47 protein-coding genes and 2 tRNA genes (1 of these 49 running past the window's edge) are annotated in these 57,671 nt (G+C 62.7%); 31 read left to right on the forward strand and 18 right to left on the reverse strand.

Annotated features, from left to right (window positions below; translation table 11 throughout):
* Positions 1-175: 175 nt before the first annotated feature.
* From VFB05_RS29165 to VFB05_RS29180, 4 genes are all read right to left on the reverse strand, one after another.
* Positions 176-3,220: a molybdopterin-dependent oxidoreductase gene (locus VFB05_RS29165; RefSeq protein ID WP_325019065.1), complete on the reverse strand. Its 3,045-nt coding sequence runs from the start codon at positions 3,218-3,220 to the stop codon at positions 176-178.
* A gap of 106 nt (positions 3,221-3,326) precedes the next feature.
* Positions 3,327-4,283 carry a LysR family transcriptional regulator gene (locus tag VFB05_RS29170; RefSeq protein ID WP_325019067.1) on the reverse strand — a complete coding sequence of 319 codons (957 nt, stop codon included), beginning with the start codon at positions 4,281-4,283 and terminating at the stop codon, positions 3,327-3,329.
* Between the two features lie 63 nt (positions 4,284-4,346).
* The gene (locus tag VFB05_RS29175; RefSeq protein ID WP_325019069.1) at positions 4,347-4,841 is read right to left on the reverse strand and encodes a response regulator; all 495 of its coding nucleotides are present in this window, start codon (positions 4,839-4,841) and stop codon (positions 4,347-4,349) included.
* Positions 4,838-7,477: a PAS domain S-box protein gene (locus tag VFB05_RS29180; protein WP_325019072.1), complete on the reverse strand. Its 2,640-nt coding sequence runs from the start codon at positions 7,475-7,477 to the stop codon at positions 4,838-4,840. Before VFB05_RS29180 ends, VFB05_RS29175 begins: the two co-directional genes overlap by 4 nt.
* Before the next feature lie 324 nt (positions 7,478-7,801).
* On the opposite strand from VFB05_RS29180, the gene VFB05_RS29185 reads away from it, so the two are divergent.
* On the forward strand, positions 7,802-8,848 hold the full coding sequence (locus VFB05_RS29185; protein ID WP_325019074.1) for an isocitrate lyase/PEP mutase family protein: 1,047 nt from the start codon (positions 7,802-7,804) through the stop codon (positions 8,846-8,848).
* 41 nt (positions 8,849-8,889) lie between these two features.
* Here VFB05_RS29185 and VFB05_RS29190 read toward each other — a convergent pair whose 3' ends face one another.
* The gene (locus VFB05_RS29190; protein WP_325019077.1) at positions 8,890-9,858 is read right to left on the reverse strand and encodes a hypothetical protein; all 969 of its coding nucleotides are present in this window, start codon (positions 9,856-9,858) and stop codon (positions 8,890-8,892) included.
* 63 nt (positions 9,859-9,921) lie between these two features.
* A complete protein-coding gene (locus VFB05_RS29195; RefSeq protein ID WP_325019079.1) occupies positions 9,922-10,530 on the reverse strand; it encodes a VOC family protein in 609 nt (202 codons plus the stop codon).
* Between the two features lie 993 nt (positions 10,531-11,523).
* Here VFB05_RS29195 and VFB05_RS29200 point away from each other — a divergent pair.
* From VFB05_RS29200 to VFB05_RS29265, 13 genes are all read left to right on the forward strand, one after another.
* On the forward strand, positions 11,524-12,102 hold the full coding sequence (locus VFB05_RS29200) for a hypothetical protein (protein ID WP_325019081.1): 579 nt from the start codon (positions 11,524-11,526) through the stop codon (positions 12,100-12,102).
* Between the two features lie 140 nt (positions 12,103-12,242).
* Entirely contained in the window at positions 12,243-12,461 is a 219-nt protein-coding gene (locus VFB05_RS29205; protein WP_325019083.1) for a helix-turn-helix domain-containing protein, read from the forward strand.
* Positions 12,462-12,469: 8 nt separating this feature from the next.
* Positions 12,470-15,310 carry a DUF7146 domain-containing protein gene (locus tag VFB05_RS29215; protein WP_422652943.1) on the forward strand — a complete coding sequence of 947 codons (2,841 nt, stop codon included), beginning with the start codon at positions 12,470-12,472 and terminating at the stop codon, positions 15,308-15,310.
* Positions 15,307-15,813 (forward strand): hypothetical protein, encoded by a 507-nt coding sequence (locus VFB05_RS29220; protein WP_325019090.1) that lies wholly within the window; start codon positions 15,307-15,309, stop codon positions 15,811-15,813. Before VFB05_RS29215 ends, VFB05_RS29220 begins: the two co-directional genes overlap by 4 nt.
* A gap of 326 nt (positions 15,814-16,139) precedes the next feature.
* On the forward strand, positions 16,140-20,117 hold the full coding sequence (locus VFB05_RS29225; RefSeq protein WP_325019092.1) for an Eco57I restriction-modification methylase domain-containing protein: 3,978 nt from the start codon (positions 16,140-16,142) through the stop codon (positions 20,115-20,117).
* Between the two features lie 87 nt (positions 20,118-20,204).
* Positions 20,205-20,462, forward strand: coding sequence for a type II toxin-antitoxin system VapB family antitoxin (locus VFB05_RS29230; RefSeq protein ID WP_325019094.1), 258 nt, complete (start codon positions 20,205-20,207; stop codon positions 20,460-20,462).
* The gene (locus tag VFB05_RS29235; RefSeq protein WP_325019096.1) at positions 20,459-20,866 is read left to right on the forward strand and encodes a type II toxin-antitoxin system VapC family toxin; all 408 of its coding nucleotides are present in this window, start codon (positions 20,459-20,461) and stop codon (positions 20,864-20,866) included. Before VFB05_RS29230 ends, VFB05_RS29235 begins: the two co-directional genes overlap by 4 nt.
* A 142-nt stretch (positions 20,867-21,008) precedes the next feature.
* Complete coding sequence (locus VFB05_RS29240; RefSeq protein ID WP_325019098.1) at positions 21,009-22,175, forward strand: ImmA/IrrE family metallo-endopeptidase; 1,167 nt, start codon at positions 21,009-21,011, stop codon at positions 22,173-22,175.
* On the forward strand, positions 22,172-22,678 hold the full coding sequence (locus tag VFB05_RS29245) for a DUF4411 family protein (protein ID WP_325019100.1): 507 nt from the start codon (positions 22,172-22,174) through the stop codon (positions 22,676-22,678). The genes VFB05_RS29240 and VFB05_RS29245 overlap by 4 nt, the downstream gene beginning before the upstream one ends.
* A gap of 15 nt (positions 22,679-22,693) precedes the next feature.
* Positions 22,694-24,145 carry a hypothetical protein gene (locus tag VFB05_RS29250; RefSeq protein WP_325019103.1) on the forward strand — a complete coding sequence of 484 codons (1,452 nt, stop codon included), beginning with the start codon at positions 22,694-22,696 and terminating at the stop codon, positions 24,143-24,145.
* 13 nt (positions 24,146-24,158) lie between these two features.
* The gene (locus tag VFB05_RS29255; protein ID WP_325019104.1) at positions 24,159-25,910 is read left to right on the forward strand and encodes a hypothetical protein; all 1,752 of its coding nucleotides are present in this window, start codon (positions 24,159-24,161) and stop codon (positions 25,908-25,910) included.
* Between the two features lie 35 nt (positions 25,911-25,945).
* Complete coding sequence (locus VFB05_RS29260) at positions 25,946-29,338, forward strand: helicase-related protein (protein ID WP_325019107.1); 3,393 nt, start codon at positions 25,946-25,948, stop codon at positions 29,336-29,338.
* A 76-nt stretch (positions 29,339-29,414) separates the two neighbouring features.
* A complete protein-coding gene (locus VFB05_RS29265) occupies positions 29,415-31,124 on the forward strand; it encodes a GmrSD restriction endonuclease domain-containing protein (protein ID WP_325019109.1) in 1,710 nt (569 codons plus the stop codon).
* Positions 31,125-31,158: 34 nt separating this feature from the next.
* Here the strand turns inward: VFB05_RS29265 and VFB05_RS29270 are convergent, their stop codons facing one another.
* Complete coding sequence (locus VFB05_RS29270; RefSeq protein ID WP_325019111.1) at positions 31,159-31,776, reverse strand: hypothetical protein; 618 nt, start codon at positions 31,774-31,776, stop codon at positions 31,159-31,161.
* Between the two features lie 252 nt (positions 31,777-32,028).
* Between VFB05_RS29270 and VFB05_RS29275 the strand changes: the two genes are divergently transcribed.
* Complete coding sequence (locus VFB05_RS29275) at positions 32,029-32,334, forward strand: nucleotidyltransferase family protein (RefSeq protein WP_325019113.1); 306 nt, start codon at positions 32,029-32,031, stop codon at positions 32,332-32,334.
* A 93-nt stretch (positions 32,335-32,427) separates the two neighbouring features.
* On the opposite strand, the gene VFB05_RS29280 is transcribed toward VFB05_RS29275, so the two are convergent.
* Positions 32,428-33,642 (reverse strand): tyrosine-type recombinase/integrase, encoded by a 1,215-nt coding sequence (locus VFB05_RS29280; RefSeq protein ID WP_325019114.1) that lies wholly within the window; start codon positions 33,640-33,642, stop codon positions 32,428-32,430.
* 168 nt (positions 33,643-33,810) lie between these two features.
* Positions 33,811-33,886: transfer RNA gene (locus tag VFB05_RS29285), tRNA-Phe, on the reverse strand.
* Between the two features lie 277 nt (positions 33,887-34,163).
* Here VFB05_RS29285 and VFB05_RS29290 point away from each other — a divergent pair.
* Both VFB05_RS29290 and VFB05_RS29295 read left to right on the forward strand, forming a co-directional pair.
* Positions 34,164-34,355, forward strand: a complete 192-nt coding sequence (locus VFB05_RS29290; protein WP_325019116.1) for a hypothetical protein — start codon at positions 34,164-34,166, stop codon at positions 34,353-34,355.
* A 71-nt stretch (positions 34,356-34,426) separates the two neighbouring features.
* A complete protein-coding gene (locus tag VFB05_RS29295) occupies positions 34,427-34,567 on the forward strand; it encodes a hypothetical protein (protein ID WP_325019118.1) in 141 nt (46 codons plus the stop codon).
* Positions 34,568-34,575: 8 nt separating this feature from the next.
* On the opposite strand, the gene VFB05_RS29300 is transcribed toward VFB05_RS29295, so the two are convergent.
* A complete protein-coding gene (locus VFB05_RS29300; protein WP_325019120.1) occupies positions 34,576-35,460 on the reverse strand; it encodes a Ku protein in 885 nt (294 codons plus the stop codon).
* Positions 35,461-35,594: 134 nt separating this feature from the next.
* Positions 35,595-36,767 carry a CaiB/BaiF CoA-transferase family protein gene (locus VFB05_RS29305; protein ID WP_325019122.1) on the reverse strand — a complete coding sequence of 391 codons (1,173 nt, stop codon included), beginning with the start codon at positions 36,765-36,767 and terminating at the stop codon, positions 35,595-35,597.
* Positions 36,768-36,951: 184 nt separating this feature from the next.
* On the opposite strand from VFB05_RS29305, the gene dctP reads away from it, so the two are divergent.
* From dctP to VFB05_RS29325, 4 genes are all read left to right on the forward strand, one after another.
* Positions 36,952-37,947: a TRAP transporter substrate-binding protein DctP gene (gene dctP / locus VFB05_RS29310; RefSeq protein ID WP_325019124.1), complete on the forward strand. Its 996-nt coding sequence runs from the start codon at positions 36,952-36,954 to the stop codon at positions 37,945-37,947.
* An 88-nt stretch (positions 37,948-38,035) separates the two neighbouring features.
* On the forward strand, positions 38,036-38,557 hold the full coding sequence (locus VFB05_RS29315) for a TRAP transporter small permease (RefSeq protein WP_325019127.1): 522 nt from the start codon (positions 38,036-38,038) through the stop codon (positions 38,555-38,557).
* On the forward strand, positions 38,554-39,879 hold the full coding sequence (locus tag VFB05_RS29320) for a TRAP transporter large permease (RefSeq protein ID WP_325019129.1): 1,326 nt from the start codon (positions 38,554-38,556) through the stop codon (positions 39,877-39,879). Before VFB05_RS29315 ends, VFB05_RS29320 begins: the two co-directional genes overlap by 4 nt.
* Positions 39,876-41,243, forward strand: a complete 1,368-nt coding sequence (locus VFB05_RS29325; protein WP_325019131.1) for a malonyl-CoA decarboxylase — start codon at positions 39,876-39,878, stop codon at positions 41,241-41,243. The genes VFB05_RS29320 and VFB05_RS29325 overlap by 4 nt, the downstream gene beginning before the upstream one ends.
* Here the strand turns inward: VFB05_RS29325 and VFB05_RS29330 are convergent.
* Both VFB05_RS29330 and VFB05_RS29335 read right to left on the reverse strand, forming a co-directional pair.
* Entirely contained in the window at positions 41,240-41,935 is a 696-nt protein-coding gene (locus tag VFB05_RS29330; protein WP_325019133.1) for an SDR family NAD(P)-dependent oxidoreductase, read from the reverse strand. The two genes, VFB05_RS29325 and VFB05_RS29330, sit on opposite strands and share 4 nt — an antisense overlap.
* Positions 41,936-41,973: 38 nt before the next feature.
* Positions 41,974-42,858, reverse strand: a complete 885-nt coding sequence (locus VFB05_RS29335; RefSeq protein ID WP_325019135.1) for a type 1 glutamine amidotransferase — start codon at positions 42,856-42,858, stop codon at positions 41,974-41,976.
* Positions 42,859-43,019: 161 nt separating this feature from the next.
* Between VFB05_RS29335 and VFB05_RS29340 the strand changes: the two genes are divergently transcribed.
* The 3 genes from VFB05_RS29340 to VFB05_RS29350 all read left to right on the forward strand — a co-directional run bounded on the left by VFB05_RS29340 (position 43,020) and on the right by VFB05_RS29350 (position 45,792).
* A complete protein-coding gene (locus VFB05_RS29340; RefSeq protein ID WP_325019138.1) occupies positions 43,020-44,513 on the forward strand; it encodes a glycerol-3-phosphate dehydrogenase in 1,494 nt (497 codons plus the stop codon).
* A gap of 125 nt (positions 44,514-44,638) precedes the next feature.
* Positions 44,639-45,157 (forward strand): response regulator transcription factor, encoded by a 519-nt coding sequence (locus VFB05_RS29345; RefSeq protein WP_325019140.1) that lies wholly within the window; start codon positions 44,639-44,641, stop codon positions 45,155-45,157.
* Positions 45,158-45,255: 98 nt separating this feature from the next.
* Positions 45,256-45,792, forward strand: a complete 537-nt coding sequence (locus tag VFB05_RS29350) for a response regulator (RefSeq protein WP_325019142.1) — start codon at positions 45,256-45,258, stop codon at positions 45,790-45,792.
* A 10-nt stretch (positions 45,793-45,802) separates the two neighbouring features.
* Here the strand turns inward: VFB05_RS29350 and VFB05_RS29355 are convergent, their stop codons facing one another.
* From VFB05_RS29355 to VFB05_RS29365, 3 genes are all read right to left on the reverse strand, one after another.
* Positions 45,803-46,057, reverse strand: a complete 255-nt coding sequence (locus VFB05_RS29355; RefSeq protein ID WP_325019144.1) for a DUF6460 domain-containing protein — start codon at positions 46,055-46,057, stop codon at positions 45,803-45,805.
* Between the two features lie 93 nt (positions 46,058-46,150).
* Positions 46,151-48,067: an AsmA family protein gene (locus VFB05_RS29360; protein ID WP_325019147.1), complete on the reverse strand. Its 1,917-nt coding sequence runs from the start codon at positions 48,065-48,067 to the stop codon at positions 46,151-46,153.
* A 133-nt stretch (positions 48,068-48,200) separates the two neighbouring features.
* The gene (locus VFB05_RS29365) at positions 48,201-51,233 is read right to left on the reverse strand and encodes an ATP-binding protein (RefSeq protein ID WP_325019149.1); all 3,033 of its coding nucleotides are present in this window, start codon (positions 51,231-51,233) and stop codon (positions 48,201-48,203) included.
* A 353-nt stretch (positions 51,234-51,586) separates the two neighbouring features.
* On the opposite strand from VFB05_RS29365, the gene VFB05_RS29370 reads away from it, so the two are divergent.
* The 5 genes from VFB05_RS29370 to VFB05_RS29390 all read left to right on the forward strand — a co-directional run bounded on the left by VFB05_RS29370 (position 51,587) and on the right by VFB05_RS29390 (position 54,873).
* Positions 51,587-52,099: a phasin gene (locus VFB05_RS29370; RefSeq protein ID WP_325019151.1), complete on the forward strand. Its 513-nt coding sequence runs from the start codon at positions 51,587-51,589 to the stop codon at positions 52,097-52,099.
* Between the two features lie 166 nt (positions 52,100-52,265).
* Positions 52,266-52,342 (forward strand) — tRNA-His (locus tag VFB05_RS29375).
* 115 nt (positions 52,343-52,457) lie between these two features.
* Positions 52,458-53,267 (forward strand): NAD(P)-dependent oxidoreductase, encoded by an 810-nt coding sequence (locus tag VFB05_RS29380; protein WP_325019154.1) that lies wholly within the window; start codon positions 52,458-52,460, stop codon positions 53,265-53,267.
* A 130-nt stretch (positions 53,268-53,397) separates the two neighbouring features.
* Positions 53,398-54,126 (forward strand): hypothetical protein, encoded by a 729-nt coding sequence (locus tag VFB05_RS29385; protein ID WP_325019156.1) that lies wholly within the window; start codon positions 53,398-53,400, stop codon positions 54,124-54,126.
* Positions 54,127-54,150: 24 nt separating this feature from the next.
* On the forward strand, positions 54,151-54,873 hold the full coding sequence (locus VFB05_RS29390) for a hypothetical protein (RefSeq protein ID WP_325019158.1): 723 nt from the start codon (positions 54,151-54,153) through the stop codon (positions 54,871-54,873).
* Positions 54,874-54,876: 3 nt separating this feature from the next.
* Here the strand turns inward: VFB05_RS29390 and VFB05_RS29395 are convergent, their stop codons facing one another.
* Together VFB05_RS29395 and trxB are read right to left on the reverse strand one after the other, a co-directional pair.
* Positions 54,877-55,764 (reverse strand): LysR family transcriptional regulator, encoded by an 888-nt coding sequence (locus tag VFB05_RS29395; RefSeq protein WP_325019160.1) that lies wholly within the window; start codon positions 55,762-55,764, stop codon positions 54,877-54,879.
* A 65-nt stretch (positions 55,765-55,829) separates the two neighbouring features.
* A complete protein-coding gene (trxB, locus tag VFB05_RS29400; protein WP_325019162.1) occupies positions 55,830-56,798 on the reverse strand; it encodes a thioredoxin-disulfide reductase in 969 nt (322 codons plus the stop codon).
* Between the two features lie 210 nt (positions 56,799-57,008).
* On the opposite strand from trxB, the gene VFB05_RS29405 reads away from it, so the two are divergent.
* Together VFB05_RS29405 and VFB05_RS29410 are read left to right on the forward strand one after the other, a co-directional pair.
* The gene (locus VFB05_RS29405) at positions 57,009-57,482 is read left to right on the forward strand and encodes an Lrp/AsnC family transcriptional regulator (protein ID WP_325019164.1); all 474 of its coding nucleotides are present in this window, start codon (positions 57,009-57,011) and stop codon (positions 57,480-57,482) included.
* Positions 57,479-57,671, forward strand: partial view of a VOC family protein gene (locus VFB05_RS29410; protein WP_325019165.1) — the start only. The gene runs 308 nt beyond the window's last position; 193 of the gene's 501 nt are visible here — the first part of the coding sequence; its start codon is at positions 57,479-57,481; its stop codon lies beyond the right edge, outside the window. The genes VFB05_RS29405 and VFB05_RS29410 overlap by 4 nt, the downstream gene beginning before the upstream one ends.

Raw genomic sequence — 57,671 nt, forward strand, 5'->3', positions numbered from 1 at the left:
GGCGACGTCGATAATCAGGTTCCACTTGGACATTGTCGATGCCTTCACTCAACTCTTGCGACCCATTCGGGTGTCATCATCCGCGAAGGCGGATGATCCAGTAACCAAGCATCTTCGCGTTTACTGGATGCCCGCCCATGCGGGCATGACGCCGGGATAAATAGCAACGTCATCTTCACTTCGCCGGCACCAGGTTCGCCTCGCGCAGCGTGCGCTTGACGTCCTGATCCTTCGCGATGGCGGCGAAGGTCTCCGACATATGCTCGATGCGCCCGTCCCACAATTCGACCTGCACCAGCGACTGCGCGCCGGCGAGCGAATGCGTGGTCCTGGTCTGGGTCTTGTGCGGGGTGAGCAGGTTGAGACAGCCGCCGCGGTCGACCGACTTGCCCGGCTCGCCCATCGGCGCATAGACCGCCGACGACTCGTAGCCGTGGCAGACGCCGCGCGGCAGGCGCTGCGTCGGCAGCGCGGCGCAGATCACCGCGCCGCGATCGTTGTAGACCTTGACGAGATCGTGCTTCTTGATGCCGCGCTCGGCGGCGTCCTGCGCATTCAGCCGCAGAATCCAGTAATACCAGCCGTCGATGCACACCCGGTGATCGGGAATGTTGTTGAGGAACGAACTCTTGCCGTCCGCCTGGGTGTGGAAGCTGTACTTGGAGTGCGGCGTCAAGAGCTGCAACGGATAGCGCGCGAACTCGGGCGAGTGCGGACCCTCCCACGCCGGCTCGTATTTCACGATCGGCGGCCGCTCCGGGTCCTTGAAGCGCTTGAGGCTGTTGCACTCGAATTCGAGCTTGCCGGACTGGGTCTGCAGGCCGCGCAGGTACTCTTCCATGTAGTCGGACGGCAGCGGCTGCGCCTCCGGCACGTCCTTCTTGCGGTTTTCGAAGAACCAGCGGAAGGACACCGGCGCACGCAGCTTCTCCTTCTCCGCCGGGACCACGTAGTAGCCCTTCTTCAGGAACTTCCGCCACGAGATGACCTTCTTCAGGTCGGAGGCGAGATAGATGCGCTTGACCCAGTCGATCTCGTTGATGCCTTCGGAGAAATAGTTGGCGAGCCCGAGCCGCTTGCAGATTTCGTTGAAAATCCAGAAGTCGGACTTCGATTCGCCGAGCGGCTCGATCGCCGGCGCCTGAAACACGATGACGCGGTGGTTGAGCTGCTGCTGGCCGTGATGGCCGTAGCCGCCGAGCCCCGCCCATTCCGAGATATCGGGACGCTCGAAGTTGGTGCAGGCCGGCAGGATGACGTCGGCGAACTTGGCCTCGCCCTCGAACCAGATCGACTGGTTGACCACGAACTCCAGATTTTCGCTCTGGTACATCCGCACATGGCGGTTGGTGTTGTTCATGGTGCCGAGGATCGAGCCGCCGTACTTGTAGAGCATGCGCACCGGCGCGTGGCCGGGCGCGGGATACATGAACTTGCCGAACTGGTGCTCGATCGACTTGCCGACCCAGCGGTAGCCTTCGGCCTTGCCGTCGGCGATCGCCTCCGGCAGCCAGATGCGCGGGATCTGCTGGCCGTTGGAATTCATGGTCGGCAGCTGCGGCATGCGCTGGTAGAGCGCGACGGGCAGCGCGGTGTTCTCCAGGTCGCCCGACATGCCGCCTTCGGAATAGCCCGGAAAATAGAAATTGAAGTCGACCGGGCAGCCCCATTGCAGATTGCCCATGTTGACGCCGGGCTTGCCGAGACCCTGCATCGCGCTGAGGCAGACCATGACGCGCGCCCACTGAATGCCGGTCTGGTTGCGGCAGGCGCCGCCGTGGCCGTTGCCCCAGCCGCCGGGCGCGAGATAGACGCGTTTGCGGCCCCACTCGCGGGCGAGCGCGCGCACGTCTTTCGCCGGTACGCCGGTTTCCTTTTCCTGCCACTCCGGCGTTTTTGCCACGCCGTCTTCGTCGCCGAGGAGATAAGCCTTCCAGACGTCGAAGCCGACGGTGTGCGTGCGCACGTAGTCTTTGTCGTAAAGACCTTCCGTGATCCAGACGTAAGCGATCGCCATCGCCAGGGCGGGCGATGTCGTCGGTTTCGGCGCCAGCCATTTGCCGGGAAGGAATTGCGCCGAAGAATTGTAATAGGGATCGATGTGGACGACCTTGATGCCAAGCTTGGGATTCTTGAGCCATTGCCGGCGGACAGTGCCTTCCTGCGCGCCATAGGAGCCGGAGGTGGTTTCCGGATCGGCCGCCCAGAAGACGATCATGTCGCAATTCTTAAGGCAGTCCTCGACCGTGCCGTAGGTCTCCGATTGGCCGACGCGCAGCGTGTGGCCCCAATGATGCACCGCGCCCCAATACCAGCCTTCCCAAGAGTCCGGATTGTGATGGACCCGCGTCATGCCGACCGCGTTGATGAAGCGGAACAGGGCCGAGAGGTAGTAGCCGATATTGCCCCAGGTGTGGTGGGAGCCGTGCGACACCGCAATCGAGCCGGGTCCATGAACCGATTTTTGCCGCTTGATCTCGTCGCTGACGATCTTCAGCGCCTCGTCCCAGGAAATGCGCACATAGCCCGACTTGCCGCGGTTCTCCGGATGGCGCGCGCCGTTCGGGTCGAAGTCGGCGCGCTTCATGGGGAAGAGCAAGCGGTCTGGCGAATAGACGATGGATTTGCAGTTCTGCCCGTGCGGCGCCAGCGTGGTCTTGCGTGGGGGCGTCAAAGTGAGCCCGCGCGCCTCGATGCTCCATGACGCGCCGTCGCTTTCCTCCAGATCGATCGGCGTCGTGCGGATGATCTTGCCGTCTTTCACATAAACGAAGAGCGGCCCGCCATTGGCCATGTTGCAATAGCGGATGCTGCCGTCCGGCTGCGGCGTGCCGAATTTCACGCCGGCGCTCATCGCCATCATCACCGTCTGAGTGAACCAGTTCACCAGCCCGTCGTCGCCATCGACGGTGAGGACGAATTCCTTCTGCGCGTTGATCTGATCGAGCCAGTTGATCGGCGGCGTCAGCAGCGCGGCGCCGGCGGCGGCATTTTTGAACCCAACCGTCACATCGGCGTTCTTCACGGCGCCGACGCCCGAGGTGATCCTGCCCCGCGAGAATCTGAACCAGCGGCCGATCTCCTCGTCACGCGTCTTAAATTGCGCGAGGAGGTCATGCTCTTTCAACCGTGCGGCGAAGGCCGGATAGCGCCAGCCGGCGAATTTCATGAGCAGCGCCAGCCCGAACAAGATCACCTTCAATTTCAATCGGGAGTACATCGAATCCACCTAGCCGGATGGGCAAAAGGAACGGCTTTCCCTCATTATAGAATCCCTGGCGTTGCCGCTTGATGCCAATTGGCGGTTTGCTGATCGAATTTGTCGATCACGCCGCCGGCTTGGACCGGCCGGCGCGGCGGCGCCCGTCCGGCGGCAGCCCGATTTTCGCCGCCGTCCGCCGCAGTTCTCGGAGAAAGGCCCGGCACACCGCGGAAAGCTCATGCTCGGGCCGCGAAATGGCCGCGACCTGCCACGGCTGCATCGGCGCGTCGAGCATCACCGGCGCAATCGATAGAGGTCTGCGCGCGCTGGCAAAAATCTGCGAGGGCACGAGCGTCGCGTAATTGCCGCTCTCCACCAGCGCCAGAGCGCAGGCGAAGGACGTGCACTCCACCGTGCTCTCGGGCGGCGGCAGGCGATTGGCGACGAAGGTCTGTTCGAACACGTCGAGGCCGCTGCGGCTGCGCCGGTAGATGATCCAATCGAGATCGAGCAGATCGGCAAGCCGCAGCTTGCGCCGCGCCAGGAGCGGGTGATCGGATCGCACTGCGGGAACCAGCCGGTCCTTTATCAGGCTGATGAAGCTCAGCGTCTCGTCGCGCGGTCGGCCGGGGACGAGACAGATCGCGATATCGATGTCGCCGGTGCGGACCGTCGGCAGCACGTCGGGATAGACGCCTTCGAGAATCCGGAACGTGACGCGGGGATGCGCACGCTGGAAGGCGATGATCCCGCGCGGCAGAAGACCCATGGCAACGGTGGGCGAGGCGCTGACGCGGATTTCGCCGACGCTCGCGCCGGCGACGGCTTCCACGTCATTGCGTGCATGGCGCAATTGCGCCTCGATCGCCTTGACCCGGCCGAGCAGCGCCTGCCCCGCCGCGGTGGGCGTCACGCCCTGGGCGCCGCGGTGTAACAACGGCACGCCAAGCTCCTGCTCGAGCTGCTGAATGCTTTTGGTCACCGAGGACTGCGAGAGATGCAGCATCCGCGCCGCCTGGCGCACGGCGCCGGCATCGACCACGGCGGTGAAATTGCGAAGCTGGCTGAGCTTGATCGCCACGGCGCCCTCGGGTGATCGCAAAATGCTATCATCCCAGGGAAAAATTGCCTAGATAAGCGATCGCTATTCCGGTTCGTCGAGGCGGTCCAGCGCCCCTCGCACGACGGCCACCAGCGACGACATGCTGTAAGGCTTCTGCAGCCAGCCCAGCGGCTTGGCGGGCGCGGCGCGCCGGCGGATTTCCGCGTCGCAGTGCGCGGTGGCGAAGATGCTGCGGATGCCATGCCGGTCGAATAATTCGACGGCCGCGTCGACGCCGTCGCGGCACCCGGCCAGCCGGACATCCATCACCACCAAATCTACCTGATGCGTGGCGGCGGCGCTAATCGCTTCTTCCGCCGAGGCAACGACCTCGGCGACCGCAAACCCGGCGTCGGTCAAGGCGGTTTCCATCTGGCTGGCTACCAGATAGTCGTCTTCGACCAGGAGCAATTTTGCCTGATCGTGCCTGCCGGCGCCCGAGAAGTCGTCGCGGGCGTAGACCTGAGTCCCCGATATCGGCGGCACTGTCCGGGCAGGTTGCCCGGATAGCGGAAGGACCGCTCGTGTGCGTTTCAAGCTTCGTTCCCCCCTGGAAATCGCACGCTGCAACGGGTCGGATTTTTGCTGACCTCAAACTGGCCGCGAAGCTGGCGCGCAAGCCCCTGAACGAGATAGAGACCTGAAGAACGCTGACGCACCGCGCTCAGATCGAATCCGGGTCCGTCGTCTTCCACATACAGCACGAATGCATCGCCCTCGCCGACCAGGCCGGCACGGATAACCGATCCGGGCTTGGTGGCGCCGTATTTGGCGGCATTGGTCAAGAGTTCGTTCAGGATGAGCGCCAGCGGCATGGCCGTGTCATTGGACAATATGCCGGTGGCCCGTTCGCACACGATTTTCACATTGGCCGCGAAAGTCTCCTGTGCGGTATGGCAGACGGCGGCCAGGAAATCTTCCGACTTGAAGCGGGTTGCTGCCGCGGTGCCGTAAAGAACGCGCTGCGCGGCGGCCATGGCGGCGATGCGCCGGCTCGCCTCATCGAAGATTCTCTGCGCGTCGGGGCTGCGGACCTGCTTGGCCGCGGAATCCAGCAGCGACTGAATCATCTGCATGTTGTTCTTCACGCGATGATTCAGTTCGTTGAGCAGGACCCGTTGATGCGTCTCCGCCTGCCGGCGTTCGCTGATATCGACGAGCATATTGATGGCGCCGACGATCTTGCCGTTGGCGTCGCGCAGCGGCGTCGGATAAGGGATGAATGGCACACGGCTGCCGTCCGGTCGCTCGGCGATCGCCTCGGCATTTCGTATCGGCCGCCCTTCCCGGAGCGCGATTGCCATGGGGCACTCGTCGTGCCGCATCGGTCTGCCGTCGGGCCAGTACAGCTTCCAGGTGACGCACCATTCGTCGCTACCGAGCCTGGGCTCTCGCCCGGCCAGTTCGACCGCCGCTTCATTGTAATAAGTGATCTTGCCTTCCGCATCGGTGGTGTAGATCGCCGCCGGGATCGCGGCCAGCAGTTCCTGCAGCCGCTGTTCGCTCCGCCGCAGCGCGGCTTCGGACCTCTTACGCTCCGAAATATCCCGCGAGATTTTCGAGGCGCCAACGACATTGCCCGCCGCGTCGCGTACCGGCGACACGGTGAGCGAAATGTCGATCAGGCTTCCATCCTTGCGCTGGCGGACGGTTTCGTAGTGATCCACCTTCTCGCCGCGGCGGATGCGCGCGAGGATGCCGGGTTCTTCGTCGAGACGATCTGGCGGAATGAGAACGGTCACCGGCTTGCCGATCACCTCCGCGGGGGAATAGCCGAATAGGCGCTCGGCGCTGCGGTTCCAGGTGGTGATAATCCCGTTCAAGTCCTTGCTGATGATGGCATCGTCCGACGATTCGACGATGGCGGCGAGGCGCTGCAATTTCTCGGCCGCTCGCATTCGTTCGATGCCCCATCCGAGCTGCCGGGCGATGGTGAGCGCGACGTTCCTCTCGGAAGGGGAAAACGAATGCGCGCCGTCGTAATAGATCACGAATTTGCCGAGCAGCTGGCCGCTCTCCAATAGCGGGACAAAGGCGACGGCGCGGATCCCTTCCTGCGCAATCGTCTGCTTCAGCTCGGTACTCAAAGGCGCACGCTCGACCGACTCCAGGTAAATTGGCTGTGGATCGGTCTCGTCGCGCGTCCAGGGCGAATGGCCCTCCACCGCGCGACGATACCTCTCCGAAAGACCATGCCAGGCGACGAAGCGCATGGTGTCGGTGTGATCGAACACCAAGATCGATGCGCGCGGACAGCGCAAGACGCGCATGATGGCTTCGAGCCCGGCTTCGTAGACCTCCTTGAGCGACCTCACGTGCTGAAGCTTTTCTGTCAGGTCGTAAAGTGCAGATTGTTCCATGACGCGGAGCGCCAAGGCCTCTTCGGCGCGCTTTTGCTCCGTCACGTCCAGAGTCAGGCAGCGGGTATTGACGAACTCACCGCCGCTGACCCGCGCATTTGAGGTGATCAGCACGTGCCGGATTGAACCGTCCTTGGCGCGGAGCCGAGCTGGGTAGTGGCGGATGGATTCCGCACGCAGCAGCCGGTGTAAGATATCGTCGATGGTCGCCGGCTCGGCATGGAATTCCGCGATGTTGCGGCCGATGTATTCCCCGGCGGTGTAGCCGAGCATCTCCAGCTCGGCATTATTGGCGCGCAGGATCGTGCCGTTGCGAGAAACAAGATGCATCGCCACGGCGGAATTTTCGAAAAAATCCTCTAATTCATCGAAGGCATCATGCAGCGTCGTGGTTTCATGGAAGCAGTTTATGGCGCCGACGACGGCTCCGCTTTCATCCTCTACCGGTTCGCTATGCACTATCGCCCAGATCGTGGAACCGTCGGGCCGTTCCATCTGGCCTTCGAGCCCGTGAACGGGGATGCCGGTGCGCAGCGCCTCCGCCATCGGTGTGGCGTCCCGTTCGACCTCGCGACCGTTAAAATGGAGCTTGTAGAAGCCGGAATACGTGTCGTTGTCGTCGGCAATGCGCGGCGTCCGCCCCCACAACTGCACGGCGCGGTGGTTGAACCACAGAAATCGGCCGGCTGAATCGCAGGCATAAACCGCAAGCGGCAGTAATTCGATGAAGTCGGGAGCGGTCGCCAGATTGGCGCCGGTATGGGAAATCCGCTCGAACGTCGTACGGACGCTGGCGAATTCACTGACATTCATTGATGGATTTCCAGAAGCAGTCCGCAAGACCGGGGGCCGTCTCCGGCGCGGATTCTCACCAACTCGCGCAATTAACAAAAACGCAAGTGTGGCCCCAAGGTTCCAGAGCGGCCGCGCCGCGGCGCACGAATGCGGGTCTGCCGCGCGGCAGACGTCTCATGACGCATTGACAGGCCGATCAATCCCCACCTAACCTATTAATATTAAAATATTTTTTCTGGAAAACAGAAAAACATGCGGCAGCACCGGCCGCGCGCGGTCGTCCAGGCACGCAGAGATGGCTTAATTGCAGATAATCGCCGACACCAAAGCCAAGGACGCCCTATGGCAGCCAACGACGCACTTTCACTCAAGCGCCGGAAGTTTCGCGAAATCCTTCAGCGCAAACGGTTGACGGTCATGCCGGGCGGGTTCAGCCCGCTCTATGCGAAGCTGGCCCAGGAAGCGGGCTTCGAATGCTTTTTCCTGGCCGGCTCGCAGCTCTCCGCTTTCCTCTACGGGCTGCCGGATAACGGCATCGTCGGCCTGCGCGACCTTGTCGACCATGCCCGGCACATGGCGATGCGCTGCGATATCCCCGTCCTCATTGACGCCGATACCGGCTACGGCAACGCGGTGAACGTCTACTACGCGGTGCAGGAGTGCGTCCGCTCCGGCGTCGCCGCCATGCAGATCGAGGACCAGGAAGCGCCGAAAAAATCCGGGACGCTGGCCGGGCGCCGCTGTGTTTCGATCGCCGAAGCGGTCGGCAAATATCAGGCGGCCGTCGCCGCGCGCGACGAAATCGATCCGGATTTCGTGATTTGCGCGCGATGCGACATTCTTGGCGCAGAAGGCGGCTCCTTCGACGAAGCCATCGAGCGCTGTGTCGCCTATGTCGAACAGGGTGGAGTCGATTTTGTCTGGCTGAATTCCGTGCAGACTCGGGATCACCTTCGCCGCGCCTGCCGGGAAATCCCGGCTCCCGTGCTGACGGTCTGGGCCGGTGCGGAATCGACGCCGACCCTCGAGGAATATGAACAGATGGGGCTGCGGATCGTTATGTATCCGACCATCGCCTCGAGCGCGGGCCTTGAAGGCGCCTGGCAGCTTCTCAATGAGCTGCACGACAAAGGAAACGGCGTGCTGGCGGAATGGAGCGAGGCGATGAACCGCAGCCGGTGGGGGCGCGTCAATCGTCGAAAACTGCTCGGCAACGATATGATCCGCGACCTTGAGGAGCGATTTCTTCCGCCGGAGCGGCAGCGTGACTATGACGCGACGTGGGGACACCGCACGGCATTCACGCCCGATGCGAAACCGTTGCTGCCGGAACAGGAAGAGGCCTTGCGCCGCAGCGCGGCAAAAGCGCAAGGAAGGCCGAAGAAGTAGCGGGCAGAACGCGCGGTGATGGCGGGTGTCTCGCCGCTAGTTCACTGCTTCCAATAGCCGAAGCAGATGCCGTGGCCGGTGCCTGCGAGCGACCGGTAACAGGGCGTGTAGCCGACCAATGTCATCTTGATTGGCGCCATGGCGGCTGCCACTGTCACCCAGTTGAGGATTTCCGGCGTTCCCGGTCCGCGGTTGAGCCGCTTTCGCGGCAGCTTGCGCAGCGTGTCCGCATCGCCGCCGACCAGCGCGTCGATGACGATCTTGTCGAGTTCCTCGTCCACGACCTGATGGCTCAAGCCGCCGGAAGCGATCAAGCCGACGCGGGCATCCACAGGCCATTTCTCGACAGCGCGGCGCAGCGCGCCGCCCAGGTCGTAGCAGCGCGAGGCATTCGCCTGGTTCGGCAGATCGCGGCTGATCTGCAACGGCACCATCGGAATATCGTTGGTCTTCAACATCCACTCGTCGGGGAAAGTGAAGGCGTCGTCGAGCGCCACGCCCTTGGGAATGAAATCGGTGCAGGCCATATCGAAATTATCGTCGATCAGCGTTTCGATCAGGTAGTTGGCGAGCGCGGGATGGCCGGGGCGCACCGCGACGATCTCCTCCTGCTTGCGCCCCATGCCCTCGAAATGCTTGGCGTCGGGATTGAAAAGTTGCTGCGACATGCGCGCAACCTCGAATTGTTCCGCGCGGACAATACCGAAAACCGCGTGGTTGTCGTCGTCGCGGACCCGGTGGATGTTGCTGACCACAATCACGACGTCGACCGGCACGCTGGCGATCACGGCGTTGAGCTTATCAAGATCGGCATGAATGGTCTTGTAGCGCGCCTGCAGAACGTCCGGCGTGATCTCGCGCTCCAAGCCGGGGCGGGCTTCGCGCAAGACCGCCTGGAAATCGTAGCGCGGGTCCCTTTTGTCGCGCTCGGCCAGATTGAGCCACTTGTCGGGCGTGCTCTGTATTGTAGGGCCGTGGGAGCTGCCGGCGGCAAATACCAATTGTGCCATGTCAGTTTTTCCTATTCCCGATGTGCGTCACTTTTGATTATCCAACCGCGTCGGCTGCGGCGCTCAGCTCCGCATGATCGCAGGGCCCCACATGTTAAGCGTATAGGGCTCGTGCTTCCATTCCTTCGCCGGCCGATCATGGATCACTTCCAGCTCGGCGGAGATTTCGATCATGTTGCCATCCGGATCCTTGATGAAGATGAACAGATTATTGCCCGGCCCGTGCCTTCCGGGACCCCAGACGATGGGGATGCGCAGCGTCGCCAGGTGGTCGGCCCAATCACGGATGGTAATCCATTCGCCGGCTTCGTAGCTGTGGTGATCGAGGCCGGCTTCCGTCTTGAGAAAGACGGCCAGGGTATGGTGCTCGTGATTGCTTCGCAGAAAGCAAGTGGTCACCTGTCCCTTGTCGTTGCGGACGCGGTCGGATACGGCAAAGCCGATCTTGCCGGCATAGAAATCCTCGAACGCCGCCATGTTGGTGCTGGTCAGGGTGACGTGCTGGAGCGGTCCGTGGATAGGCGCCGGCTCGTCGGCCGCTCCGTCGGGCGCGAGGCCATAGACTGTCTGGTTTCCATCTGGATCCCGCACAGCGAAGGCGCTTTCATTGAAGAGCTTTGAAGGCGAGGGAAGCAGCGGAATCTTCTGCTTCTCGACATGGGACCGCAGCATTTCCAACGCGTCTGCGTCGCGGCAGGCAAAGGCTGCATAGTGGAGTGCATTATTCTTTCCCCGTGCGAAAAGCATGGACCGTCGCGGGCCGCGACAAAGCCAACCCTCACGCAGCGGCGCTGCCGTCATTTTCATGGCTTGGGCATAAAAGGCGGCCAGTGACGCAGGGTCACTGCTGCCAAGTTCAAGATGGTGCAGATAAGCGCCGGCGGCGACCGCGACAGACATAGAGCCTCCCCAATCATGTACAAATCCGAACGCCCGCGGATCTGAGCCCTTCTAGCGGCAGTTTAAGCCGCCACCAAGGGCCGTCAGAACGAGTCCTATGGCATGGCTCGTATCCGTTTTCCGATTGAAGTGGCACATGCAACCGACAAGCTTCCTTCCCGATTCGAGGTATGGCTGCGTGGATGGCGATATCTCATCGTGGCTAGTCGTGAACCGAAACAACAAAATCCTGTCACGATCCGGTGTGCGCCGTTCACGCGGATCGGGGGAGGTGCAAGACGACCGCGACGAGCTCAAGCTGGGCCATCATGCGCGGGGCAGAGTGGAGTAATGATGCGGCGCATCGGGCGATCTTGCTCATTGGGAACATCGTCGCCCGCTCTTTAATTGACCGGCGCGCGATCCTCGCGGTTTGCCGACGTAGACGACGACCCTGGCGGTATCGTCCGATGACGCCGCTGGCCGCCGACGGCACCACACATTCGCAATTTCGCTCGCAATAGGATGGTGCCAGGGGCGGAATCGAAAATTGGACGCAAGCCATTGATATAAAAAACGTCTCTCAATGAGATTTTGTCGTGAGCCAACACGTCAGCCAACGCGTTTTCCGCCTTAAAAAATCGCGGGTTCGATTCCCGTAGCGAGCTGGTGCGGCGATCTCCGCAGCCTCTCAGCAATGCGGGGCGGACCGAATCAAGCATATCCTACACACGTCACTCGGGAATCGAGTGGCTATGCACGATGGCAGTGCGAGCATCAAAATCCATGTCGAAGCGGGCGACGAAACTCTTGCGGGTGGCTCCACAATTCGCCGGGGAACTCGCTGAACCCATCATGGAGGACCTTCTAATGGTCATTGCCGCTCTCCCCGACGATTCGTCTGATGCGGAGATCGAGACTGCTGTAGACGCTGCCATCCGGCGTGCTCGACGCAGGCAATTGGCGAAACTGGGCAAGTTGCTGGCCTTCTATAAGATTGATCCGAAGCACTCCGCGCGTTGGCTGCTGTTAAGTCTCAAACTTGCGGCGGACTTTGTGCCAGGGATGAAGATCCATTTCCTTGGCAATCCTAGGAAGCGGGGCCGGCCGCCGAAGTGGCAAGGCAAGCGCGCTGCCGAACTGGTACAGGCTGTGGAGAGGATTAAAGCCGAGCGCCAGAAGGGCGTCGCGGACGCCGTCCGTATTCTGCAAATTAGACAGCCGGACGTTTGGGGTAGTCCCGGCCGCGGAGAAAAGAAGAACGTCGCGAGCCTTGTCGCCCGTTACTACGAGGCCTCGGCGAAAATCCGAGCTCAGTCATTGCCCGCGAGCGAGAAGCGAGAACTCCTACGAAAAAGAGACTGAAATTTCCGTCGAACTAATTTGGTCTACGAAAAACTGTTCGGTTTATTCGTAGGTGATTCGATCAGAAATCTTTCGCCATCGCCCGCGCGAACGCGGGCCTGACCGCCGGAGTTAAACCGGTCAACGATGGCGAGACAATCATGGAACAACTTGCCCTGACGGTCGCCGAGGCTTGCGCCGCTGCCCGGATCGGCCGAACCACGCTCTACGAGGCGATCAAGCGCGGCGATCTCGTCGCCGCAAAGTATGGTCGCAAGACCCTCATTCGCGTCGATGATCTGCGCAGCTGGCTCGCACGTCTTCCGAAGATAGAATCTGACACCGCCAACGCCTCAATCCGACAATCCTCGGCGCGATGAGGCCGGCGATGAGCGCTGAAGGCCTTGCCCGGGCGCTCGGCGGGCGCAAGACCGGCGCCGCCTGGATGGCGCGTTGCCCGGCGCATGACGACCGCACGCCGAGCCTTTCCATCGCCGACGCCCGCGACGGCAAGGTGCTCGTGCGCTGCCATGCCGGATGCGATCAGAGTGACGTGATCGCCGCGCTTCGGGCGCGCGGTGTCTGGGGCACGGACGAGCGACGCCCGGCCCGCTTCTTGGGCAAGCCCAATCGAGTGCCCGAGACCGACGACGACGCGATAAGGCGAACTGAAGCGGCGCTCGCCATCTGGCACAACTCGCAATCGGCCGAAGGAACGCCGGTCGAGACCTATCTCCGATCGCGTGGCCTCGTCCTTCCGATCCCGCCGTCGATCCGCTTCCATGCCGGGCTGAGGCATCCTTCGGGCGCTGTCTGGCCGGCGATGGTGGCGCTGGTGACACACGGCGCTCACGGCAAGCCTATCGGTATTCATCGCACTTTTCTCGCCCGCGGCGGCGCCGGGAAGGCGCCGGTCGAGCCGGCGAAGATGATGCTTGGGCCGTGCTGCGGCGGCGCGGTGCGGCTGGGACCAGCCGGCGATTTACTGATGGTCGGCGAAGGTATCGAAACCTGCCTTGCCGCCGGCAACCAAATACGCCGCGTGGGCTGCACTTTCGACTTCGGGCCTGCGCGCCCTCGAGCTGCCACACGGGGTTCGCGACGTGATCGTGCTCGCCGATGGCGACGATCCTGGCGAAGCGGCAGCGCAGGATTGCGCACGGCGCTGGAAGCGAGAGGGCCGGCGCGTGCGCATCGCCCGCCCGCCGCAAGGCACGGACTTCAACGATCTGCTGCTCCTTCGCGCGCCTCGCATCGAGGAAGCCGCCCGATGAGCATCTTGGACGCCGCAAATCACGATCCGATCTGGGCCGCCATCGATGCGGCCGAGGAGGTTCGCGACCCGCTTGAGGGCCTCGTCGAAAGGACTGCCGCCGACGCGGGTGCCCCCTTCGCGCCCGACGTGCTCGAATGCCTCGTGACGCTCAAGCGTGACGATCGCGCTGCCTTCGAGGCGCTGCGGGCGCAGTTGAAGAAAGCCGGATGCCGGGTGACGGCGCTCGACGATGCCATCGCCGAGGAAAGCGGCGAAGCGGGCGGGCGCGGCCCGACGCAGGCCGATATCCTGATCGATCTTGCGCAATCCGCCGAGCTGTTCCATGCGCCGGACGGCACCGGCTTTGCCGACCTCGACATCAACGGTCATCGCGAAACCTGGCCGATCCGCGCCAAGGGCTTTCGCCGCTGGCTCGCCCGCCGCTTCTTTGAGGCGACGGGACGCGCGCCGAGTTCGGAGGCGTTGCAATCGGCGCTCAACGTGATCGAGGCGAAAGCACATTTCGATGCGCCGGAGCGCACGGTTCATGTCCGCATCGGTGGTCTCGACGGGCGGCTCTATCTCGACCTCGGCGACGAGACATGGCGGGCGGTGGAGATCGACGCCACCGGCTGGCGGGTGATCGACAATCCGCCGGTGCGTTTCCGCCGCGCCGCCGGGATGCAGCCATTGCCGGCGCCGGTTGCGGGCGGTTCAGTGGAGGCGCTGCGATCGTTCCTCAATGTTCGGTCCGACACCGATTTCGTGCTGGTAGTCGCCTGGGCGCTGGCCTGCCTGCGCAATCGCGGTCCCTATCCGGTGCTGGTGCTCTCGGGCGAGCAGGGTTCGGCAAAATCCACTTTCTCGGCCATCCTGCGCGCGTTGCTCGATCCAAACACCGCGCCGTTGCGCGCGTTGCCGCGCGAGGACCGCGACCTGTTCATCGCAGCCAGCAACGGCCATGTGCTCGCCTTCGACAATGTGTCGGGCCTGCCGGCGTGGATTTCCGATACGTTGTGCCGCCTCGCCACCGGCGGCGGCTTCGCGGTGCGCCAGCTCTACTCCGATCAGGACGAGGTGCTGTTCGACGCGGCACGGCCGGTGATCCTGAACGGGATCGAGGATATCGTGACGCGGCCGGACTTGGCCGATCGGGCTTTGTTTCTCACGCTCGAACCGATCCCCGAGGAACGCCGCCGGCCCGAGCAGGAATTGTGGGCAGCCTTCGAGGCCGAGCGCCCGCGCATCCTTGGTGCACTTCTCAACGCGGCGGCGAAGGGACTGGCCACGCTGCCGCAAACCCGCCTCGACAAGCTGCCGCGCATGGCGGACTTCGCGTTGTGGGCGACGGCTTGCGAAACCGCACTGTGGCCCGCCGGCACGTTCTGGTCGGCCTATTGCGGCAATCGCGACGAGGCTGTGGAAGGCGTGATCGAGGCCGATCCGATCGCCGCCGCGGTGCGGACACTGATGGCGGCGCGGACGGAGTGGACGGGAACGGCCTCGGAGCTTCTGGGCGCCCTTGCGGAAATGGCAGGCGAGCGCCTTGCCAAGTCCAAGACGTGGCCGGACAGCCCGCGGGCGCTGGCGGGCCGTCTGCGCCGGGCGGCAACCTTCCTGCGCAAAGTCGGCATCGAGATCGGCTTCGAGCGCGAAGGTCGGGCGCGGACCCGCATCATCCGCATCACCACAGGGTCATCGTCCGCGCCAGAAACTACACGGGCGCAACCGTCCGCACCGTCCGCAGCGTCCACCAATCAGACGAACCTCATTCCGGCCAATGGGTTTGCGTCGCAAGGCTTGCGGACGGTCGGCGACGATGCGGACGGTCTCAGGAGCGGCAACGGCCCAATCGTCCGCGGCAACCCGTTGGAATCCAACGGCGCGACCGATGCGGACGGTGCGGACGCAAATCGCTCGCTGCGTTCCGAGTCGGACAAAACTGGTACGCCGGCATGGAGGGCGCGGCTATGAGCGCCGCGGAAGCCCTCAAGGTAGCGCGAGCCGCGGGCGTAAGGCTCGGGATCGACGGCGATGCCCTCGCGCTTGAAGCCGCTACCGCGCCGCCGCCCGCGGTGCTCGACCTGTTGGCCCAGCATAAGGCCGGCATCATTGCCTTGCTGCGACCGGCGAACGACGGCTGGTCGGGGGAGGACTGGCTCTCCTTCTTCGACGAGCGGGCCGGCATAGCCAGTTCCGCCGGCAGGCTATCCCGCGAACAAGCCAAGGCGCGCGCCTTCGAGTGCTGCGTCGTCGAATGGCTCAATCGCAATCCGGTGCGGTCGCCGCCCAGCCGCTGCCTGGGCTGCGGCCAGACCGAACATTCGCGCGATCCGCTGCTGCCGTTCGGCACCGAACCGACGGGACATGCCTGGCTGCATTCGCGCTGCTGGCCGGCATGGCACGAATCGCGCAAGGCCAAGGCAGTCGCAGAGTTAGCAACGATAGGCGTCCATGGACCGGGCACGCGCCGATGATCGCAACGGAACTCCAGCGATCGCGGCACTTGCTTCGCGCTACGAAGATCAGCCCCCGGCCTTAGGTTCTTCCGCGCGCCAAGCGTATCCGGGCGGCAAAGGCGCGGCCTTGCGCTACCGGCAGAAGCAAAATCGGAGTGCGCACCCCGGAGTGCGCACCTTCTCGGGTGCGCGGGTGCGCATTCGACCTACGAATTTTGGTCGTGATCGACCGTTCGCCTCCGCCACTCGAAATGGTAGCTTTTGGCGCAGAATCGGGGGCTTTGTTCGGGGGACCGCCGTTGGATATCGCAGGATCGTTTCTTTCGGATCGGGTGCCCCGTCCGTTGACCCTTCCGCGCCAAGCGGGGCTCGAACCGAAAGCGCTCTATATCGGCAACGGCCAGAACGCCTTCGAGGTGATCGTCCTTGCCGCCCAGGGTCAGCCGTCGGGCGGCACCCTTCAGGCTGCCTGGAAGGCCCGGCGGGGCGGCCGGGCGTCTCCCGTCCTGCTCGTTGCCCTCTACGGGGAACACGCCGCCCTTTGCGGTCCCGCGGGTGACGATCCGCCCGTGCGGGTCGGTATTGATCGCGGCCAGGCCGAGCGGCTGTGCCGGGCGGCGCTCGACCAGCCCGACCGGCATGCGGCGCTCGCGTTCCTCGCCCAGGCCTTGCCGTCGCTCGATACACCGGTGCCCGGGCTGCGCAACGAAGGTCTCTTTGCGCTGCATGCCCTGACCGTCGATGCCCAGCGGCGAGCCGAGTGGGCCGCGGCATCCGAGAAGGCAAAGACAATCGCTGCCCGGAAAGGACAGGACCTTCTCGCCGGCCTCGGCTTCAAGGTCGAACGATTGGACAACCTCACGCTCCTTCTGCGGGGTGGCGAACGCCGGGCGGCGCTCGCAGTCCTGCTCGATCCGGCCGAAATCCCGGAGGCCGGGACGGTCCGCTTCAACAATCTTTCGCCCGTGTCCTATGCGCTGGCCAAGGCCGACGCCGAAGGCCTGCCGTGGGTCGTCGTGCTCCACGGAGATCGGTTGCGCCTTTATCCCACCGCCGTCGGCACCGGCGTCGGCCGGCGCGGGCGCACCGAGACCTACGTCGAGGTGCAAACGTCGCTATTGGCCGACGAACACCTGGCCTATCTGTGGCTGCTCTTCTCGGCCGAGGCGCTCGATCCCAAGGGCACCGTCACCGAATTGCTGGATGCCTCGAAGCGCTTCGCCGGCGATCTCGCCGTCGAGTTGCGCGAGCGCATCTACAAGGAAGTGGTCCCACGCTTGGCGCGCGCCATCGCGGATGCGCGCAAGCTCAAGAACCCAAGCGCCGAGGAGCTTGATCTCACCTACCGCATGGCGCTGACGGTGTTGTTCCGGCTCTTGTTCATCGCCTACGCGGAAGATCGCGACCTCCTGCCCTATCGTACCAACGACGCCTATCGTCGCCGATCGCTGAAGCAGAAGGCGCAGGAGCTGGCCGAAGCGAAGGCGAAGGGGCTGCCGATTGCCAGCGGCAACGCGCATTGGGAGGAGGTCGAGCGCCTCTTTCGCGCTGTCAACATCGGCAATACCGAATGGGGCGTCCCCGCCTACGACGGCGGGCTCTTCACGACGGACAAATCCGTCTCAGCCGCGGGCGCGGCGCTCGCGGGACTCTCCTTGCCGGACACCTTGTTCGAGCCGGTGCTCGAACATCTTCTGCTGATTCATGCGCCCGAGGGGCCGCTCGGGCCCGTCGATTTCCGCTCGCTCGGCGTGCGCGAATTCGGCACGATTTACGAAGGTCTGCTGGAATCGGAATTGTCGGTCGCGGACATCGACCTCGCGATCGACGACAAGGGGAACTATGTCCCGCACCAGGGCCGACAGACCGTCGAGGTGCCAAAAGGCACGATCTACCTTCATAACCGGTCGGGCGCGCGCAAATCGACCGGCAGCTATTTCACCAAGAGCTTTGCAGTCGAGCACCTGCTCGATCGCGCGCTCGAGCCCGCCCTCGACGATCACCTTGAGCGCCTTGACGCTCTGGACGACGCCGCCGCGACGGAAACGCTGTTCGATTTCCGCGTCGCCGACATCGCCATGGGCTCGGGCCATTTCCTCGTTGCGGCCATCGACCGCATCGAGCGCCGCATCGCCGATTATCTGAACCGGCGGCCATTGCCCGGCGTACAACGCGAGCTCGCAAACTTGCGCGAAGCGGCCGAAAAGCAGCTCGGACCGGAAGCGAGCCACGTACCGATCGAGGACGCGCAACTGCTGCGCCGGCTGATCGCGCGGCGCTGCATCTACGGCGTCGATCTCAACACGCTTGCGGTCGAGCTCGCGCGCCTTTCGATCTGGATACACACTTTCGTGCCCGGGCTCCCGCTCACCGTGCTCGATCACCATCTCGTTCAGGGCAACGCTCTGGTCGGGATCGGGACCATTGATGAGATTCGCGCCTGGTTTGAGAAGCACTCGACCAAATTGTTCCCGGTCGATGCCGACAATCTGCTCGGCCAGGCCAAGCAACCGCTGATGCGGCTCGCCCGGCTGGCGGACGCTTCGCTCAAGGATGTGGAGGCGGCGCGCCGCGCCATGGAGGAGGCGCGGTTGGCTTTGGCTCCGACGCGCGCCTTGTGCGACATCATCGTCGCGGAGCCGCTCAACGCCGATATCCGTCTTCAGCCGGAGGACTGGGACAAACAAAAACATCAAATCCATGCGTCAAAAGCGGCGCGACTCGCGGCGAAGGAGCTCGCCGGGCTTTATCCGCTGCATTTTCCCGTCGCTTTCCCTGAGGTGTTTCTGCGCCGGCGGTGCGGATTCGATGTGATCCTTGGCAATCCGCCTTGGCAGGAAGCGACCATCGAAGAACACGCGTTTTGGGCTCGCCATTTCCCCGGATTACGCGGCCTGTCACAAAGTGAACTGGAGCGCGAAAAGGCTCGCCTTCAGCGTCAACGACCGGACCTCACCAAGCTCTATGAACGCGAAGTCGATGAAATGGAGCGGGTACGCGCGACGCTCACAACGGGCGCATACCCCGGCATGGGCACTGGCGATCCGGACCTCTACAAGGCGTTCTGTTGGCGATTTTGGAATCTAACAGCTCAAGAGCGGGGACGGATCGGGGTAGTGCTACCTCGCGGGGTCGCATCGGCGAAAGGCTCAGAGCTATTTCGCAAGGCCATGTTTGACGGATCGGCAGAAACAAATCTGACGATGCTCCTGAATCGCGGCGGTTGGGTCTTCGATGAAGTAGAGCATCGAGACACGATGATCCTAGCGGCGGTCGAAAAGGGCGCCGCTGCTGATCCGATTATCGAGGTGCGGGGCACGTTTGCCGATCTGGCATCATTTCAAGCGCGCCACGACGCTGTCGGGACTCGTTTCCGCAAAGCAGACGTTCTTTCGTGGAACGATGCTGCATCACTACCTCTGTTTCCAACAGAACAATCGGTCGAGGTGTTCGCGCAGCTCCGGAAGGCGCCGCGGCTCGATCTCAACGACGGCAAGTCCTGGCGCGCCAGGCCGGACACCGAGCTTCATGCCACCGCGCAGAAGCCTTTGATGGACCTCAAGTCCGAAAAATGCCCGAAGGGATTTTGGCCGGTTTACAAGGGCGAGTCGTTCGACATTTGGACGCCCGACACCGGCGAGTACTACGCCTTTGCTGATCCAGAAAAAGTCATTCCGTGGCTTTACGCCAAACGGCTGCGCAGCGGAAAAAGCCGGCGCGATAGCGCACACGCGGAATTCACACCCGCGTATCGCCAAAACAAAGCCACGCTGGCGTGCAACTTTGCGCGAATTGCCTTCAGAGACGTAACGCGCGCCACGGACTCTCGAACGGCTCGGGCCTGCCTCGTTCCACCCCGGGTGTTTATTGGCAATCAAGCTCCGTACCTGCTTTGGCCACGCGGAGACGAGCGAGATCAGGCGTTCCTCGTCGGCGTACTCTCCTCAATTCCTCTCGACTGGTACGCGCGCCGGTTCGTTGAGAAGCATCTGAATTTCTTTGTGTTCAATCCCCTGCCCGTCCCGCGTCCCGCTCGCGACGATAAGCGTTGGCAACGCGTCGTGGCGCTCGCCGGGCGGCTGGCCTCGCCGGACAAACGGTTCGCAGCCTGGGCCAAGGCCGTCAGGGTCGACTGCGGCCCCCTCCAGGACGGCGAGAAACAGGACCTGATCGCGGAACTGGACGCGGTCGTGGCTCACCTTTATGGGCTGACCGAGAAGCAGCTCGTGCATGTCTTCGAGACATTCCACGAAGGCTGGGACTACGCGCCGCGGCTTGGTGCGGTGCTCAAGCATTTCCATACCTGGGCGAAGCGGTCTTGAACCGCAGGAACGGGTCACCTTGCCGCCGTCGGCGTTCTGAAGTACATATGTACCTGAATGTCCGCCGATTGCGCCGGAGCCACCGCCGTGAAAGACCAGGTTCACATCCGCAATGCCGAAGCCGCGCAGCTCGCGCGCACGTTGGCGCGCCAGACCGGCAAGACCATCAGCGAGGTGGTGCTCGATGCCCTGCGGCATTATCGTCCGCGCCGGCGCGAGCGGGCGCCACAGAAGCAGGTCGAGCTGTGGCGCCGGCTCCTGCGCGAGGACCGCAAGCGCGGCATGGCGCGACCGGAAACGCCCGTCGCGGCGCTCTATGACGAGGCCACGGGGCTTCCCGCATGATCGTGCTCGACAGCTCCGTGCTGGTCGCAATCATCAAGGGCGAGCAGGATGCCGAGCGGCTTCTCGACCTTCTCGCCGCCGAGGAATGCGCGATCGGCGCGCCAACGCTGGTCGAAGCGCGGGCGTGGTGCGCGATCAATCTCACGGCGCGCTCGTCGCGCTGGCTGGAGCAGTTCGTCGAAGCCGGGCCGGTTTCGGTCGTCCCGTTCAGCCGCGAGATGGCGGACGCGGCCTCCAAGGCGTTCGCAAGCTTCGGCCGGGCAAGCGGGCATCCGGCGAAGCTGAACTTCGGCGACTGTCTGGCCTATGCTGTTTCGGCGGTCATGCGGGCGCCGCTCCTGTTCAAGGGAGGGGACTTCGGATTGACGGATGTGATGGCGCATCCGGCCTCGATCCGGACCTGACACGGGCGGGACCGGCGGAAATTGGTGCGTGGCGGTGTAAGCCGGCACAGAGGACGCGAGATCGGGCGGCCGAGGCGCGGCGATTAACGACCAAGCCTTGATCTGCAAGAGTAGCGGCAGAGTGGAGGAATGAAGGCACATCATGCCGAGGGCGGCCAGCATCCGCGTAGATGTGAAACCCGCGCTCCTGCGCTGGGCGCGCGAGCGGGCTCGGCTTCGAGAAGAAACACTCCTCCGTCAATTCCCGAAGCTACGCGAGTGGGAAGCTGGTACGACGAAACCAACGCTGCGCCAAGTCGAAGCATTTGCTGACGCGACCGCGTCGCCGCTGGGTTACCTATTCCTTCCGGAGCCCCCCGAAGACGCATTGCCGATCCCAGATTTCCGCACGCTCGACGACCAGCCGATCCGCCGGCCGAGCGCGAATCTGCTTGATACCATCTTCGACATGCAGCGCCGCCAAGCGTGGTTGCGGGAGGACCGGATCGAGGCCGGGCATGAACCATTGCCTTTTATCGGGTCAGTAACGGCCGATGCCGCACCCGCGCGGATTGCTGCTGCTATGCGCCGAACTGTCGGCGCGGTCGCCGGCTGGGCTGACTTGCATGGCACCTGGACCGACGCGCTCTCCTGGCTCCGCAATCGCGCCGAGATGATCGGGATCATTGTCGTCATCAATGGTGTTGTCGGAAACAATACCCGCCGCAAGCTTGACCCAGAGGAGTTTCGCGGTTTCGTCCTACCAGACGATTACGCCCCCTTTGTCTTTCTCAACGGTTCGGACGGCAAAGCGGCCCAGATGTTCACGCTGGCTCACGAGCTGGCGCATCTGTGGATCAATCAAGCTGGCGTCTTCAATCTGCGAGATATGCAGCCCGCGCCCGATTCACGCGAGAGGTTTTGCAATGCCGTTGCGGCCGAGTTTCTCATCCCAGAAGAAGAGTTGCGGCGCGTTTGGAGTGATATCTCCGGCGCACCCCGACGATTCGCTCTTCTCGCACGACGCTTCAAAGTCAGCGAATTGGTCGCCGCACGGCGTGCTTTGGATGCTCGGCTGATCAGCCGTGATGCATTCTTTCGCTTCTACAATGCCTATCAGGAAGAAGATCGACGCCGAGCGGCTCGACAGTCAACGGGGGGCAATTTCTACGCCACGCAGAACTACCGGGTCGGCAGGCCATTCGCCGAAGCGGTGGGCCGGGCAGCCAAAGAAGGGCGGCTTCTCTATCGCGACGCCTTCGAGTTGACCGGGCTGCGCGGCGCGACCTTCGAGCGGTACCTTGCGATCATTGAAGGGGCGCCGCAATGATGACAGCGCCGCCCGCATATTTGCTTGACGCAAATATCTTCATCGAGGCGCACAAGCGGTACTACGCGTTCGATATATGCCCTGGCTATTGGACCGCGCTCCTCTCGCATCACAACGGCGCACACCTTCGCTCGATCGATCGTGTGCGTGACGAACTAATTAGCCAAGCCGATGCGCTGTCTCAATGGATACAGCAGCAGGTGCCGGCGTCATTTTTCGCCGCAACTGGCGATCGCCAGGTCACCGAAGTGTTCAGCAACGTAGTGGCCTGGGTTCAAAATAAGGCGCAATACCTCCCTGCAGCAAAGACTGCTTTCGCGGCGGGCGCCGACGGCTGGTTGGTCGCTTACGCGAGGGTGCACGGTCTGATCGTCGCCACCGACGAAGTTCAGAATCCCGGCATTAGGAGAAGGGTGCCCATTCCTAATGTGTGCGATGCGTTCGGAGTGGACTGCATCGATACTTTCAACATGCTTCGCGCGCTCGGCGCGCGCTTCCATTAAGTTAGGCTGCAAACCATGAATTCCGCGCCGGATGTATCCACGCTCGCGTCAGAATTGGGCAATTGTGCAGACCCATCCGCCTTGGCCGACGCGCTTGCCCGGATCAAGAAGCAGAAGAAGCTTCCCGCCCTCGTAAAGCATCAAAGCTTTCCGGAGGCCGCGGAGACGCTTGTGCGGAGGATATCCCAATGGGAGCCGGCCGCGAGAGCCGCGGGGCTTTCGATTCTTGGCCGGCTGACGGAAACAGTCAGGACGATACGTGCGACGCGCGAAGCAATCGGGCGAGCGCTGGCAGCGTCCGATATCGCGATTCCTGACCTCCACTTCCTGTCGGACGCGAAAGACCGCTACTACCTTGCGATCACGATCTCCCTCGTACCCGCAAAGGTCTCGCCTTCGTACCTGGCTCAAGCCATCGTCCAAGAGGATGCCGGGGAAGCAGCCCGCGAGGCGTTGATCTCCGCTCTCCTCGATCAAGCGCCCGATCTTGCCGCTGCATTTCGTTATCTCGCGGAGAGCGCCGAATCTCTCACCATCGATACAAAGGATGCCGCGGCGACACGCGCCCGCCGGCTGAGCCGTATCGCGGCCAGGCTGCGCCCCGCAATCGCGACCAGAGACTTGCCCGCCGGCGAAGAGCTTGGGCCGAACCTCGCGAGATTCGTAAAAGCGCTGACAAGCCGCGATCTCATCGGACGGTCGCTGCGCAGCAACGCGGCCGAAGCGGCGTTGGGCCTGCTCTATGAATTGGTGCGCGCGCGGTTCTCACTGGTTAGCTCTCCGGAGACATTCGAGGTGGTCGATGTCGTAAAGGGACAACTCGGCTTTCAGACGTGGCCGAGCGAAATCAATGATCTGGTCCAACGGATCGCATCGCGGATTTTGGAAGGCATCGCATTGCTGGCGCGCCAAGGCCTCACCGACAATCGAATGCGTTCGCTGGTCATGCGTTTGCTTGGGCCAGAAGCCGGTGAGGCAAGGCTGAGGAAAATTGCACAGACGTTGCCTGGAATACCCTCTCACGTTGCCGGCTGGATCGCGACCGGTAGAGCTCCGATAGCCCCCAAGGAAGACCCGCTGGCTGCCGAAAGCGTCCTCTTGGAGTTTGACGCCATCGTGGGGGCGATGATGCGCGAAATCACTGAACTGCGGATCGCAATGGCGCGCCTGAAAGATGAAGTGGCTCCGCAGCTTGAAGTCGTTGACCCCGCTATGACGGCGATCGTTCGTACTATCGTAAACGGTGTAAAAAGGATCGATGAACGCTTACGGTTGATTTCCAGCCGCCGCTCCCTCAAGATGCGCGGAGAGGTAGGCGATATCGTCGAGTTTTCGCCCACGGAGCACGAACAGACACCGGCAACGGTCGGCGCGAGACTGGTGCGTATTCGTGCGCCATTGGTTGAGCGCCAGTCGGGGGGGCTCGCTCCTACGGTCGTGTTGAAGGCGGAGGTTGATCCGGCCTGAGTTGGGGGGAGGTATGGAACTGAAAGTCGCCACGGTCCTCGTCGGCAACCTCGTCGAACGGCTTGAACGAAACGACTACAAGCTCGAAGGTTCACTGACCGAGCGCGAAAAGGTGGCATTGCAAGAGCTTCTTTCCTTGGCACGAAATCCTGCGCCGCCCACCCGCGCACCGAGCACAGAGAGTGCGCCCGTCGCGCCCGATCAGTCTGATCAATCATCGGACACAGAAATTTCAAAGCCCGCTATAGCCAAGACCGACCTGCCGACTTCCAAATTCGATCTGAACACACGCGCGCTGACACAGGCACCGGACCGCGACATTACTCTGTGCCTGGATTTTGGCACGGCGTACTCAAAAGCCGCATTCTGGGACACGTCGAAAGAAATTGGCGATCCTGATGATGGTGCCAATTGCTGTCGTGCTTTGCCGATCGGCCGGCAAGCGGGTGAAACGGGTTTCGTCTATCCGGTCAGTTCATCTGTGTATGTTTGTGCCGATGGCACGATCTACTTCGGTCCTGCGGCCGTGGCAGCGAGCATCCGTGACAACGATCCGCGCCACTCGCGATTTGAAAACCCGAAAGAGTATCTGTCCAAGCCAGTGGGGGAAAACTTCTACACTCAAGTGCTGCCACCGGAGTTCGATCCGACCGGAAGCGGCCTCACCTACTATGAGGTGCTGCAAGCCTATCTTGCGTATCTGACGTCACACACCAATCAGGCTGCAAAGCAATCTGGCTGCGATGGTCTCCTGAGGCGGCGATTTGCCATTCCGAACTGGACGGGCGACAAATCCGAGTTCGTCAAAAAGGAGATGCGTCGCATCCTGCTGAATGCCCAAGTCCTGGCCGACTCTGTCGATCCGGACCTTTGGTCAAAGGGACACACGGTAGAATTCCTACGCGAGGCCGTCCGACAGACGCAGAAGGCAACCGCCAGGGCCGATTCGAGCGCTATTGAGCATGCCATCTACGAATCTACGGCTGCTGCAAGCGGCGCTGTGGCGAAGCTCAGAAACTCAAAGGACATATTTCTTGTGGCGGACATTGGTGCAGGCACGTGCGACCTCGGGCTTTACTATGCCGTGTCGCCTGCTGCCAGGACCGACAAGCCAATCAAGTTCGCTTCGCTCTGCGACGCGCGAGATGTCGTAAACCGTGGCGGGCGCTTCTTTGATGACCAGCTGCGCAACATCATCATTGATAAGCTCGGTATCGACTCTGGAGGGCCTGAAAGTCACCGCCTGCGCCCGTTGATCGATCGCGAAATTCAGAATTTGAAGCACCTGCTGTTCCAAACGGGTGAGTGCCGGACGCTTTTGGACGGGCAGACGATCACAGTGACGTTGGAGGAGTTTGAACAGCGAAATGCGATTCAGCAATTTGTGCAAATGTTTTCCAATTCCGTTAGAAAACTTTTGCGTGCTGGTGGGGCCGAGAATTTTGCTGCGAAGCACAACCGGGTACGCTGTGTTCTAACAGGAGGCGGTTCGGCTACACCGTTCATCCGACGACTGTTCGAACGGCCGATGCAGGTGGATGAAAGCAATATCGCATTCAGTATCGTTGATCCCACACCTGCATGGGTCGAGGCTGGCGATGAAGCCCTGTTTCGAACCTACCCACAGATGGCCGTCGCTATGGGAGGCTGTGATCCCAGCCTTCCGCAGGAGGTGCAAGCCATCCGGGACATCACGAAGCCAACCACGATTGTGCGAGTGGGGTCGATCGCTGACGGCTACCGAGTGTCCACGAAAGCGACGTAAGCAACGATCGCGAACCATACCGATCAGCAACGCAGATGCTCGATTTGGAAAGGTCAGCCGAGGCACCCGAATTCATTGACAACCGCAACGGCAATACGCTTGCCGAGGCTTTGGCGCGCCTGCTCGGCGGAAGCATGGCTGGCGGCCTTTCCGAATCCGGTACCCGGCCATCCGAAGTCGCAATTGCTGCGGCCTTCTTTTCCCCCAAGGGCCTTGCGGACCTCGCCCCGCATCTAGACGGACTAACACGGGTAAGGCTGCTGTTTGGCGTTGAAGCACCGCGCGATGTCGAGCTGCGTCGACCGAATCTCGGGGAGACGCCCGAACATTTCGAGTCTCGAATGTTGCGCGAGGGCGTTCGGGAAGCTGAAGCGGCGGCGCGCGCGGCCCGAGACCGTTTCCCTTTCACGCGAGAGGGTGTTTCGGCTCTTCACAGGCTTATCCGGCGCCTTCGGGGGCAGAACATCGAAGTGCGGCGTTATGAACGCGCTTTCATGCATGCCAAAGCCTACATCTTCGTGCCGCCGGCAGATTCGATTGACGGAAAAGCCGGCGTGATTGCGGGCTCCTCGAACCTCACGGGCGGCGGCCTGAGCCGCAATCTCGAATTAAATCTTGGCCGCTATGATAGTCCCATTGTGGAGCAGGCAAAGAGTTGGTTCGAGGAGCTCTGGGACGAGGCCGAGCCGGTCGATCTCGCGCAGCTCTTCGAGGATATCTTTGCGCCGTACACCCCTTGGGAGATTTTTCTGCGCATTCTGTTCCAGCTCTACGGAAACGAAGTTGTGGAGTTGGAAAAGGAGGATCGGGGCCTTCCGCTGACCAGTTTCCAGACACATGGTGTCGCCCGCGCGTTGCGCTTGCTCAAGAAGTGCGGCGGTGCCCTGGTCGCAGACGAGGTGGGACTCGGCAAGACCTTCATCGCTGGGGAAATCATCCGCGTCTATCGCGAAAGGCGTCAACGGACGCTGCTGATTTGTCCGGCCCAGCTTCGCGATACGACCTGGAAGAAGTTCTTGCACCGGTTTGAGTTCGACCGTGGCGTCGAGTGCGTCTCGTACGAACAGCTTGCCAACGATATCCAATTGCGAGACCCGCAGCGGCCAGCGGCGAGCCAAGTCCATCTGCAATCTCCACTCGATGACTATCAGCTCATCGTCGTCGATGAGGCGCACAATTATCGCAATCCGAACACACCGACGCGGGCGGCCGCTCTACGCACGCTCCTATTCGGCAAGCCGCGCGACGTTCTATTGCTGACGGCAACCCCGGTCAACAACTCTCTTTGGGACCTGTTCTACCTGATCCGCTTCTTTGCGCGGCAAGATGCTTTCTTGGCCGAGCGTGGCGTGCTCTCGGTTTATGAGCGCTTCCAGCAGGCGATGAGGGAGGACCCCTCGAATCTCAGCCCCGAGCTGCTGTATCCGATCATCGACGCAACATGCGTGAAGCGGACACGGCAATTCGTCAAAAAGCATTACTCCGGGGATCGGATCAAAGGTGCCGATGGCCGCGATCATCCCATCGTGTTCCCACAGCCGAAAGCGATCACCGTTCGGTACAACCTCGATGAGCCGTTACCCCAGCTGTTCGATGAAATCGAGCGGGCACTTGACCCGGATGGGGGACCGGATGCCTTGCAGTTCGCACGATACACCGTCGAGACCTTTCTGGTTGGCGAGCATGATTCGGATGCTGAGGCTCAAGCAGCCGCAACAATCGGCCTAATCCGCTCAGGATTGCTGAAGCGCTTCGAGTCTTCGGCATTCGCGTTTGTGAATACGCTTGATACGCTAATTCATGGCCACAAGGTATTCTTGGAGGCTCTGGGCAGGGGCCACATCGTCACCACGCGGTTCCTGCGTGAGATCGCGCCGCAAGACGAAACCACGCTCGACGAACTGCTCAAAGGAAGTCCCGACACACTGCCCGCGCGCGATTACGATACGAAGCGGTTGCGAAAGGCCGTCGAAGCCGATCTTGCAAAACTGATGGACCTGCGAGCCAAGGCGGCGAAGATCTCGCCCCAGCGAGACCCGAAGCTCAAAGTCCTCGTGAGAGAGCTCGAAAGGATCGCCACTCAGGCTAAGGAAGAAGCCACAGACGCGATCGATGAAGCACAGAAGCGGAAAGTGCTGCTGTTCTCATTCTTCGCGGACACGGTGGAGTATGTGCGCAAATTCCTTGGCGAGGAGGTCAAGCGAAATCCAGCGCTCGCCCCCTACCGCGGCCGGGTGATCGCCGTGACCGGCGATGACGATCTCGAAGAGATCTCGCGCCAGCAGGCGATCTACGGGTTTGCGCCGACGTCGACCGAGGCTCCGGCCGGATATGACGCCGATCGCTTCGATATTCTGGTTACGACTGACGTGCTCGCCGAAGGCGTCAACCTTCAGCAGTGTCGTAACATCGTTAATCTTGACGTTCCGTGGAATCCAATGCGCCTCGTGCAGCGGCACGGACGTATAGATCGAATTGGAAGCCTACATCCCCGCGTCTTCTTGCGTACGATCTTTCCAGCGGAACGTCTGGATCAGCTTCTCAATCTTGAGCAACGCATTCTCGCGAAGATTGCGATGGCGGCAGCATCGATCGGCGTTGCCTCGCCCGTAGACGGGGCGGCTCACGGTCAGCAGGTTTTTACCGAGACACGTGAAGAAATTGAGCGACTCCTCAAAGAGGACCCAACGCTCTACGAGCGCGGTGGCACGGCAAGTGCTGCTCAAACCGGCGAAGAGTATAGGCAGACGCTCCGCAAAGCTCTCGCCGAGAACCGAGACAGAATCGTTGGGATGCCGTGGAAAGCCGGCTCGGGGATGTCCAAAGGCAAGGACCGCGGCGTACTTTTTTGCGCCGCTGTGGGCGACCGAACCTTCCTGCGCTTTATTCCAGCGGATGAGGCTTGGCGTCTTCGCGGCGATGATACCGCAATCATCAGCGAGCTTGGTAGCTGCCTCCGAATGATCGATTGCGAACCGCAGACCCCTAGGATGGTGGACAGCGAGCTGGAGGAAGATCGTATTTTCGACCTTTGGGGCGCAGCACAGTTTCACATCTGGCAGTCGTGGATGATCGAAACCGATCCCGCGAACCTTCAGCCCAAGCTTCGGCCGCTCAATCGAAAGGCTGCGGAGTTTATCCGCGCCAACCCTCCAGCTGAAGTCGAGAGCTTGCGGATCACTCAGGCGCTCGATGTGCTCGAATCTCCCTGGCCAAGACGCGAGGAGATCATGTTGCGCGAATGGTTCAACGATGAGACACGGACCGGCACGGAGAAGGCTGCTTACCTGATCGACAGAGTTCTCGAAACGGGAATCGAACCGTTTCGAGAACCGCCCACGCTCGCCCCAATTCGTATGGATGAGATCGAGCTTGTGTGCTGGATGGCGCTAACGCCCAGTGACCTCGACCCGAGTGCGAAGATATGACTTCTCGACACATGAAGTCGATCAGTCACTTTAGGGTACCAAAAAGGGCGTTGCAGCGTGGGAATGGAGCGGATCAATGGCTAAGGCTGAGGCGACGGTCGAAGAACTCGTTGGCATGATTGAGCGGGGCGAACTGCGCCTGCCAGAAATGCAGCGACGATATGTTTGGCGCTCCACCCGGGTGCGAGACCTGCTCGATTCACTCTACCGGGGGTATCCTTCGGGCGCGATCCTGCTGTGGGAGACTGACGAAGTCGTTCCTATGCAGCCGTTTGCGATCACCCAACAGGGGAACCCCTATCAAAGCACACGGCTGTTACTGGACGGTCAGCAGCGGCTGACCTCGCTTTCGGCCGTGATCCGCGGCGAGCCGGTGAGCGTGCGTGGGCGCCGGAGGCCTATTGAGCTTCTCTTTAATCTTGAGCATCCCGATGAACTCGCTGTCGTGACCGAGGTCAATGAAGACGGTGACGAAGAAGATGACGGCGAGGAGCGGATCGATGACGAAACCGACTCGACCGAGGACGAGCTTCAGAGGCGTTTCGATCGGATGACTTTCGTGGTCGGCACAAGGAAACTCGAGCAAATGCCTCATTGGGTTAAAGTAACAGACGTCTTCAAATCCGATAGCGATCGCCCATTCCTGAAGCGTGCCGGCGTCACCGATCTTGATGACCCGCGCAGCGAGAAGTACAGCCAGCGCCTCGCCCGCCTTCGCGGCATCCGCAAGTACGTCTATCGTATGGACATACTGGAACGGAATCTGTCCTATGATGAGGTGACAGAGATCTTCGTGCGCGTGAACTCACTCGGTGCCAAGCTGAGAAGTTCCGATCTCGCTCTCGCTCAGATTACGGCTAAATGGCGAGGCGCTTTGAAGACCTTCCAAGAATTCCAGGAGCAGTGCGCCAAGTCCGGTTTCGATCTGGACCTCGGCATTCATCTCAAAAACCTTGTCGCCTTTGCGACTGATCAATCCCGGTTTCTTACGGTAGGCAGCTTGCCGGTTGTGACTCTGCAACAAGCCTGGAAAAGGTGCGTCCCGGGACTCGAATTTGCCATCAATTTCATCAGGAGCAACGCCGGTATAGATAGTCCGGCCCTCTTATCGTCGCCCTTTCTGCTGGTAGCCCTCGGCTATTACGGACACAAACGTAATTTTCAAGTCGAAAGCGCGGAGGCGCAACGTCTCCGGCAATGGGCGCTCATCGCGAACGCTAAAGGCCGATACTCGCGCGGCTCAAGCGAGACACTGCTTGATCAGGATCTCGCGACATTGCGCCAGGGCGGTGGAGCGGAGGGGCTGATCGATCGCTTGCGGCTCCAAGTTGGCCGCCTTGATATTGCCCCCGAGGAGTTAGAAGGACGCAATCAACGGAGCGCGCTGTTTAAGACGATGTTCCTTGCCTTTCGGGAGTCGGGAGCCCGTGACTGGCATTCAAATCTTGCCATTGCGCTCGGTCACGGCGGGGCGCAACACCGTCTCCAGTTTCATCATATCTTTCCAAAGGCAGCGCTAAAGAAGAAGTATGCAGCGCGCGAAGCTGATGACATCGCCAACTTGGCATTTATTGGCGGGAAGACAAATCGGCAAATCAGCGATAAACTGCCAATTGATTACTTTCCAACCATTATCAGCAAATCCGGTGCCGCGGCATTCGAAGCTCAGTGTATTCCAACCGAGCCGCGGCTTCTCGATGCCGACGGCTACAGACTATTTCTGGCCCAGAGACGAAAACTCGTCAGCCAGAGACTTAACAAATTCTTGGGTGTCGCATCAGCGTGACGACGTTAACCGCGTCGACACATCTGCAACGCATTCAGTCGCCCCTTCGTGCTTCGAGCGCTACGATACAAAGATCGCGATAGCGCGCGATCGCCTTCGGGCTTGAGCTCACAGGATTGATCTGGAATGAACGAAGCCCCTTGAGGTCCCCGGCCTTTACGAGCTCAACGACGGTCGCAAGCTTCTTGCGAAACCGCTTGTGCGTTTCCGCGCTGAAATCCGGTGGCTCGGGCAGCTTCCCCTTGCGTGCTGCCACCTTGATCGCCGCGTGCTTGCCAAGCGGACGCGTCGAAGTCCCTTCCTGCTTCGCCGTGGATTTCTGCGTTTTCTTCGGTGCCGCCGGCTTGCCGACGCGCTTCGCCATCGATTTCTTCTTGACCTTCTTCATCGGGTCCTCCGTGTTGGACAAGGTTGCGTTGGTGACGAGACCCGATCTGCCGTCTGCCGTGGTGCCATAGATCAGCGGGCGCCTGCCGTTCGGATGCATGCCAACCAAACGATCCGCCTTTGCGAGTGCCTCTTCGATCGTCTTCGCGGTATCGGTCGCGTAGCGACCAACCCCAAGAAAGAGCGCGATGTCAAAGCGCACCGCCTCCGCGACGATGTCCGCGTTCGCGATATCAGCCGGATGCGGCTTGCGCTTGCGCGCCATTGGATGCTCCACGGTTAATAGGGGCGAGCACTCAGGCTCGACCGGCCGGCAAGAGCAACTGGAGACTGGAGTATCCGCGCGGGAGACTGCAGGCTGACTGGCCCGATTTGCCTTCGATGCATCCACTTCGAAGATGTCTTGCGCTACAAGGAGAACATCGACTCGGAGCGTCGCAAGGTGCTCGATCAGCTCGCGGCCGAGGCTCAGGAGCCCTACGCCCCACTGCCGAAGGTCGGTCCGAGGAGGTCGTCCATGGCTACAAAACTGCCCATTGCGCCCGACGCGCTCGCGGATGTTTGCCGCCGGCACCATATCCGCCGGCTGTCCCTGTTCGGATCGACGCTCAAGGGTACCTCCGGTCCCGATAGCGACGTCGATCTGCTGGTCGAGTTCGAGCGGGACGCGAAGCCCAGCTTCTTCGATCTTGCCAATATTGAGAACGAATTGTCGAACCTGCTCGGAGGGCGGCGAGTCGATTTGCGAACGCCTGAGGACCTCAGCCGGTATTTCCGCGATGAAGTGGTTCGCGAGGCGGCGGTTCAGTATGAATCCGCATGATCGCGCCTGCCTCGGCATATTCCATGCGCTTTGGGAAGCAGCCGGTATCATGGGTTGATCCAATCGGCCGCCTGCCCGATGGTCAGGTCAGCGCTATGCCACCCTCAGCGGCGTCACCGTTGCGCCCTCGCGCAACGCGTCGAGCTTGTCCGCCCACCATTGCATCATGCGCACGCGCTCGTCCCAGAATTCGGCCCGCGCATAGGCACGGCGCACCGCGTCTCCGTCCTCGTGGGCGAGCTGGCGTTCGATCGCATCGGCGTGCCACAGTCCGCTCTCGTTCAGAAGCGACGAGGCCGTAGCCCGGAAGCCGTGCGCGGTCGCCTCGTCCTGCGAATAGCCGAGCCGGCGCAGGGCGGCGTTGAGCGTGTTGTCGGAGATCGGCCGCAGCTTCGACCGGACGCTCGGGAACACAAGACTGCCGTGGCCGGTGATTTCGCGAAGCTGCGTCAGAATGGCGATCGCCTGCGATGGCAATGGCACCTTGTGCGGCCGGCGCATCTTCATGCGTTGCGCCGGGATCGACCACACGGCGGCTTCGAGGTCGAACTCGGGCCACTCTGCGAGCCGCAATTCGCCGGGGCGCGGGAACAGATAGGCCATGAGCTGCAACGCCGCCTTGGTCACCAGCTGGCCGTCGTAATCCCACACGGAGCGAAGCAGCGCGCCCACCGCCCTCGGTTCGGTCACGGCCGCGCGCGGCTTGACCTTCGGGGTGGTCAATGCGCCGCGCAAGGCGAAGGTCGGGTCGTTGTCGGTGCGCGCTGTGGCAATGGCATAGCGGAACACCGAGCCGATGGTGCTGCGAAGACGGCGGGCGGTTTCAAGACGGCCACGCACTTCGACCTTGCGCAGCACGGCGAGCACTTCCGCGGCGCTGATCTCGGCAATGGGCCGCTCGCCGATGATCGGGCGGGCGAAGTCGAAAAGCCATTTCGTTTTCTTGAGAGTCGTCTCGGCGCGGCCTTCCCTCGTCATCTTCGCGAGCAACTCGTCGGCTATCGCCCCGAAGGTGTTTCCGGCGGCGATCGCACGGGCGAGCTTTTCCATGCGCCTTTCCACCATCGGGTCCTTGCCATCGCGTAGCAGCGCTCTCGCCGCTTCGCGGCGCTTACGCGCTTCGGCGAGGCCGACTTCGGGATAGACGCCGAAGGAAAGACTCTTCTGCTTACCGTCGTAACGATAGGCGAGGCGCCAGTATTTCGAGCCGTTGGGATGAACGTGCAATTGCAGCCCGCCACCGTCCGACAGCTTGATCGTGCCGGCGCCCGGCTTGGCCTTGCGGATCGCGGTATCGGTCAGCGGCATGGCACGTGTTGGTACATTTCTGTCAGCGTCATCTTTGGCCAACAAATGTACCAACAAATTCGCCGGCTTTGGGCGATTGGCCGCGGATGCTCGCGACCGAAATTATGCGAGAAACCCTTGAAATTCAAGGCGTTTCTGGACGCCTGCGAACATCTGCGAACGGGGCCATGGTGCCCAGGGGCGGAATCGAACCACCGACACCGTGATTTTCAGTCACGTGCTCTACCAACTGAGCTACCTGGGCGCTGCCCCGAAGGGGCGGAAAGGCTGAGCGCGGCGGTTATAGAGGCTCGATTCCGGCCTGTCCATCGTGCTCTCCGGCGCGGCATCGGTGCCGAAACCGGGTGATACGGGTCATGCCGAGCGGCGGAAAAGCCCCTGAAAACTTCGGTCATAAGATGTGAAGCGCAGCGCCGCAGCTTGGCCACGGATCGGGTGGAACCTCCGCCCCGGCCCAGGGATTGGCATGTCGTTTGCACGTCTCGAGCGCAGATCCTTACCCGCCGGAGTTCATGATGTCGATGACCAAAACCGCGCTGCTGTCGATCCTTGTCGCAAGCTGGATCGCCGGCCTTCTCGCCCAATTTGATGCTTGGGACGCCACGCTGAGATATCTGGTTCTGTCGCTGCTGATTGTCGCGGCTTTCGTGCTTAAGAATCAGTACACGCGTCAGCCCGTGCGCAGCACGATTTCCAAACGCAAACAGCCCTGATCGGGGCGCGCTTTGGGGCAGAATTCCGTCCAGCCGATGCAACCCGACACATCGGCGCGCGTTCATTCTCCATGACACGCCATCTTGCCGACTGGGCCCTCAAATTCGTGCTGCTGTGGTACATCGTTGCGCGATTTATCGGCGGCCCGGCGCCGGATGCGCGTTATGACACGCCGCCGCCGCCCGCGGACACCTCCGGCGAAACTCTCTAAACAAATATTCAGCTTGCACGCCGTGCCGCCGAGCGCCGTGCGGTGCCGCGCGGTGCATTGCGCCGCGATTCACCGGCGCTCCCGGCACTCCGCTTCGGCGATTTCGCGGATCCGGATTCGCTGGCGACACTACGCTTGAGCGCATCCATCAGATTGATGACGCGCGCGCTTTCGCGCCGCGGCCTCTCGCGCGGCGGCGGCAATCCGGCCTGCTTGCTTTTCACCAGGTCGGCGAGCGCCTTTTCGTATCGGTCGACGAAGGCCGCCGGCTCGAAATGCGCCGCCTTGGTTTCGATGATGTGCGAGGCGAGCTTGCGCATTTCAGTCGGCAGGTCGATGTCGGGGATACCCTCGAAATACGGCTCGGCGTCGCGCACTTCGTAGCCATAGCGTAGCGTGGTCGCCAGCAGCCCTTTGTCGAACGGCTCCAGCATCAGGATGCGCTCGCGCCGATACAGCACCACGCGGCCGATGCCGACCATTTTCTTGTCGCGCATCGCCTCGCGAATGACGATGAAGGCCTCCTGGCCGACCTCGTCGATCGGCGCGAGATAATAAGGACTGTCGAAATAGCGTTCGTCGATCTCACCGCGCGGCACGAAATGCTCGATGTCGATGGTGTGCGTGCTGGCCAGCGCGATCTTGTCGAGCTCTTCTTCGTCCAGCGGCACATATTGGTCGCGGCTCACCTCGTAGCCGCGCCCCTTTTCCTCCCGGTCGACGACGTCGCCGGTCTGCTCGTCCACCATCTGCTGGCGCAGCCGGTGGCCGGTGCGCTTGCTGATCTGGTGCAGCGCGATGCGCTCCGAACGCGAGGCCGCGGGATAAAGAGCGACCTGACAGGAAACCAGCGACAGTTTCAGGTAGCCTTTCCAATAGGGCCGGGGCGCCATCACACACTCCACGCTACGCAACTGCGATTCAACGCCGCCGGCCAACGCCCGTTCCCTGCGCCAAGCCGCCGCGATGCGCGAAACCGGGGCCACGCGGAAGAACAAACCATGTTCTTGAACGTCGGCTCGTCTCGTCAGCCTTCGCCGATCTCGCGCAGGATTTCGGGGCTGTGCTCGCCGAGCGCCGGGGCGCCGCGATCGGCGGCCGCGCGCCAGCCGTCGAAGATCAGCGGCGTCCTCACGCCTGCAACCTTGCCGTCCTTCGCGGCAGCATTCGGCCGCTCGATGCGCATTCCCCGCGCGACCACCTGCGCGTCGGCGAAGACCTGGGCGAGATCGTTGATCGGCCCTGCGGGCACGGTGACGGCCTCGAGCTTGGCGAGCAGGTCGTCGCGGGCGAACCGGCGGGTGCGCTCGCCGAGCGCGCGGACCAGGCTGTCGCGATTGACCACCCGGTCGGCATTGCTGCGATATTTCGGGTCTTGCGCGATTTGCGGCGCGCCGAGCACCTCGCACAATTTGACGAACTGGCCGTCGTTGCCGCAGGCGATGATGACGTGGCCGTCGGCAACCGCAAAAACCTGGTAGGGCGTGACCACCGGATGCATGTTGCCGATGCGCTGCGGCGGCGCACCGGTCACGAGATAACTGAGCGCCTGATTGGCGAGCACGCCAACTTGGGTATCCAGCAAGGCGGCATCGACCAGGCAGCCACATCCGGTTTTTTCCCGCTGCGCCAGCGCCGCGAGCACGCCGACCGCGGCATAGACGCCGGTGAAGATGTCGGCGATGGGGATGCCGACGCGCATCGGCTCGCCGCCGGGCTCGCCGGTGATCGACATGATCCCGCCCATGCCTTGCACCATCAGGTCATAGCCGGCGCGCGAGGCATAGGGTCCGTCCTGGCCGAAGCCGGTCACCGAGCAGTAGATCAGCCGCGGATTCTCGGGCGCGAGGCTTTGGTAATCGAGCCCGAATTTGGCCAGACCGCCGACCCTGAAATTTTCCAGCAGCACATCGGAGCGCGCAGCGAGCTTGCGCACGATGCGGCGGCCGTCTTCCGCATCAAAATCGATTTCGATCGAGCGTTTGCCGCGGTTGGCAGCGTGGAAATAGGCGGCGTCGAGGCGGGCGCCTTCGGCGCTCTCGACGAAAGGCGGCCCCCAGCCGCGCGTGTCGTCGCCCGGCCCTTTACGCTCCACTTTTATGACGTCGGCGCCCAGGTCGGCGAGGATTTGCCCCGCCCAGGGGCCCGCCAGAATACGGGCCAGCTCAAGAACGCGAAGACCGGCGAGCGGGCGAGACATTCAGCAACGGACCCCTACGCTTGTGCGGTAACAAACCGCATGACCGGGGCCATTTCTCTGGCCCGATATGGCCATTTTGTCTATACCCGCGGCTCATCGAGACGCGCTAAGATGGCAATAACGGCGATCCCGCAGGGTACATCCTGCAGGGTACAAATGATCGCTGATACAGGGAGGAAAGCTTATGCGCAAATTCATCACCTTTACGGCAGGCATCGCGGCCGTCGCGCTGCTTGCCGGCGCCGCTCAGGCGCAAACCATGCTCAAGGCGTCGCACCAGTTTCCGGGGGGCAAGGGCGACGTGCGCGACGACATGGTGCAGATGATCGCCAAGGAAGTGAAGGCCGCCAATGTTGGCCTCGACATGCAGGTCTATCCCGGCGCTTCGCTGTTCAAGCCGAACGATCAATGGAACGCCATGGTCAACGGGCAGCTCGACGTCTCGCTGTTTCCGCTCGACTATGCCAGCGGCAAGGTACCGGCCTTCAGCGCCACCTTGATGCCTGGCCTGATCCGCAGCCAAGACCGCGCTAAGCGGATCAATGCTTCGCCCTTCATGAAGGACGTCCGCGCGGAAATCGAACAGCACGGCGTCATCGTGCTGTCGGACGCCTGGTTCGCCGGCGGCGTGGCCGGCAAGGACAACTGCATCGTCAAGCCTGACGATCTGAAGGGTAAGAAAATCCGCGCCGCCGGGCCGACTTTCGCGGCGATGTGGGAAGCGGCGGGAGCGAGCATCATCAATCCGCCGTCGAATGAAATCTACAACGCCTTCCAGAGCGGCGTCGCTAATGCAACAGACACCAGCCTCGGCACCTTCGCCTCCATGCGTCTTTACGAGGTGGCGAAGTGTCTGACCGCCCCGGGCAACAATGCGCTGTGGTTCATGTACGAACCGGTGCTGATGTCGAAGAAGAACTTCGAAAAGCTCAACAAGCAGCAGCAGGACGCCATCATAAAGGCAGGCAAGGATGCGCAGGCCTTTTATGAGGGCAAGGCGGACGCCGTGAACGAGGAGGCCCTCAAGGCTTTCCGCGACCACAAGGCCCAGGTGGTGACGCTCAGCGATGCGGACTACAGCGCCTGGCTCGAATTGGCGAAGAAAAGCTCCTACGCGAAATTCGCCAAGGATGTCCCCAACGGTCAGAAATTGATCGACGAAGCGCTCGCGGTGAAATAGCGCCAACAGCGGCGGCCGGCCGGATCCTCATCCGGCCGGCTTTCGCCGGGCGGATGCCGCAAAGTATTTCCGATCGAAGGTATGCCGCATGGACACCTACGTCAGGGTCGTGAGCTTTCTGTCGCGTGTCGCAGGAGTGTTCGCGGCCTTTCTTTTTGCCTTGGCGGTGCTTGTCATTTGCGACATCGTCATCGAGCGCTACCTCCTCGGCCGGACAACGATCTGGCAGATCGACGTCGTCACCTACAGCATCGTCGGCGCCACCTTCATTGGCAGCGCCTACGTGCTGATGTTGCGCGGCCACGTGAATGTCGACGTGCTACCGATGCATCTCGGGTTTCGCGCCCGCTATTGGCTGGCGCTGTTCACGATACTGCTTTCGCTTGCTTTTTGTACCGTGCTTTTCGTCCTCTGCACGAAGTTTTGGTATGAAGCTTGGACGCAAAATTGGATGTCGAACACCGTCTGGCGTGCGCGTCTGTGGATTCCTTATTTCAGCATGCCTGTCGGCCTCGGGCTGCTGGTGCTGCAATATTTCGCCGAGCTGATCTGTCTGCTTACCGGCCGCTCGCCGCCGTTTGGGATCGGCGAGGAAAGGCTTCATGTATGAGCCCGAGCCAGCAAGGCTTCCTTGTTCTCACGGTGACCCTGCTTCTGCTGCTTTCGGGGGTGCCGGTGGCTTTCGGCCTCGGCGCCATCTCCATCATCTTCCTCCTGCTGTTCCACGGCTTCGACTCCATGCAGGTGGTGGCGGAGACCTTCTGGTCCGGGCTCGATGAATTTACCCTCGTCGCCATCCCGATGTTCGTAATGATGGGCGCCGCCATCGGCTCCTCACCCGCGGGCAAGGATCTTTATGAGGCGCTGGACCGCTGGCTTTACCGGCTGCCCGGCGGGCTCGTCATTTCCAACATCGGCGCCTGCGCCATTTTCGCGGCGCTCACCGGCTCGTCGCCCGCCTGCTGCGCCGCCATCGGCAAGATGGGGATTCCCGAGATGCGCCGTCGCGGCTATCCGGACGACGTTGCGACGGGATCGATCTGCGCCGGCGGCACGTTGGGCATTCTCATACCGCCCTCGGTCACTTTCATTCTCTACGGCATTGCGACAGAAACCTCGATCGGGCGGCTGTTTCTCGCCGGGGTAATGCCGGGCCTGTTGCTCACTGGCCTCTTTATTGCGTGGACGCTCTTTATCATCTGGAAACGCGGCTTCCGCGCCCATGCGGCTAATTTCCGTTTTTCCTGGCGGCAGAAATTTTCTGCGATTCCAAAAATAGCGCCCTTCATCCTCATTATTCTCGGCGTCATGTACTCGCTCTATGGCGGCGTCGCGACGCCGTCGGAAGCGGCCGGCGTCGGCGCCGCGCTTTGCGTGCTTTTCGCCATCGTCATCTACCGCATGTGGTCGCCGGCAAAATGGTGGCTGATCCTGCGCGATACGACGAAGGAATCGGTGATGATCCTTACCATCATCGCCGCCGCCGTTTTGTTCGGCTACATGCTCACGTCGCTTTATCTCACCCAGACGCTGGCGCAGGCCATCGCCGACATGCACGTCAACAAATGGGTCTTGATGTTGCTGATCAATATTTTCCTGCTGGTTTGCGGTTTCTTTATTCCGCCGGCGGCGATCATCCTCATGACCGCGCCAATCCTCTATCCGATCGTGACCAACGCCGGATTCGATCCGGTCTGGTTCGGCGTCATCCTCACCATCAACATGGAGATCGGGCTGATCCACCCGCCGGTGGGGCTGAACATCTATATCGTCAACGCCATCGCGCCCGACGTTCCGGTGACCAGGGTCATGTGGGGCACGATGCCCTACGTGGTCTGCATGATGCTTGCCATCGTGATCTTGTGTATCTTTCCGGAAATCGCCACATGGTTGCCCAACCATCTCATGGGCGTGGCGCCGAAGGGTTCATGAACACCTCGTTTTTTGGCGAGCTGCTGCAAGCGATTTCCGAGCGCGGTCGCGCATTGCTGGACCGCGCGCGGGAGCGCCGCGGCGACGGCGCCGAACGCTCCGCCAGCTTTATCGAGCTGTGCGAGGAACTCCTTTCCGGCCGCGGCGAAGCTTCGGGCGTGGCGCTCGCCCGCGACATTCTCAACCGCTATACCGAGTTGACGACCGGCCCGCGTATCGCTTTTTTCGAGGCGCTGGCGACGCGCCTCGGTCCGGACCGGGAGCGGCTCGCCGCCGCCATCGCCGCCTGGGAAAAGGCGCCGTCGGACGAAACCGCCGCCGAAGTGCATCTCGGCTCGGAGCCGCGCCGCCAGGAGCTCTTCCGCCGGCTTAATCTTGCTCCCGGCGGCACCGCGGCGCTCGTGCGCATGCGCGAACAGTTAATCGAGGCCATGGATCATCGCGGCGATCTCGGCGTCGTCGATGCGGATTTCGTGCATCTGTTCAGTTCCTGGTTCAATCGCGGCTTTCTGGTGCTGCGCCGCATCGCCTGGTCGACGCCGGCGAGCATTCTGGAAAAGATCATTCGCTACGAAGCCGTGCATGAAATCCGCGACTGGGAGGATTTGCGCCGGCGCGTCGATTCGCCGGATCGCCGCTGCTACGCCTTCTTTCACCCCGCGCTGGTCGACGAGCCGCTGATCTTTGTCGAGGTGGCGCTGACGCGCGACATTCCCGGGGCCATCGCGCCGATCCTGGCGCCAAAGCGTGAAGTGCTCGATCCGGAAAAAGCCACCACCGCGGCCTTCTATTCCATTTCCAATTGCCAACGCGGGCTCGCCGGCGTGTCGTTCGGCAATTTCCTTATCAAGCAGGTGGTCGAGGAAGTGTCCCGCGAAGTCCCGCGTCTTTCCACTTTCGTCACCTTGTCGCCGGCGCCCAATTTCGCCACGTGGCTGCGGCGTGAACGCATGGCCGAGGCATCCGCCGTTTTGACCGCGGAAGACATGGCGGCGCTAGCGGCGCTCGATCGCGAAGGCTGGTGGCATAACCCGGAGCTTGCCGAATCGCTGCGCGAGCCGTTGCTGCGCGCCGCGGCCTTTTATTTCCTCCATGCGCGCACGCCACGCGGCGTGCCCGTCGATCCGGTTGCGCGCTTCCATCTCGGCAACGGCGCCCGGCTTGAACGCATCAACTGGCTTGCCGATACCTCCGACAAGGCGATCCGCCAGTCGCACGGCCTGATGGTGAATTACCTCTACGATCTCGGTGACATCGAGAAGAACCACGAAGCCTACGCCGAGCATCGCACTGTCGTCGCTTCCAATGCCGTGACGCGATTGTCGCGGCCGGCGGCCGAACTCGTCGCCACGGCGGCAGGCTAGGATTTTCCATATACCGGCACAATGCCGCCGCGGCCGGCGCGATTCTCCGGGGAGGCGAGAAAGAGAATCGTGCGAGCGACGTCTTCTACCTTCGGCCAAGCCGCATGTTCCGCCTTGGGCATGGCCGCGCGGTTCGCCGGCGTATCCATGATCGAGGGCGCCACGGCGTTGACCAGCACGCCGTCTTTAGCGACTTCCTCGGCGAGCGCCACCGTCAAAGCGGCGACCGCCGCTTTGCTCGCGGCATAGGCCGTCATGCCGGCGCCTTGCCGCCATTCCAGGGCGGGGCGCGCCGCGACGTTGACGATGCGGCCGCCGTCCGGGCCCATGCGCTTGAGCGCGGCGCGGCAGCAGAGAAACGTGGTGACGAAATTCATCTCCATCTGGCGCAGCAGCGCGCCTTTGCTGGTCTCCGCCACGGTCCCGGCGGCAAATCCACCGGCGAGATGGATGGACGCCCACAGCCTTCCGACGCCGTCGAATAATCGTGAAACCCCGGCCTCGTCGGCCAGGTCGGTATTGCCGACCAGCACCACTTGCCGATGCCCGCGATGCGGAAAATGCTCCGCCTCGTTTTCCACATACCAGGGCACGTGGCAGACGGCTCCCGCTTTGATGAGCGCGTCCACCACCGCGATACCGAGCGCGCCGGTGCCGCCGGTCACCACGACGTGGCGTTGGGAAAAGTCCATGGCGGCCTCCCTGTTTGCCGCGCGCGAAAGAGCTTCGGCTAATTCCGACCGCGCTTGGCACGTTTCGGCAGCACGTGATACTCGATCCAGTTGGCGACTTCGCTGACGCGCAGCCGCATATCGAGCACATTGTTGCTGATGCCATGGCGCCAAGCCAGCCGCTTGTCGGCCGGGTTGCGATCGAGCGCATCGAGGTCGCCGGCAAAATTCGTAATGTCGCCCTCGTCGAGAAAGAAGCCTTCCTCGATCAGCCGCTTGCCGATCCGCCGCACGATGGCGGCGATCTCGCGCAGCGGATATTCCGGATGATATTGCACGCCCCAGGCGACGGTGCCGTTGCAGTGGATCTCGGCGCTCTGCACCGCGGAAACCGCGTTGGTCGCCAGCACCACGCTGCCCGGCGGTGGCGTCTCGACTTCGTCGAGATGCACGGTCGGGGCGTTGAACACGTCGGGCTTGCCGATATACATCGGATGCTTGCGGCCGGCCTCGGTCAGGCGGATGCCGCGGCCGAAACCGAGTTCGCGCCCCTTCGGGTTGCGACGCACGCTGCCGCCGGCGGCAACGGTGAGGACCTGCAGCCCCCAGCAACTGCCGAATGCCGGTGTCCCGGCGGCGAACAATCTGCGCGCCAGCTCGATCTGCTGATTCACCGAGGGCCCGCCCTGATAGACGTGCAACGCCGAACCGGTGAAGACGGCACCGTCATAGTCCTCCAGCGCCGCGCCTTTCGGCAAGGTGGCGTCGGGATCGGCGGCATAGCAGACATCGATTTCCGCGCCAGGCAGCAGACCTCCGATAAGCTTCGCATAACCCTCGCTGGCGACGCCGCCTCCGGCGGCGATCTGCTCGGCGCGGCCTTCGGCGTTATTGCCTTCGATCACCAGGATGCGGGCAGGGGATTTGGGGACGGAAATGGGCATTGCCTTTTATGTAAGTATTTTACGCTAGCTTGTCGGTGAACGCCAATCTGATTGAGAAAACTCCTGTAGACCATAGCTTTCCGAGAAGCCGGCGTTGCGGGATTCCGCGGCCGTTTCGGCGCCCGGAGGTTCCCGCCCCGGAACGAGGGACAATAGCGGACATGGCCGATTTCGACCTTGCCATCATCGGCGGCGGCATCAATGGCGTGGGGCTGGCCCGCGACGCCGCCGGCCGGGGACTGCGTGTTCTGCTGGTCGAGCAGAACGACCTCGGGTCCGGCACCTCGTCGGCATCCTCCAAACTCATCCACGGCGGGCTGCGCTATCTCGAGCACGGCGCCCTGCGGCTCGTGCATGAGGCATTGGCCGAGCGGGAAGTGCTGTTGCGCATGGCGCCGCATATCGTGCGGCCGTTGCGCATCGTGCTTCCGGTCGCCCCCGGCGGCCGGTCGGCATGGCTCATGCGTCTCGGGCTTTTTGTCTACGACCATCTCGGCGGCCGCCGCATTTTGCCGCCGACGCGAAGCCTCGACCTCACGCATCACAGTTTCGGCCATCCGCTGAACCGCCGTTTCCGCATCGGCTTCGAATTCTCCGATTGCCAAGTGGACGATTCCCGCCTGGTGATATTCAACGCCATCGACGCGGCCGCGCGCGGCGCGCAAATCCGCCCGCGAACGCGCTGCGTGCGCGCCGAGCGCTCCGATGTCTGGCGGCTGATCCTCAATGATCACGGGCGGCGCGACGTCGTCTCCGCGCGGCTTCTCATCAATGCCGCGGGGCCGTGGGCCGGATTCGTCAACGACAACGTCATAAGGCTCCCGGCGCCGGGCCGGCTGCGCCTGGTCAAGGGCAGTCACATCGTCGTGCGCCGGCTGTTCGAGCATGATCGCGGTTACCTGCTGCAATCGCCAGACGGCCGCGTGGTCTTCGCCTTGCCCTTTGCGCGTGACTTCACGCTGATCGGCACGACGGACGAGGATTTCAACGGCGATCCGGCGGCGGTAGCCCCGACCGGCGAAGAGATTACCTATCTGATGCAGGTGGTGAACGGCTATTTCCGGCAGGCGATCGACGTCGGCGACGTCAAATGGGCTTTCGCCGGCGTGCGCTCGCTATACAACGATGGCGCGAAGAAGCCGGAGGACGCCACGCGCGACTATCATCTCGTGCTCGACGAGCGCTTTCGCGAGGCGCCGCTGCTGACCATTTATGGCGGCAAGATCACGACTTACCGCCGGCTTGCCGAGGCGGCACTGAAACGCATTTCGCATTTCTTTCCTTATCTGCCGCCCTGGACCGCTCGGGCGCCGCTGCCCGGCGGCGACTTTCGTTACGACGCGCTGGAGGCGCAGGTGGCCCATGCCCGAGAATCCTGGCCCTTTCTCGACGAACGGCACGCGCGGCGCCTGGTGCAGACTTACGGCACGCGCATCGATCGCGTGCTCGCCGGCGCCAAGACCGCCGCCGACCTCGGCGAACGCTTTGGCGCCGATCTCACCGAAGCCGAGTTGCATTATTTGAAGCAGCAGGAATGGGCGGAAACGGCGGAAGACGTGCTGTGGCGGCGCACCAAGCTCGGCTTGACGCTGACCGAGGTGGAGCGCCAGGCGGTAGGGCGATTCATGGCAGCGCCGCCGGCGCGCCCGGTTTGATGGCCGCTTTCTGCAATCGCTAAATTTTTAACGGCTATCTTTACGCGGATCTAATGCGCGAATGCTCATATTATGCGACTCAATTTGATCGCGCATTTTAGGTTCGGGCGCCGGATTCGATGCAGATGCTTGCGCAAGATCTTCAGGCCTTGTTCGGCGGAACCAAAGTGCTGGTCGTCGACGATGAATACTATACACGCAAGGTCATCCGCACGTTGCTCACCGCGATCGGCGTCAACAGCATCTTCGACGCCGACAACGGCCCCGCCGGCCTGCAGGCGATCCGCAGCATGCTACCCGACGTGGTGCTGGTGGATTGGGAAATGCCGGCCATGGACGGCGCGAGCTTCGTCAGGGCGGTTCGCTCGCCTGCGAGCTTTCCGCATCCCAATGTGCCGATCATCATGCTGACCTGCCACAGCGAACGCTGGCGCGTGGAAGAGGCGATGCGTCTCGGCGTCAATGAGTATCTGCTCAAGCCGGTGTCGAGCAAGACTTTGCTCGACCGCATGCTCTCTGTGCTCACCAAGCCGCGCCCCATCGTCAAGGTCGGCAAATATTACGGCCCGGAGCCGCGGCCGGGCTGCAGCTACAAGCCCGTGAACGAAGCGTCTCTCGGCGAGATCCATCTCATCCGCGATTAATATTCCGCTAACCACGACGGCTTACCGGACCGTAACGCGCCGCTGCTGTGATGATCCCAGCCTGGCCGCGGCGCTTCGCGGCGCATAGTGAGCCCGCGATGCAGTCCACCTTGTTGAAAGGCGTTCAAGGCTTCGTCTCGACCCTTCGCGTGCTTGTCGTCGACGACAGCCAGTATATGCGCAAAGTGGTGCGCAACCTTTTGATCAATATCGGCATCAAGAAAGTCTACGAAGCCGGAGACGGCATCGCCGGCTTGGAGGCGATCCGCACCGTACAGCCCGACCTCGTGATCCTCGACTGGGAAATGCCGCTGCTCAATGGCCCGGAGATGGTGCGCATCGTGCGCTCGCCGGGGGTGTTTCCGATGCCCGATCTGCCGATCATCATGCTCAGCGCCCATGGCGAGCGTTGGCGCGTGGTTGAAGCGGTGCGGCTCGGCGTCAACGAATATCTGGTGAAGCCGGTTTCGGCCAAGGCGCTGCTCGATCGCATCGTTTCGATCGTCGCCAAGCCGCGTCCAAGCGTGCAATTTGGCGATTATTACGGGCCGGAACCGCGCAAATTCTATCCCGACGCCGAGGTCCCGCTCGAGGAACTGGCGGCGCCGCCGCCTACCGGCGATCTGCGTCACTAGGCCGGCGCCGCTAATCGCTGCTGCGGCCGGGTGGCCGGAACAGATAGATCAAGAACCAGACCGGCACGATGACCATGGCCCCGAGCGAGAGATTGGGCAGCGCCCAGGCGATGCCCTGGCGCACAAGTTCCTCGGCCCTGTCGCGCGAAAGGCCGACGTGCCGCATCAATTCGTCCGGGGTGATGCCGAGATAGTTGAGGATCACGCCTGCCGCGAGCGAGGCGATGATGATCTTGACCAGGGTGCGAATGAACGGGTGAAGCATTCAGGCCCCGTCGCCGCCGGCGCCTGCCGGCTGCTGATTCGTCGATTCCGAAGCATAGTCAATTAGCCGCACGCTGGCACGGCAGGCAGGGGACTATTGCGCGGCAGGTTTTGCGGCGGCGGTAGCGGCAGGGGCCCCGCCCACGATATGGTCGATGGCGGACCGTACCGCGTCGCGGGCGCGGCGGTCACGCACCGCATCGAGAAGCGACGCGGCGGCCGGGGCGCGGCGGATCAGGCTGTTGGTGTCGAGCAGCATCAGCGGATCTTCCCAGGACCCGCGCACCATAAACGGCAATTCAAAGCCGGAATCGGCCGGTGCTCCGGCGGCGGGAACGAGCTTGGCTATTCCGGTCAGGTCGAAATCGCGGGTGGGGATCGAGGCGGTGCCGCCGAGATCAAGCTGCAAGCTTTTGCTGTCGACCCGCGCAGTGTCCGCGTTCACCGTTCCCTCGACCAGGCGCACGTTGACCGAGAGCTTATCATAGGGGGTGCGCCCGGAGCGGAAATCGCCGGCGCCAGACAGCGGCCGTTGTTCCAGACGATGCAACAACTGCTCGACATTGACCCCCGTGATCGCGCCGTGCTCGCTGGTCAGGCTGGCGGTGCCGTTGAGGCTCTCGGTCACGGCAAAGACGCTGCGGCCGGAGCCCTCGACGTTGAATGCGAAGTCGCCCTTGCCCTCGATTTTGCCCATCCCGAACAAGGCGCCGAGGCATTTGTCGAGATCGACGCCGCTGAACTGGAACTGCGCCTTGAGATCGGCACCCGCTCGCGGCGACCTGGCTAGATCGAAGGACCCTTTGAGAATGCCGCCGAACGCCTGCGATTCTCCGACGGTTAGTTTGAGCTTGCCGTCGCGCAGATTGGCGACGATGGCGGTGCGGCCGAGATCGGCCGAAGGAATCTTGAGCTGCGCCGCCGACAGCCGCAGATCGAGATCGACGGCGTTCAAACCGTCCAGCGAGATCAACGAGTGATTCCATTCGCGCTCGCTCGACGCGAGCAAGCGGATTGTGGAGATATAGGGCCCGAGATCGAAGCCGTCGGCCGCCAGCGTTCCCTGCAAGGTCTGCCGACCGTCGGAAACGAACGTCAAAACGCCTTCCGCGGAATTTCCGTCGAGTTCCACGTTGACCGCCGACAGTGCCACGGCGCCGCCTACCACCTTTGTTTTGGCCTTCAGCGCGAAACGGCCGAAGCCCCCGTGCGGCAGCCGTTTGCCCGCCGTCCACATCACCGCGTCGCGCAGCGATTTTGAATCCGCGGCGACGCTGCCTTCGATCTTGAAGGTCGGACGCGTGCTGAATTGTCCTTCAAAGGCGACGTTGAGCGGCTTGCCCTGCAGCCGCAGCTTTATTCCCGATTGGTTGCCATCGAGCGCGGCGATGAAGTCGGAAATGCCGAGGCTCACCTCCACCGGCTCGCCGCGCCAGGCGAGATGACCGGTCGCGGCAAAACTGCGAAACATGGCTGGCCACGCCAGCGACAATTCCGCATCGGTGAATTTGTCGTCGATGTGACGGGATTCGTCGTGAATGAGGATGGTGCCGTCCTTGACGCGAATTTCCGAGAACGAAACTCGATGCTGCTGCGTAGGCCGCAATGCGGCCGCTACCGCGCTCCAGTTCGACGTGCCGTCGGCGCGCCATGTCACATTGAACGTCGGGCGTACCAGCGTGATGTCAGAAATCTGCACCTTGCCGGCGAGCAGCGGCAGAAAGCGCAATCGCGCGATCAGCCTGTCGGCGGTCAGCGCCTTGCCATCGGCATGCTCGTCGCCGAGGGCGACATCCTCGAAGGTGACCTCGCCGGAGGGGAATAGCGATACCGAAACGTCGCCGCGCAGCATGGGATCGAGTCCGCTGACGGCGCGGATTTCCGCTTCCACGGCGCGGCGCGCCGTATCCGGCGAAATCATTAGCGATATCGCCGCGAGCGCGCCCGCACCGGCTAGGAGCACGGCAGCAAGGGCAAATGCGAGGCGTTTGAACCCACCGCCCGCGGTCACGGCACCCGTCCCGGCATGTCTGGCTGATCCCCCCTGAAACTATAGCTTTCAGGATCGTCTGGGCGCAACATGACCGCCCTCTGTGACCCTTTCGTGGCCGCGCCAAAGCTCGATCCGGCCACCGTTTTTTCCTTCAAGCCGCAAGCACGCGGCTCGGCGGAAACGCGACCTCGACCAGAGTGCCGGCATTGACCGCGCTGCGGATCACGAAGCTTGCACGGTTGGCTTCTGCCAGTGCCTTTGAAAGCGGCAAGCCGAGCGCCGTCGCTCCCGACCCGCCGCGCGTCGAGGTCGCCAGTTGGTGAAACGGCTCCAGCGCCATTTCGATTTCCTTGTCGCTCATGCCGGGCCCGGTGTCGCGGACGCGCAGGACCACTTCGCCGCCGTCGCTGACGGCGCTGGAAATAATCACTTGTCCGCCGGCGCCGGTGAATTTGATCGAATTCGAGATTAGATTCAGCACGACTTGCCGCAACGAGCGCATGTCCGCCATGACCGGCGGCAGCCCCGGCGGCAACGACGTGCGCACGATGATCTTTTCCTGGGTGGCGCGCGGCTGCATCAGCGCCACGCACTGCTGGATCAGCTCGTTGAGATTGACGCTGGCGAAATTCAGCTCGAGCTTGCCGGCCTCGATCTTCGACAGGTCTAGAAGATCGTTGAGCAGCGCAACGAGGTTGATCCCCGACTCGTGAATGTCCTTGAGGTAGGTCAGATAGCGCTCGTTGGCGATCGGACCGAAACGCTCGCTCATCATCACTTCGGCGAAGCCAATGATGGAATTGAGCGGGGTGCGGATTTCGTGGCTGATCTTGGCGAGGAATTCCGATTTGGCGGCGGCGGCCTTTTCGGCTTGCCGCTTGGCCTTGAGCAGTTCGTCTTCCGCTTGCTTGAATTCGCGCAGATCGCGCAGCACGGCGCAGAATTTCTGGCCGCCGCCGATACGGCCAAGGCTGAGATAAAGCGGCAGCGTTTCGCCCTGGCGCGTGCGCCCCAGCACTTCGCGCCCGCGTGCCGGCAAATCCGTTTCCTCGCGCGCCAAAGCTTCGAGATAGCCGAGCGCCTCGGGCTGGCTTTCCACCGCGAGCAGTTCGGCGACATGCACGCCTTCGAGCTTGCCCGGCTCGGCGGCGAAGAGCGCCCCCGCATGCGGGTTGGCGGAGAGCACGCGGCCGGCGCGGTCGAGCACCAGCACGCCGACGCTGGTGCTGTCGAGGATGATCCGCAATTCGTCGAGTTCGTCCTGCGCGCGCTGCAACGCCTCTGCGATGGCGCGGTCCGATGTGGCAACCGGAGCCGGAGCCGCAGCCGCGAGCATCAGCGCATGCGCGGTGTCGCCGTCCCAGGCAATGGTGAAGAGCTGCGCTGCCGCCGGCGCTTGCGCGCCACGGTCGCTTTTCACCGTGAGCGATTGCCCGCCCGCCGGCATGCCTGCCGGCCTTTCGCTGCTCGGCTCGACCGTGAGCACGTCGAGACCGCCGGCGGCGGCCAGTTCAGCGGTGCTGGAATAGCCGCTCCACGCCAAGAAAGCGGGATTGGCGTAGAGCGGCGTGTCGATGCGGTAAACCAGAATGCCGAGCGGAATGCGCTCAAGGATCGCACGCTCCTGTTGTGTGGCGGCATCGGCGGAAGCGGCTCGGGACGCAGGACTCGGCATGTCACGGCGCGGCACGAAGCCGATCGCGGTCTCGGGATCCGCTTGCTCCGCCGCCGCCGCCGGCATGTCCGGCTTTTGCGTGCTCGCGGGCTCGGGGGTTTCCTCGTTCTTGTTGTTGCGTTTGAGGCGGCTGCTGAGTTGGTGCGCCAATTCCTGAAAGGCGCTGCGCTCCACCGGGCTGAGCGAGGGCGGCTTTTCCGCTGGCGAATGCGAAGGGAAGGGGACGACGTTTCGCACCGGGGGGACGATCGACAGGACCGGCTTTTCGCCGCCCGTCCGCCGCTCGGCGGTTTCCGCCGAGGCGGGCGGCGACGGCGTCGCGCGCAACGCGTGCGCCAGCGAAATCTTGCGCGCGTCACGGCAGACGCCGAATCCGCGGTAGCCAATGAAGACGCGGTTGCGGTCGAATACCGGCAGACCGGAAAGTTCGACGGTGAAAACTTCGTCGGTGCCGTCCACCGGCCAATCAAGGACGATCCCGCTCCAGGTATCGTGGCTGGCCACCGCTTTCGCCACGTCACCCTGCGGATCGACCGCGAGCAGGCGGGCAATCTCGTTCCAGGGACGGCCGAGCGCCTGCGCCGTTCGCGGCCCGGCCAACCGCAGGAAATCGCCGGAATCGATGCCGAAGCGTCCTTCGGCGTCCATGTGCCAAACGAATCGCAGCGGATAGCGCCGCTCGATGTCGCGCCGGCCGTCTTGCGCCGGCGGCGCTTGTGGCGTTGCCGGCGTTTTCCCCTCGGCGGCGCTGAAAACATCGGCATCGGCTTCCATCTGCTCGGATATGCTTGGCGCTGCGGTCATCGGCGCTGCCTCGGCGGATGGCGCCGCAACCGGCGACTGCGCCGCCGGGGCGGCGGCGCCTTGCAGGCTGGCGACGAGAAACGTCGTCGCCTCGCGGCCGATGCGCTCGACGGAAACTTCGCCGAGCTTGGTCGGACCGGATGCATAGCCGGCATGCAGCGCATGTGCCGCCAGCGCATCGGCGTCCAGCGACGACAGCGTCGCTGTGGTGGCCAGCCGTTGCAGCGCCGGACCGGCGGCATGAAAAAGGCGGCCATCGGGCGAGAAGACCGCGAGCGGAATATCCATCCCGGCGAGCAGGCGGCGGACGCGTTCTGCCAGCGGCAATGCCGGGCCGGCCGGCTCGACAGCGACCACAAAAATGCCTTCGCCGACATCGGCGAGGCGCAGCCGCGAGCAGGTGCAAGTCAGCGGGCGCCCTATAGCGCCACCAAAACCGCGCATGCGTTCCAGCCGCGCTTCCCCGCCGGCTGGCAGCGTTGCCGCAATACGCGCAATCTGCTGCGCGGCAACGTCGTCGGCGGCAAACACATGTTGGGATAGGGCCGCCGGCGCCTCGGCGCCGAAGATCGCAGCGCCGACCGCATTGCTCCACAGCAGCCGCGTGCCGTCCTGGCTCCATAGCCAGGCCGGCACCTCATCGACGGCGTGTGCGGAAAGCCGGGGGTCGCGCAAACAGGCAAGTTGGAAGGTGGAGGTACTCATGAATTCCCGCACCTATTCTCGCACATCGCGCGCTTGCCGCCCGCTGCTGACTTAAGGATTTCTTAATTGATAAAGGACGCCGCGTGCGGCGTCCACGCGTGCAGCGCAGCGGTCCCCGCCAATGCCGGGATAACGTTAACCCGCCATGGTTTCTGGCGGCCGCATCGCCGCGCGCGGAAATGCCCGTTTCCGGCGCGCAACCAAGACCGTCGACGGTGCGGAAATAATCCCATGGTGCATTGCGAAAATTTGATGTTGCATTGCACCATAATCGATGCTATATGAGGAGGCATCAGGTCGCCAGCCGGATCGGCTGGAAAAGCAGAAATCCCGCGAAGCAAAGGATGCTCGCCATGGAAGGAAACGTGAACGCCAACGTGAATACCAAGTCGAAAACCTCGAAAACGTCGGGCGCCTTTGAAGGCGCAAAAGCGGAGGCCCGTTCCGAAATGCCGAAATTCGATTTTCTGAAGATGGAAATTCCGACCGCTTTTCGCGAGATCGCCGAGAAGGGCCTCTCCCAGGCCAAGGAAAACTACGAGAAGCTGAAAGTCGCGGCCGAAGAGGCGACGGACGTTCTGGAAGAGACCTATGCCAGCGCCACACGCGGCGGCACCGATTACGGCCTCAAGCTTATCGACGCCGCGCGCGCCAATACCAATGCCGCCTTCGACTTTTTCAGCGAATTCATCACCGTGAAGTCGCTGGCGGAAGCGGTCGAATTGTCCACCGCGCACGCGCGAAAGCAGTTCGATCAGGTTTCCGAGCAGGGCCGCGAACTGGCCTCGATCGCCCAGAAGGTCCTCAACGAAGCCTCCGAGCCGATCAAGAGCGGCGTCAGCAAAGCCTTCAGCAAGGTCGCGTAACCGTACCGCGTTTGCCCCTGTGCCGAGTCGCGTCGCAAGGCCTCGGTCCGGGCTTTTGCTTTTCTCCAGCCATGGATCCGGTGGCCACACGTCACTTGCGACGGGGGGCCGCCTTTTGCCATATAGAGCCTGACCCCCCGTGCGACGCCGCGCGTGGAGCCTCCGTGCAGGTGTAGCTCAGTTGGTTAGAGCGCTGGTCTGTGGAACCAGAGGTCGGTGGTTCAAGTCCACCCACCTGTACCATCCCGTCGCCGTCTCCCGTCCCGCCGGATAGCCGTCCTTGCCCACGGCAAGCCGCGAACGCTACAGTCCACGGCGTCTCGCCTGCGCAGGCATCCCAGCAACAGAGATGGACGATATGAGCAATCCGGTGAATCGCACGGGCATGATCGGCCTTGGCGCCATGGGCTTCCAAATGGCGCGGCACATGCGCGGCAAGGGTTTCGACGTAGCCGGCTTCGACGTGGATGCCGCGGCCATGGAGCGTGCCAAAAGCCAAGGTATCACGACCTGCGATTCTGCGGCCGCAGTCGGCGCCCGCGCCGAAGTGGTGGTAATCATGGTCGCCACCGGACAGCAGGTGGAGGAGGTGATCGCGGGCGGATTGCTTGGCCGGTTGGCGCCCGGATCGGTCATCTGCATCGCCAGCTCGGTGGAGCCAGAACTGTGTCAGCGCATGGCGGCGCTGGCGCAGGAAAAGAACATCGGCGTGGTCGACACGCCCGTGGTGCTTGGCCAGGAAGCGGCCGACAACGGCAGCCTCGTCATTTATACCGGCGGCGAGGAAAAATGGGTTGAGCGCGCGCGCCCGGCGCTCGAGTGCTTCGGCCGCGTGCTCCATCTTGGCGCCCTCGGTTCGGGCCAGATCGCGAAAACCATCAACAACATGCTGCTTTGGGCGTGCATGGTGGCGAATTTCGAGTGCCTGAGCTTCGCCAAGAAGCTCGGCGTCGATGTGCCGAGGCTTGTGCCGGCGTTGATGGAAGGCAGCGGCGCCAATTGGTCGCTGTCGCGCTGGGGCCGCAGCACCGGCAAATGGGCGGAAAAGGACATGGACGTGGCGCTCGACATGGCGCAAGCGGCGAAAATGCCGATGCCGCTTGCCGGGCTCGTCGATCAACTGGTCAAGACCATCAATCAGGAAAAGATGAAGGCGCTGCTTTCCTGAGGCATGGCGGCTGCGTCCCAGGATTCCGCTGTTGAAGCACGTCCCACAGATGTGCAAGAGATTCTGATGCGGCCCAACCGCCGAGCGTCGGCAATCGGGGCGGCGCCTTGCGTGACAGTAAGGGGAGTCCATGGCCAAGCCAGTTGTAATCCTCGTCGGCGCCGATAAGGGCGGCGTCGGCAAGACCACCGTTACCCGCACATTGCTCGATTATTTCGTCGCCCATAACGTGCCGACGCGCGCGTTCGACACCGAGGCGCCGCGGGGCACGCTGCGGCGCTTTCACCCCGATGTCACCGAAGTGGTCGACGTGACCACCATCCCCGACCAGATGAAGATCTTCGATACGCTGGCCAGCGCGCCGGCGAATATCACGGTGATCGACGTGCGCGCCGGCCTGTTGTCGTCGACCCTGAAGGCGTTGCGCGACATCGGCTTTCTCGACATCGTCAAAAAGGGCCAGGTCACTTTCGCGGTCTTCCATATTCTCGGGCCGTCGATCGCCTCGCTTGACGAGATCGCCGAGACCGCGGCCTTCGTCGGCGACGCCCGCTATTTCCTGGTGAAGAATTTCATCAACAACACCACTTTCTTCGAGTGGGATCCGGCGACCTACGACTCCTATTTTCACAAGATCAAGGATGCCGTCGAAATCAACGTGCCGCATCTCAACGAGATGGCCTGCGAGCAGGTCGAGCTCGCTTCGGTGCCGTTTCTCACATTCGTCGCCAACAAGGCGGCCGGCGGCGAGCCGGCGAATTATTCCTTCGTGCTGCGCGGCTATGTCCGCCACTGGCTCGGCAATGTCTGGGCGGAATACGACCGCGCCAACCTCAAGGAGATCGGGTCGAGCAAATAGCGGCCCGGTCCCGAAGGTGGCGGGATGATACGCCGAACGCCGCTTTACATTGTTTGTTCGCCGCGGCCGCGCGTCGGGAGAACGCTGCTCGCCCGATTGCTGGTGGATTATTTTTTGCTGGAGGGCCGGCCGGTTGCCGCCTTTGACTTTTCCCACGAGGCGCCGGCGCTGGCGCGTTACCTGCCGCGGCACACCGTGCTCGCTGATATCGGAGGCATCCGCGGCCAGATGGCGGTCTTCGACCGGCTGATTGCCGGTGACAGAGTGGCCAAGGTCGTCGATCTCGCGCCGTCCGCCTTCGAGCAATTCTTCGCCGTGCTCCGCGATATCGGATTCGTCGAGGATGCGCGGCTCCAGCGCATCGAGCCGGTGGCGCTGTTCATGGCCAATGCCGACAGCGCTTCGACGCGCAGCTATGCCATGCTGCGGGCGCGCCATCCGGAAATGCTGCTGGTCCCGGTCTATAATGAAGCGGCCGGGCGGGCGCGGCACGACCGCGAAGCCTATCCGCTATCGCGGGCAGTCTCGGTGCCGATACATATCCCGGCGCTGCCGCCGGCGCTGCATCGCTTCATCGACAAGCCGCCGTTCTGCTTCGCCGATTTCCGTACCGAGGCGCCCGCCGGGATTCCGCTCGATACCTATATGAATCTGCACCGCTGGATGCGGAGGGTCTTTGTCGAATTCCGCGAGCTGGAACTGCGGCTATTGCTGACCGACGTGAAGGCCGCGCTGTCGCACGGCTGAGGCTCAAAAGCGCCAGCGCTGGGCGTTGGCGACGAGGAAATCGCGGAACACCTGCACCCGCGCCACCGTCTTCAATTCCTCCGGATAGACGAAATAGGCATCGAGCGCGATGGCCTCCGAATCCGCGAAGAGCTGCACCAGCCCGCTGTCCTCCACCAGGTAATCCGGCAGCATGGCGATGCCGATGCCTTGCTGGCAGGCGCGCAGCACGCCGAGCACGTTGTTGATGGTGAGCACCGGCGTGCGCTGCGGCTTGCCCTCGCGCCCAACCGTGATCAGCCAGTTGCGGTTCTGCAAATGCACGGGAAGCTGTCCGCCGAGCAGCACCACATTGTGCTTGTCGATGTCCTCCGGCGAGTGCGGCGCGCCTTTGCGCTTGAGATACTCCGGCGATGCATAGGCGTGATAATGCACGGAGAACAGCTTGCGCTGGATAAGATCCGGCTGCTGCGGCTGCCGCAGACGGATCGCCACGTCGGCCTCGCGCATCGACAGGTCGAGCTCCTCGTCGCTGACGATCAGGGTGAGGCGGATGTCGGGATAAAGATCGATGAATTCGCCGAGCCGTGGCGTCAACCAGTTGACGCCGATGCCGGCGGTGGTCGTCACCTTGAGATCGCCATGCGGCCGTTCGCGGCTGTCGGTAAGCTTGGCGCGCGCCGCTTCCAGCTTCATGAACACGTCGTGCGCGGTGCGGTAGAGCAGATCGCCTTGCTCGGTGAGGATCAGGCCGCGGGCGTGACGGTGAAACAAGGAGACGCCCAATTCCTGCTCCAAGGCGCTGACTTGGCGCGACACCGCCGATTGCGAAAGACCCAATTGCTCGCCGGCATGGGTGAAGCTTCCGGCCTCGGCGGCGGCGTGAAATACCTTGAGCTTGTCCCAATCCATTTATTCTGCGCTTCCACCCTTCGCCGTAATCCCGCCTGGTTGCTGGCGCGGGTTCGGCTTTGCAATCACTCGGCCGCCACGGCCGGCTCGGCCTCGCCTTGCGCGGCGAGGAATTTTTCAGCTTCCAGTGCCGCCATGCAGCCCTGGCCCGCCGCCGTCACGGCTTGGCGGTAGATGTCGTCGGTCACGTCGCCGGCGGCGAAGACGCCGGGCACCGAGGTCGCGGTGGAAAACGGCGCAGTGGCGACATATCCCGAAGGCTTCAGCTTGACCTGTCCGGCCACCAGCTCGGTCGCCGGCTTGTGGCCGATGGCGATGAAGACGCCGTCGATCGGCTTATCCGTGAGCGCGCCGGTCTTGATGTTGCGCAGCGTCACCGATTTCACCTTGAGCGGGTCTTCGCTGCCGCTGACTTCCTCCAGCACCGTGTCCCAGATCACCTTGATCTTTGGATTCTTCGCCAGCCGATCCTGCAAAATCTTTTCCGCGCGGAAACTGTCGCGTCGGTGCACGATGGTCACTTCGGCGGCGAAATTGGTGAGAAACAGCGCTTCCTCTACCGCGGTATTGCCGCCGCCGATGACGACGACTTCCTTGTCGCGATAGAAGAAGCCGTCGCAGGTGGCGCAGGCGGAGACACCATAGCCCTTGAATTTCTGCTCGGAGGCGAGCTCCAGCCAGCGGGCCTGGGCGCCGGTCGCGAGGATGAGCGCATCGGCGAGATAGACGTCCCCGGAATCGCATTCGAGCCGGAACGGCCGCCGCGACAGATCGGCCTTGTTGACGTGATCGCCGACGATGCGGGTGCCGACATGCTCGGCCTGCTTCTGCATCTGCTCCATGAGCCAGGGACCTTGGATGACATCGGCGAAGCCTGGATAGTTCTCGACGTCGGTGGTGATGGTGAGCTGGCCGCCGGGTTGCACGCCCTGGATCAGGATCGGGTCGAGCATCGCCCGGGCCGCATAGATCGCCGCCGTGTAGCCGGCCGGCCCGGAGCCGATGATGACGAGCTTGGCGTGGGTCGTGGTCATGAAGGCTTCCTGAAGCCTGGAATCGGGGCAGGGAGCCTTTGCTTCCCAGCCCGTCGGGCAATCTAAGCCTTCCCACGAGCTATGCAAGCCGCGCAACCCCCGCGGCAGCCGGCTCCGTCGGCGCAATAATATTTCGCAAAGACCGATTTCGCGCTATGCAACGGAGGTCCGCGCGTCGGCCCTGGCGCCGCGGCTTTTCGGAGTTTGGGCGTGAGCCGGCGTCTCGACAGCATCGACCGACATATTCTTGCCGAGCTGCAGGCCGACGGCCGCATCACGAACGTGGACCTGGCGAAACGGGTCGGCATTTCCGCGCCGCCGTGTCTGCGCCGCGTGCGCGCGCTGGAGGAAGCCGGCTACATCAAGGGCTACCGCGCGCTGCTCGACGAGAAGCTGCTCGGCTTCGAGGTCACTGTCTTCGCCCTGGTGCATCTGTCGAGCCAGGCCGAGGCCGATCTCGCCGCCTTCGAGGAATTCGTGCGGGCGCAGCCTCTGGTGCGCGAATGCTGGATGCTCTCCGGCGAAATCGATTTCATCCTCAAATGCGTGGCGCCGGACCTGAAGACCTTTCAGGCCTTTGTCGCCGAGCTGACCGCCGCGCCGCATGTGCGCAATGTGAAAACCTCGCTGACCCTGCGCAATTCCAAGGATGTGGCCATGGTGCCGCTGGAGCTGAAAACGTGACCGCCTTCAAGAGTCCGGCGTTGGCCGGCGTCACCGGCATCAAGCCGAGCAAGCCGCGGCGCGTGGCGCCGAGCGGCATCCTGCATTTCACCATCAGCGTCAGCGATCTGGAGCGCGCCCGCCGGTTCTATGAGGATATCGTCGGCGCCACCTATTGGCGGCAGAACGACAGCACCGTCTTCATGCGCT

Source organism: Bradyrhizobium sp., assembly GCF_035652035.1.
Classification (GTDB): Bacteria; Pseudomonadota; Alphaproteobacteria; order Rhizobiales; family Xanthobacteraceae; genus Bradyrhizobium.

What these genes read in the sequence shown, in the direction of transcription:
- VFB05_RS29165 (WP_325019065.1), bottom strand. Translation starts at nt 3,220, where the DNA reads ATGTACTCCCGATTGAAATTGAAGGTGATCTTGTTCGGGCTGGCGCTG.
- VFB05_RS29180 (WP_325019072.1), bottom strand. Translation starts at nt 7,477, where the DNA reads ATGAATGTCAGTGAATTCGCCAGCGTCCGTACGACGTTCGAGCGGATT.
- VFB05_RS29185 (WP_325019074.1), top strand. Translation starts at nt 7,802, where the DNA reads ATGGCAGCCAACGACGCACTTTCACTCAAGCGCCGGAAGTTTCGCGAA.
- VFB05_RS29190 (WP_325019077.1), bottom strand. Translation starts at nt 9,858, where the DNA reads ATGGCACAATTGGTATTTGCCGCCGGCAGCTCCCACGGCCCTACAATA.
- VFB05_RS29195 (WP_325019079.1), bottom strand. Translation starts at nt 10,530, where the DNA reads ATGCTGCGGTCCCATGTCGAGAAGCAGAAGATTCCGCTGCTTCCCTCG.
- VFB05_RS29200 (WP_325019081.1), top strand. Translation starts at nt 11,524, where the DNA reads ATGTCGAAGCGGGCGACGAAACTCTTGCGGGTGGCTCCACAATTCGCC.
- VFB05_RS29205 (WP_325019083.1), top strand. Translation starts at nt 12,243, where the DNA reads ATGGAACAACTTGCCCTGACGGTCGCCGAGGCTTGCGCCGCTGCCCGG.
- VFB05_RS29215 (WP_422652943.1), top strand. Translation starts at nt 12,470, where the DNA reads ATGAGCGCTGAAGGCCTTGCCCGGGCGCTCGGCGGGCGCAAGACCGGC.
- VFB05_RS29220 (WP_325019090.1), top strand. Translation starts at nt 15,307, where the DNA reads ATGAGCGCCGCGGAAGCCCTCAAGGTAGCGCGAGCCGCGGGCGTAAGG.
- VFB05_RS29235 (WP_325019096.1), top strand. Translation starts at nt 20,459, where the DNA reads ATGATCGTGCTCGACAGCTCCGTGCTGGTCGCAATCATCAAGGGCGAG.
- VFB05_RS29240 (WP_325019098.1), top strand. Translation starts at nt 21,009, where the DNA reads ATGCCGAGGGCGGCCAGCATCCGCGTAGATGTGAAACCCGCGCTCCTG.
- VFB05_RS29245 (WP_325019100.1), top strand. Translation starts at nt 22,172, where the DNA reads ATGATGACAGCGCCGCCCGCATATTTGCTTGACGCAAATATCTTCATC.
- VFB05_RS29250 (WP_325019103.1), top strand. Translation starts at nt 22,694, where the DNA reads ATGAATTCCGCGCCGGATGTATCCACGCTCGCGTCAGAATTGGGCAAT.
- VFB05_RS29255 (WP_325019104.1), top strand. Translation starts at nt 24,159, where the DNA reads ATGGAACTGAAAGTCGCCACGGTCCTCGTCGGCAACCTCGTCGAACGG.
- VFB05_RS29260 (WP_325019107.1), top strand. Translation starts at nt 25,946, where the DNA reads ATGCTCGATTTGGAAAGGTCAGCCGAGGCACCCGAATTCATTGACAAC.
- VFB05_RS29265 (WP_325019109.1), top strand. Translation starts at nt 29,415, where the DNA reads ATGGCTAAGGCTGAGGCGACGGTCGAAGAACTCGTTGGCATGATTGAG.
- VFB05_RS29270 (WP_325019111.1), bottom strand. Translation starts at nt 31,776, where the DNA reads ATGGCGCGCAAGCGCAAGCCGCATCCGGCTGATATCGCGAACGCGGAC.
- VFB05_RS29275 (WP_325019113.1), top strand. Translation starts at nt 32,029, where the DNA reads ATGGCTACAAAACTGCCCATTGCGCCCGACGCGCTCGCGGATGTTTGC.
- VFB05_RS29280 (WP_325019114.1), bottom strand. Translation starts at nt 33,642, where the DNA reads ATGCCGCTGACCGATACCGCGATCCGCAAGGCCAAGCCGGGCGCCGGC.
- VFB05_RS29290 (WP_325019116.1), top strand. Translation starts at nt 34,164, where the DNA reads ATGACCAAAACCGCGCTGCTGTCGATCCTTGTCGCAAGCTGGATCGCC.
- VFB05_RS29295 (WP_325019118.1), top strand. Translation starts at nt 34,427, where the DNA reads ATGACACGCCATCTTGCCGACTGGGCCCTCAAATTCGTGCTGCTGTGG.
- VFB05_RS29300 (WP_325019120.1), bottom strand. Translation starts at nt 35,460, where the DNA reads ATGGCGCCCCGGCCCTATTGGAAAGGCTACCTGAAACTGTCGCTGGTT.
- VFB05_RS29305 (WP_325019122.1), bottom strand. Translation starts at nt 36,767, where the DNA reads ATGTCTCGCCCGCTCGCCGGTCTTCGCGTTCTTGAGCTGGCCCGTATT.
- dctP (WP_325019124.1), top strand. Translation starts at nt 36,952, where the DNA reads ATGCGCAAATTCATCACCTTTACGGCAGGCATCGCGGCCGTCGCGCTG.
- VFB05_RS29315 (WP_325019127.1), top strand. Translation starts at nt 38,036, where the DNA reads ATGGACACCTACGTCAGGGTCGTGAGCTTTCTGTCGCGTGTCGCAGGA.
- VFB05_RS29320 (WP_325019129.1), top strand. Translation starts at nt 38,554, where the DNA reads ATGAGCCCGAGCCAGCAAGGCTTCCTTGTTCTCACGGTGACCCTGCTT.
- VFB05_RS29325 (WP_325019131.1), top strand. Translation starts at nt 39,876, where the DNA reads ATGAACACCTCGTTTTTTGGCGAGCTGCTGCAAGCGATTTCCGAGCGC.
- VFB05_RS29330 (WP_325019133.1), bottom strand. Translation starts at nt 41,935, where the DNA reads ATGGACTTTTCCCAACGCCACGTCGTGGTGACCGGCGGCACCGGCGCG.
- VFB05_RS29335 (WP_325019135.1), bottom strand. Translation starts at nt 42,858, where the DNA reads ATGCCCATTTCCGTCCCCAAATCCCCTGCCCGCATCCTGGTGATCGAA.
- VFB05_RS29340 (WP_325019138.1), top strand. Translation starts at nt 43,020, where the DNA reads ATGGCCGATTTCGACCTTGCCATCATCGGCGGCGGCATCAATGGCGTG.
- VFB05_RS29345 (WP_325019140.1), top strand. Translation starts at nt 44,639, where the DNA reads ATGCTTGCGCAAGATCTTCAGGCCTTGTTCGGCGGAACCAAAGTGCTG.
- VFB05_RS29350 (WP_325019142.1), top strand. Translation starts at nt 45,256, where the DNA reads ATGCAGTCCACCTTGTTGAAAGGCGTTCAAGGCTTCGTCTCGACCCTT.
- VFB05_RS29355 (WP_325019144.1), bottom strand. Translation starts at nt 46,057, where the DNA reads ATGCTTCACCCGTTCATTCGCACCCTGGTCAAGATCATCATCGCCTCG.
- VFB05_RS29365 (WP_325019149.1), bottom strand. Translation starts at nt 51,233, where the DNA reads ATGAGTACCTCCACCTTCCAACTTGCCTGTTTGCGCGACCCCCGGCTT.
- VFB05_RS29370 (WP_325019151.1), top strand. Translation starts at nt 51,587, where the DNA reads ATGGAAGGAAACGTGAACGCCAACGTGAATACCAAGTCGAAAACCTCG.
- VFB05_RS29380 (WP_325019154.1), top strand. Translation starts at nt 52,458, where the DNA reads ATGAGCAATCCGGTGAATCGCACGGGCATGATCGGCCTTGGCGCCATG.
- VFB05_RS29385 (WP_325019156.1), top strand. Translation starts at nt 53,398, where the DNA reads ATGGCCAAGCCAGTTGTAATCCTCGTCGGCGCCGATAAGGGCGGCGTC.
- VFB05_RS29390 (WP_325019158.1), top strand. Translation starts at nt 54,151, where the DNA reads ATGATACGCCGAACGCCGCTTTACATTGTTTGTTCGCCGCGGCCGCGC.
- VFB05_RS29395 (WP_325019160.1), bottom strand. Translation starts at nt 55,764, where the DNA reads ATGGATTGGGACAAGCTCAAGGTATTTCACGCCGCCGCCGAGGCCGGA.
- trxB (WP_325019162.1), bottom strand. Translation starts at nt 56,798, where the DNA reads ATGACCACGACCCACGCCAAGCTCGTCATCATCGGCTCCGGGCCGGCC.